At 57.9% G+C, this 56,681-nt stretch carries 56 protein-coding genes and 3 tRNA genes (2 of these 59 only partly in view); 34 read left to right on the top strand and 25 right to left on the bottom strand.

Annotation, left to right across the window (positions count from 1 at the left end; translation table 11 throughout):
- The 7 genes from cydB to CK911_RS09485 all read left to right on the top strand — a co-directional run.
- Positions 1-500, top strand: the end of a protein-coding gene (gene cydB, locus CK911_RS09515; RefSeq protein WP_068977490.1) for a cytochrome d ubiquinol oxidase subunit II. It extends 640 nt beyond the left edge of the window; only the last 500 of its 1,140 coding nucleotides appear in the window; its start codon lies beyond the left edge, outside the window; its stop codon occupies positions 498-500.
- Between the two features lie 16 nt (positions 501-516).
- Positions 517-627, top strand: coding sequence for a cytochrome bd-I oxidase subunit CydX (cydX, locus tag CK911_RS09510; RefSeq protein WP_005337572.1), 111 nt, complete (start codon positions 517-519; stop codon positions 625-627).
- Between the two features lie 140 nt (positions 628-767).
- Positions 768-1,727 carry an MBL fold metallo-hydrolase gene (locus CK911_RS09505; RefSeq protein WP_098969752.1) on the top strand — a complete coding sequence of 320 codons (960 nt, stop codon included), beginning with the start codon at positions 768-770 and terminating at the stop codon, positions 1,725-1,727.
- A complete protein-coding gene (locus CK911_RS09500) occupies positions 1,720-2,049 on the top strand; it encodes a hypothetical protein (protein WP_098969751.1) in 330 nt (109 codons plus the stop codon). Before CK911_RS09505 ends, CK911_RS09500 begins: the two co-directional genes overlap by 8 nt.
- Complete coding sequence (locus CK911_RS09495; RefSeq protein WP_098969750.1) at positions 2,037-2,894, top strand: DUF692 domain-containing protein; 858 nt, start codon at positions 2,037-2,039, stop codon at positions 2,892-2,894. Before CK911_RS09500 ends, CK911_RS09495 begins: the two co-directional genes overlap by 13 nt.
- The gene (locus CK911_RS09490; protein ID WP_098969749.1) at positions 2,887-3,651 is read left to right on the top strand and encodes a putative DNA-binding domain-containing protein; all 765 of its coding nucleotides are present in this window, start codon (positions 2,887-2,889) and stop codon (positions 3,649-3,651) included. Before CK911_RS09495 ends, CK911_RS09490 begins: the two co-directional genes overlap by 8 nt.
- Before the next feature lie 38 nt (positions 3,652-3,689).
- On the top strand, positions 3,690-4,298 hold the full coding sequence (locus tag CK911_RS09485; protein ID WP_098969748.1) for a DoxX family protein: 609 nt from the start codon (positions 3,690-3,692) through the stop codon (positions 4,296-4,298).
- 98 nt (positions 4,299-4,396) lie between these two features.
- Here CK911_RS09485 and CK911_RS09480 read toward each other — a convergent pair whose 3' ends face one another.
- The 7 genes from CK911_RS09480 to CK911_RS09450 all read right to left on the bottom strand — a co-directional run bounded on the left by CK911_RS09480 (position 4,397) and on the right by CK911_RS09450 (position 10,505).
- Positions 4,397-5,575 carry an MFS transporter gene (locus tag CK911_RS09480; RefSeq protein WP_098969747.1) on the bottom strand — a complete coding sequence of 393 codons (1,179 nt, stop codon included), beginning with the start codon at positions 5,573-5,575 and terminating at the stop codon, positions 4,397-4,399.
- A gap of 564 nt (positions 5,576-6,139) precedes the next feature.
- Positions 6,140-6,943, bottom strand: coding sequence for a 2,5-didehydrogluconate reductase DkgB (gene dkgB / locus CK911_RS09475; protein WP_098969746.1), 804 nt, complete (start codon positions 6,941-6,943; stop codon positions 6,140-6,142).
- 47 nt (positions 6,944-6,990) lie between these two features.
- Positions 6,991-7,287: a putative quinol monooxygenase gene (locus CK911_RS09470; protein ID WP_098969745.1), complete on the bottom strand. Its 297-nt coding sequence runs from the start codon at positions 7,285-7,287 to the stop codon at positions 6,991-6,993.
- A 199-nt stretch (positions 7,288-7,486) separates the two neighbouring features.
- Positions 7,487-8,584, bottom strand: coding sequence for a hypothetical protein (locus CK911_RS09465; RefSeq protein ID WP_098969744.1), 1,098 nt, complete (start codon positions 8,582-8,584; stop codon positions 7,487-7,489).
- Positions 8,577-9,530: a hypothetical protein gene (locus CK911_RS21190; protein ID WP_157774550.1), complete on the bottom strand. Its 954-nt coding sequence runs from the start codon at positions 9,528-9,530 to the stop codon at positions 8,577-8,579. Before CK911_RS21190 ends, CK911_RS09465 begins: the two co-directional genes overlap by 8 nt.
- 230 nt (positions 9,531-9,760) lie before the next feature.
- A complete protein-coding gene (locus CK911_RS09455) occupies positions 9,761-10,120 on the bottom strand; it encodes a VOC family protein (protein WP_098969742.1) in 360 nt (119 codons plus the stop codon).
- The gene (locus CK911_RS09450) at positions 10,107-10,505 is read right to left on the bottom strand and encodes a DUF6404 family protein (RefSeq protein ID WP_098969741.1); all 399 of its coding nucleotides are present in this window, start codon (positions 10,503-10,505) and stop codon (positions 10,107-10,109) included. Before CK911_RS09450 ends, CK911_RS09455 begins: the two co-directional genes overlap by 14 nt.
- Positions 10,506-10,699: 194 nt before the next feature.
- Between CK911_RS09450 and CK911_RS09445 the strand changes: the two genes are divergently transcribed.
- On the top strand, positions 10,700-11,602 hold the full coding sequence (locus CK911_RS09445; protein ID WP_098969740.1) for a LysR substrate-binding domain-containing protein: 903 nt from the start codon (positions 10,700-10,702) through the stop codon (positions 11,600-11,602).
- A 130-nt stretch (positions 11,603-11,732) separates the two neighbouring features.
- Here CK911_RS09445 and CK911_RS09440 read toward each other — a convergent pair whose 3' ends face one another.
- From CK911_RS09440 to CK911_RS09425, 4 genes are all read right to left on the bottom strand, one after another.
- On the bottom strand, positions 11,733-11,966 hold the full coding sequence (locus CK911_RS09440; RefSeq protein WP_098969739.1) for a hypothetical protein: 234 nt from the start codon (positions 11,964-11,966) through the stop codon (positions 11,733-11,735).
- Positions 11,967-12,159: 193 nt separating this feature from the next.
- Positions 12,160-14,136 carry a methyl-accepting chemotaxis protein gene (locus CK911_RS09435; protein ID WP_098969738.1) on the bottom strand — a complete coding sequence of 659 codons (1,977 nt, stop codon included), beginning with the start codon at positions 14,134-14,136 and terminating at the stop codon, positions 12,160-12,162.
- Between the two features lie 229 nt (positions 14,137-14,365).
- Complete coding sequence (gene glpK, locus CK911_RS09430) at positions 14,366-15,868, bottom strand: glycerol kinase GlpK (RefSeq protein WP_098969737.1); 1,503 nt, start codon at positions 15,866-15,868, stop codon at positions 14,366-14,368.
- A gap of 42 nt (positions 15,869-15,910) precedes the next feature.
- Positions 15,911-16,762 carry an MIP/aquaporin family protein gene (locus CK911_RS09425; RefSeq protein WP_042018913.1) on the bottom strand — a complete coding sequence of 284 codons (852 nt, stop codon included), beginning with the start codon at positions 16,760-16,762 and terminating at the stop codon, positions 15,911-15,913.
- 498 nt (positions 16,763-17,260) lie between these two features.
- Between CK911_RS09425 and glpT the strand changes: the two genes are divergently transcribed.
- From glpT to CK911_RS09380, 9 genes are all read left to right on the top strand, one after another.
- Positions 17,261-18,619 (top strand): glycerol-3-phosphate transporter, encoded by a 1,359-nt coding sequence (gene glpT, locus CK911_RS09420; protein WP_042018914.1) that lies wholly within the window; start codon positions 17,261-17,263, stop codon positions 18,617-18,619.
- Between the two features lie 102 nt (positions 18,620-18,721).
- The gene (locus CK911_RS09415) at positions 18,722-19,480 is read left to right on the top strand and encodes a DeoR/GlpR family transcriptional regulator (RefSeq protein ID WP_068977472.1); all 759 of its coding nucleotides are present in this window, start codon (positions 18,722-18,724) and stop codon (positions 19,478-19,480) included.
- Positions 19,481-19,786: 306 nt separating this feature from the next.
- On the top strand, positions 19,787-21,274 hold the full coding sequence (gene glpD, locus CK911_RS09410) for a glycerol-3-phosphate dehydrogenase (protein ID WP_098969736.1): 1,488 nt from the start codon (positions 19,787-19,789) through the stop codon (positions 21,272-21,274).
- A gap of 106 nt (positions 21,275-21,380) precedes the next feature.
- Positions 21,381-22,469, top strand: coding sequence for a glycerophosphodiester phosphodiesterase (gene glpQ, locus CK911_RS09405; RefSeq protein WP_098969735.1), 1,089 nt, complete (start codon positions 21,381-21,383; stop codon positions 22,467-22,469).
- Between the two features lie 217 nt (positions 22,470-22,686).
- Positions 22,687-23,169 carry a serine protease inhibitor ecotin gene (gene eco, locus CK911_RS09400; RefSeq protein ID WP_042018918.1) on the top strand — a complete coding sequence of 161 codons (483 nt, stop codon included), beginning with the start codon at positions 22,687-22,689 and terminating at the stop codon, positions 23,167-23,169.
- A 297-nt stretch (positions 23,170-23,466) separates the two neighbouring features.
- Positions 23,467-23,844, top strand: coding sequence for a DUF413 domain-containing protein (locus tag CK911_RS09395; protein ID WP_068977469.1), 378 nt, complete (start codon positions 23,467-23,469; stop codon positions 23,842-23,844).
- Complete coding sequence (gene hdfR, locus CK911_RS09390) at positions 23,844-24,716, top strand: HTH-type transcriptional regulator HdfR (protein ID WP_068977468.1); 873 nt, start codon at positions 23,844-23,846, stop codon at positions 24,714-24,716. The genes CK911_RS09395 and hdfR overlap by 1 nt, the downstream gene beginning before the upstream one ends.
- Before the next feature lie 172 nt (positions 24,717-24,888).
- Positions 24,889-25,830, top strand: a complete 942-nt coding sequence (locus CK911_RS09385) for a hypothetical protein (RefSeq protein WP_172953992.1) — start codon at positions 24,889-24,891, stop codon at positions 25,828-25,830.
- A gap of 145 nt (positions 25,831-25,975) precedes the next feature.
- Entirely contained in the window at positions 25,976-27,166 is a 1,191-nt protein-coding gene (locus CK911_RS09380; protein WP_098969734.1) for an amino acid aminotransferase, read from the top strand.
- 133 nt (positions 27,167-27,299) lie between these two features.
- Here the strand turns inward: CK911_RS09380 and CK911_RS09375 are convergent, their stop codons facing one another.
- The gene (locus CK911_RS09375; RefSeq protein WP_098969733.1) at positions 27,300-27,782 is read right to left on the bottom strand and encodes a DUF2062 domain-containing protein; all 483 of its coding nucleotides are present in this window, start codon (positions 27,780-27,782) and stop codon (positions 27,300-27,302) included.
- The gene (locus CK911_RS09370; RefSeq protein WP_098972563.1) at positions 27,776-28,294 is read right to left on the bottom strand and encodes a DUF2062 domain-containing protein; all 519 of its coding nucleotides are present in this window, start codon (positions 28,292-28,294) and stop codon (positions 27,776-27,778) included. The genes CK911_RS09375 and CK911_RS09370 overlap by 7 nt, the downstream gene beginning before the upstream one ends.
- Positions 28,295-28,321: 27 nt before the next feature.
- Between CK911_RS09370 and CK911_RS09365 the strand changes: the two genes are divergently transcribed.
- From CK911_RS09365 to CK911_RS09315, 11 genes are all read left to right on the top strand, one after another.
- Positions 28,322-30,523, top strand: coding sequence for a DNA internalization-related competence protein ComEC/Rec2 (locus CK911_RS09365; protein ID WP_172953991.1), 2,202 nt, complete (start codon positions 28,322-28,324; stop codon positions 30,521-30,523).
- Positions 30,524-30,627: 104 nt separating this feature from the next.
- On the top strand, positions 30,628-32,397 hold the full coding sequence (gene msbA / locus CK911_RS09360; protein WP_098969732.1) for a lipid A ABC transporter ATP-binding protein/permease MsbA: 1,770 nt from the start codon (positions 30,628-30,630) through the stop codon (positions 32,395-32,397).
- Complete coding sequence (gene lpxK, locus CK911_RS09355; RefSeq protein ID WP_098969731.1) at positions 32,397-33,392, top strand: tetraacyldisaccharide 4'-kinase; 996 nt, start codon at positions 32,397-32,399, stop codon at positions 33,390-33,392. The genes msbA and lpxK overlap by 1 nt, the downstream gene beginning before the upstream one ends.
- A gap of 72 nt (positions 33,393-33,464) precedes the next feature.
- The gene (locus CK911_RS09350) at positions 33,465-33,653 is read left to right on the top strand and encodes a Trm112 family protein (protein WP_042018929.1); all 189 of its coding nucleotides are present in this window, start codon (positions 33,465-33,467) and stop codon (positions 33,651-33,653) included.
- Positions 33,650-34,399, top strand: a complete 750-nt coding sequence (kdsB, locus tag CK911_RS09345; RefSeq protein WP_042018931.1) for a 3-deoxy-manno-octulosonate cytidylyltransferase — start codon at positions 33,650-33,652, stop codon at positions 34,397-34,399. Before CK911_RS09350 ends, kdsB begins: the two co-directional genes overlap by 4 nt.
- Before the next feature lie 214 nt (positions 34,400-34,613).
- Positions 34,614-35,258, top strand: coding sequence for a UvrY/SirA/GacA family response regulator transcription factor (gene uvrY, locus CK911_RS09340; RefSeq protein ID WP_042018933.1), 645 nt, complete (start codon positions 34,614-34,616; stop codon positions 35,256-35,258).
- Positions 35,259-35,385: 127 nt separating this feature from the next.
- A complete protein-coding gene (gene uvrC, locus CK911_RS09335; protein WP_098969730.1) occupies positions 35,386-37,239 on the top strand; it encodes an excinuclease ABC subunit UvrC in 1,854 nt (617 codons plus the stop codon).
- Positions 37,240-37,448: 209 nt separating this feature from the next.
- Positions 37,449-38,003 carry a CDP-diacylglycerol--glycerol-3-phosphate 3-phosphatidyltransferase gene (pgsA, locus tag CK911_RS09330; protein WP_042018936.1) on the top strand — a complete coding sequence of 185 codons (555 nt, stop codon included), beginning with the start codon at positions 37,449-37,451 and terminating at the stop codon, positions 38,001-38,003.
- Positions 38,004-38,184: 181 nt separating this feature from the next.
- Positions 38,185-38,260: transfer RNA gene (locus CK911_RS09325), tRNA-Gly, on the top strand.
- A 35-nt stretch (positions 38,261-38,295) separates the two neighbouring features.
- Positions 38,296-38,369: transfer RNA gene (locus tag CK911_RS09320), tRNA-Cys, on the top strand.
- Positions 38,370-38,410: 41 nt separating this feature from the next.
- Positions 38,411-38,497: transfer RNA gene (locus CK911_RS09315), tRNA-Leu, on the top strand.
- Positions 38,498-38,905: 408 nt separating this feature from the next.
- Here the strand turns inward: CK911_RS09315 and CK911_RS09305 are convergent.
- The 3 genes from CK911_RS09305 to CK911_RS09295 are packed head-to-tail and all read right to left on the bottom strand — an operon-like array spanning position 38,906 to position 41,877.
- Positions 38,906-40,438, bottom strand: a complete 1,533-nt coding sequence (locus tag CK911_RS09305) for a tripartite tricarboxylate transporter permease (RefSeq protein WP_098969729.1) — start codon at positions 40,436-40,438, stop codon at positions 38,906-38,908.
- Between the two features lie 9 nt (positions 40,439-40,447).
- Positions 40,448-40,879, bottom strand: coding sequence for a tripartite tricarboxylate transporter TctB family protein (locus CK911_RS09300; RefSeq protein WP_042082375.1), 432 nt, complete (start codon positions 40,877-40,879; stop codon positions 40,448-40,450).
- An 11-nt stretch (positions 40,880-40,890) separates the two neighbouring features.
- Entirely contained in the window at positions 40,891-41,877 is a 987-nt protein-coding gene (locus CK911_RS09295; protein ID WP_098969728.1) for a tripartite tricarboxylate transporter substrate binding protein, read from the bottom strand.
- A gap of 222 nt (positions 41,878-42,099) precedes the next feature.
- Between CK911_RS09295 and tctD the strand changes: the two genes are divergently transcribed.
- Both tctD and CK911_RS09285 read left to right on the top strand, forming a co-directional pair.
- The gene (gene tctD / locus CK911_RS09290; protein WP_098969727.1) at positions 42,100-42,774 is read left to right on the top strand and encodes a transcriptional regulator TctD; all 675 of its coding nucleotides are present in this window, start codon (positions 42,100-42,102) and stop codon (positions 42,772-42,774) included.
- A gap of 43 nt (positions 42,775-42,817) precedes the next feature.
- Positions 42,818-44,173, top strand: a complete 1,356-nt coding sequence (locus tag CK911_RS09285) for a sensor histidine kinase (protein WP_098969726.1) — start codon at positions 42,818-42,820, stop codon at positions 44,171-44,173.
- Positions 44,174-44,239: 66 nt separating this feature from the next.
- On the opposite strand, the gene CK911_RS09280 is transcribed toward CK911_RS09285, so the two are convergent.
- The 5 genes from CK911_RS09280 to CK911_RS09260 all read right to left on the bottom strand — a co-directional run bounded on the left by CK911_RS09280 (position 44,240) and on the right by CK911_RS09260 (position 47,287).
- Positions 44,240-44,488, bottom strand: a complete 249-nt coding sequence (locus tag CK911_RS09280; protein WP_005350930.1) for a GlsB/YeaQ/YmgE family stress response membrane protein — start codon at positions 44,486-44,488, stop codon at positions 44,240-44,242.
- Between the two features lie 257 nt (positions 44,489-44,745).
- The gene (locus CK911_RS09275) at positions 44,746-44,922 is read right to left on the bottom strand and encodes a DUF3606 domain-containing protein (protein WP_082186713.1); all 177 of its coding nucleotides are present in this window, start codon (positions 44,920-44,922) and stop codon (positions 44,746-44,748) included.
- A 298-nt stretch (positions 44,923-45,220) separates the two neighbouring features.
- Entirely contained in the window at positions 45,221-45,952 is a 732-nt protein-coding gene (gene lpxH, locus CK911_RS09270) for a UDP-2,3-diacylglucosamine diphosphatase (RefSeq protein ID WP_042018947.1), read from the bottom strand.
- Positions 45,949-46,800: a DUF4269 domain-containing protein gene (locus CK911_RS09265; RefSeq protein WP_098969725.1), complete on the bottom strand. Its 852-nt coding sequence runs from the start codon at positions 46,798-46,800 to the stop codon at positions 45,949-45,951. The genes lpxH and CK911_RS09265 overlap by 4 nt, the downstream gene beginning before the upstream one ends.
- Positions 46,790-47,287, bottom strand: coding sequence for a peptidylprolyl isomerase (locus CK911_RS09260; protein WP_042018948.1), 498 nt, complete (start codon positions 47,285-47,287; stop codon positions 46,790-46,792). The genes CK911_RS09265 and CK911_RS09260 overlap by 11 nt, the downstream gene beginning before the upstream one ends.
- Before the next feature lie 271 nt (positions 47,288-47,558).
- Between CK911_RS09260 and cysS the strand changes: the two genes are divergently transcribed.
- Positions 47,559-48,935: a cysteine--tRNA ligase gene (gene cysS / locus CK911_RS09255; RefSeq protein ID WP_098969724.1), complete on the top strand. Its 1,377-nt coding sequence runs from the start codon at positions 47,559-47,561 to the stop codon at positions 48,933-48,935.
- A 300-nt stretch (positions 48,936-49,235) separates the two neighbouring features.
- On the opposite strand, the gene CK911_RS09250 is transcribed toward cysS, so the two are convergent.
- Together CK911_RS09250 and CK911_RS21430 are read right to left on the bottom strand one after the other, a co-directional pair.
- Complete coding sequence (locus CK911_RS09250; protein WP_367576400.1) at positions 49,236-51,821, bottom strand: TrlF family AAA-like ATPase; 2,586 nt, start codon at positions 51,819-51,821, stop codon at positions 49,236-49,238.
- Complete coding sequence (locus tag CK911_RS21430) at positions 51,818-52,309, bottom strand: hypothetical protein (RefSeq protein WP_216640704.1); 492 nt, start codon at positions 52,307-52,309, stop codon at positions 51,818-51,820. The genes CK911_RS09250 and CK911_RS21430 overlap by 4 nt, the downstream gene beginning before the upstream one ends.
- Before the next feature lie 783 nt (positions 52,310-53,092).
- Between CK911_RS21430 and CK911_RS09245 the strand changes: the two genes are divergently transcribed.
- From CK911_RS09245 to CK911_RS09240, 3 genes are all read left to right on the top strand, one after another.
- Positions 53,093-53,401 (top strand): hypothetical protein, encoded by a 309-nt coding sequence (locus CK911_RS09245; protein ID WP_098969723.1) that lies wholly within the window; start codon positions 53,093-53,095, stop codon positions 53,399-53,401.
- Positions 53,402-53,649: 248 nt separating this feature from the next.
- Positions 53,650-53,982, top strand: coding sequence for a hypothetical protein (locus CK911_RS21185; RefSeq protein WP_157774549.1), 333 nt, complete (start codon positions 53,650-53,652; stop codon positions 53,980-53,982).
- A gap of 149 nt (positions 53,983-54,131) precedes the next feature.
- Positions 54,132-55,487 (top strand): 8-oxoguanine deaminase, encoded by a 1,356-nt coding sequence (locus CK911_RS09240; RefSeq protein ID WP_098969722.1) that lies wholly within the window; start codon positions 54,132-54,134, stop codon positions 55,485-55,487.
- 131 nt (positions 55,488-55,618) lie between these two features.
- Here the strand turns inward: CK911_RS09240 and CK911_RS09235 are convergent, their stop codons facing one another.
- Both CK911_RS09235 and CK911_RS09230 read right to left on the bottom strand, forming a co-directional pair.
- A complete protein-coding gene (locus tag CK911_RS09235) occupies positions 55,619-56,428 on the bottom strand; it encodes an ABC transporter substrate-binding protein (protein WP_098969721.1) in 810 nt (269 codons plus the stop codon).
- A gap of 132 nt (positions 56,429-56,560) precedes the next feature.
- On the bottom strand, positions 56,561-56,681 hold the final stretch of the coding sequence (locus tag CK911_RS09230; RefSeq protein WP_098969720.1) for an ABC transporter substrate-binding protein. It continues 626 nt past the right edge of the window; the window shows 121 of its 747 coding nt (coding positions 627-747); its start codon lies off the right edge, out of view — the gene reads right to left on this strand; its stop codon occupies positions 56,561-56,563.

The raw sequence follows: 56,681 nt of genomic DNA, 5'->3' as shown, positions 1-56,681 counted from the left end.
TGGCCGGTTGGCATCTGGTGGAGCTGCCGGGCTATCAGCTGAGCGGTCTGGGCACTGCGCCCTTTGACCCCAATGCAGCTATCACTCCCTTGATGAAAGGGGTGATCCCCCAGAGTAATGGCTGGCTGCAGAACTATCTGGATTATCCGCTGCTGTGGCTGGTGCCGATCATCGGGGCGCTGGCGCCGCTGGTGAGCGGAATTGCCGCCTGGCTGGAGCGGGGCCGGATTGCGCTGCTGGCCAGCGGCCTGGCCTGCGCCACCATGCTCTGCTCGGTGGCCATCGCCCTGTTCCCCTTCGTGCTGCCCTCATCCCTTGATGCGGTCAGCAGCCTGACCCTGTGGGACAGCACCTCCAGCTACAAGACGTTGGCCATCATGTTCGGCATCGTGCTGGTGCTGCTCCCCGTCAACCTTGGCTACACCGGCTGGGTCTATCGGGTGGTGCGCGGCAAGCTTGACCGCGCCCGCATCAAGCGCGACAGCCATCAACTCTACTGACCATAAGGAGGACGCTATGTGGTACTTCACCTGGATTCTGGGCCTCGGCTTCGCCCTGCTGCTAGGCCTGTGCAACCTGCTCTGGCTGGAAGCTCGCTGGCAGGCGGACGAACGGGACGGCAACTGACGGTGGGGGGCACGCGCCCCTCCCCATGGCCGGTGGCTGGCGCTCACACGTCGCCATCGGCCCCTCTCACGCCTCTTTAAACGACACAAACGATACAAACGACACACTTTCAACCGACAACCAACCGACAGGTAATTGTGATGAAACAGAGATTGAAAGCGGTGGCGCTGGCCATCGGGTGCGCGCTCACCGTCGCCCCGGCCTGTGCCGAACCGGTACAACTGACGCCACTGGATAAAACCTTCACCCTGCAGGTGCTCGGCAGTGGTGGCCCCATCTCCGACGATCTGCGCGCCTCCTCCAGCGAGGTGATCTGGTGGAAGGGGAAATCCCGCATCCTGATCGATGCCGGTGGCGGCGTCTACCTGCGCTTCGGCCAGGCAGGGGCCAAGCTCGAAGAGGTCGATTTTATCGGCATCAGCCACTTTCACACCGACCATGTGACCGATTTGCCCGCCCTGCTCAAGGGGGCCTACTTCTTCGAGCGCAGCGATCCGCTGGATCTGGCGGGGCCAGAGGCAGGATCGGCCTTCCCCAGTATGAGCGGCTACTTTGATGCCCTCTTCAACAAGGACAAGGGAGCCTATGCCTACCTGAGCGGTTTCAAGGATGGCACGGATGGCCTCTTTCCCATCAACTTGCACGATGTGCCCTATCAGACCCCGCAGCCCCACACTGTCTATCAGCAGGATGGGCTGACCATCACCGCACTCGGCATCCCCCACGGTGACGTGCCCTGTCTGGCCTATCGCATCGAGAGCGCCGAGGGGACCATCGTCATCTCGGCGGATCAGAACGGCAGCAACCCGGCCTTTGTGCCGTTTGCCAAGGGGGCCGACATTCTGGTGATGCCGCTCGCCATCCACGAAGCGGCTGATCAGGTCTCCGCCTCGCTCCACGCCAAACCGTCGGTGGTGGCCAAGATTGCCGCCGAGGTGAACCCCAAGCTGCTGGTGCTGAGCCACTGGATGGGGGTTGGCCTCAATCACAAGAAAGAGGCGATGGCCATCGTCAAGCAACAGTTCCACGGCCAGATTGTGGCCGCCCGCGATCTCTCCAGCTACCCCGTTTCATCCGTCAAGGAGTCCGCTCATGAGTAACTCAAGCAGCAACAAAACCACCGGCAAACTGACCCTCTCCATCGCCATGACCAGCCTGATTGCCCTGACCCCGGGGCTGGCGCTGGCGGCCACCCCGAGCGATGCGCCGGTGAAAGCCGCCACCAGCGAACAGCACGGCGGCAAGTGTGCGGCGGGCAAGTGCGGCACCGAGAAGCGCTTCGAAAAGCAGGCTTTAGACAGTGACCCGCAAGGGCGGCTGGTACGCGCCCGTGACGGCAAGTGCGGTGTGGCGGAGCAGGGGATTGATGGCGACACATCCAGCAAGGGCAGCAAGATGACGGAGGGGGTATGCGGCCAATAAGCTCCCGCAGTCGGGGGATTGGGCTGCGTCAAGAGCATCTGGATGTGCTCTGCTCCGGCCCCATACGCCCTGGCATCGACTTTCTCGAGCTGGCACCGGAAAACTGGATGGCCATCGGCGGCGCCAAGCGGGCGCAGCTGCATCAGCTGGCCGAGCGTTATCCGCTGGTGGCCCATGGGCTCAGCCTCTCCCTCGGCGATTGCCAGCCCCTCAATCGCACTTTGCTTGACCAGATCCGCACCTTTCTGGACGAGTTCGGCATCGAGACCTACAGCGAGCACCTGAGCTTTTCCCGTGATGACAAGGGTTATCTCTACGAGCTCTTACCGGTGCCACGGCAGTGGGAGAACATCCCCTATCTGGCCGCGCGGATCGAGCAGGTGCAGGAGGCGCTGGCCCGCCCGCTGGTGCTGGAAAATATCTCCTACTACCACGGCTATGACCACGAGATGCCGGAGGAGGGTTTTCTCGCCGAGCTGGTGGCGCGCAGCGGTTGCGAGCTGCTGCTCGATATCAACAACGTTTTTGTCAACAGCCGCAACCACGGTTACTGCCCCAAGCGGATGATCGCCGGGTTGCCGAGCAATGCGATCCGCTATTTCCATATCGCCGGCCATCTGGAAGAGGCGGATGGCACCCTGCTGGATACCCATGGCAAACCGGTGTGCGAGGAGGTGGTGGCGCTGGCCCGTTATACGGTGCAGACCCATGGCCTGCGCCCCCTGCTGCTGGAGCGGGATCACCATCTGCCGTCGTTGCCTGAGCTGGAAGCCGAGCTGGCGTGGGTGCATGGCGCCTGTTGTGAGGCGCTCGACAGTCAGGTGCGGGAGGTGCGCTATGGATAGACGGTTATCTCTGATCACATCGCCCAAAACGGCCCCGCAGCGGATGCAGCAGCAGACCGCCTGGCTGGCAAGCCGGGTGCGGCTGCCGCAGGATGGCATCGCCAGTCACTATGCCCGCAGCGTGCGCGCCAATGTGGCGTCGGTGCTGGAGAGCGCTTTTCCGCTTACCCACGGCCACTGGGCGCCGGTGGACAGAGGGCAGCTGGTGGAGGGCTTTGTCATCGCGCACGGTGCCGAGGCTCCCGAGTTTCACCATATCGCCACCGAGTTTGTCCGCTATGTGCAGCATCGCCACCGCGAGGGCACCCTCAACTGGCCCAAGCAGCGGCTGGCGCTGCTGGAGTACGAGTGGGCCTGCCTCTGTGTCGAGATTGATGAAGGGGTGGTGCCGCCAGTGTTGCCGGGGGAGGAGGTGACGGCGGAGAGCCCACTTTGGCTCAATCCCACCCTGCAACTGCTTGAACTCCCCTTTGCCATTCGTCGCAGCGGCGTGGTGCCAACCCGGCAGGGCAACCACTTCTATGGCCTGTTTCGCAGCCCGGATCATCAGGTGGTGACCCAGCGGTTGCGTGAATGGGACGTGGCGCTGATCCAATTGCTGCAACAGCAGCCGGGGAGCACCCGAGCGGCGTTCCAGCAACAGGTGCAACAGGTTCGCAGCGACTTTGATCTGACCGAGTGGGCGCGCCATTTTCACCGGCTGGGTCTGCTGACGCTGCCCGTTGGTGAGCGCCAGCCCGGTGCCCCTTTGCCCTGACGTAGGCCCTCATTTAACAAACACCAAGGAGAATTCCCATGAACAACACCCTGATCCAGTGGTACGAGCGGGCGGTAGCCCAGTGCAAGCGGCTCGATTTTCTGGCCCTGCTGGCCATTCGCCTCTATCTGATTCCGGTCATCTATGTGGGGGCCCACTCCAAGGTGGTGGGCTTTGCCGGTACCGCCGCCTGGTTTGGTGCGCCGATCTCGGAAGGGGGGCTCAACCTGCCGTTCCCGACCCTGCTCGCCTTTCTGGCGGCGGGCACCGAGGTGCTGGGCTGCATCTGCATCGCCCTTGGCCTCTTTACCCGCATCATGGCCATTCCCACCATCTTCCTGATGAGCGTGGCGAGCGCCATGGTGCACTGGAAGCACGGCTGGGACGCCATCGCTACCGGCAGCATGGAGGCCACTGTGCGCCTCAACGGCTTTATCGAGTGGCTGGCCGCCAACTTCCCCGGTCGCTACAACTACATCACCGAGCTGGGTGACCCCGTGATGCTCAATAACGGGATGGAGTTTGCCGCCACCTACTTCGTGATGCTGCTGGTGCTGCTGGTTTACGGCGGGGGCCGCTACGTCAGCCTCGACTACTGGCTCAAGCGGGCGGTGAACAAGGGGGACGTGGTTTCTCGCACGGCATAACAACCAACAAAATAACAGCGCGTGAAAAGAGACGAGCGGCATAAGCCGCTCGTTTTTATGTGATGACGGGAGAGGGCAGAGCTGCCTGCTGGCGTAGCTTATGCCTGACAGGCGGCGAGCCGGACGGCTTCGCGGCGCTCGCTGACATGGGTTAGCCCGTAGGCCAGCAGCACGATAAGGGCGCCGATCCAGGGGGTGTGCATCAGGCCGAGGTGTTCTACCACCAAGCCACCGACCACAGATCCCAGCGCAATGCCGACGTTGAAGGCAGCGATATTGAGACCCGATGCCACATCCACCGCCTTGGGGGTGTGCAGCTCGGCCTGTTTCACCACCAGCACCTGCAGACCCGGCACGTTGCCGAAGGCAAAGGCGCCCCACACCAGCACGGTCAGTACCGCCAGCACCGGATGGGGGGCGGTGAAGGTGAGGGCCAATAGCACCAGCGCCAGACCGGCAAACAGCAGCTTCAGCGCAGGCAACGGGCCCATCTTGTCGGCCAGCTTGCCACCCCAGATATTGCCGATGGCAACCGATACCCCGTAAACCAGCAGGATCAGGCTCACTGCCCCGGCGCTAAAGCCGCTCACCTGCTGCAGGATGGGGGCGAGGAAGGTAAACGCCGTGAAGGCGCCGCCATAACCAAGGGCGGTTTTGGCGTAGACCAACAGCAGCGGCTTGTTGGTCAGTACCGAAAGCTGCTCGCGGATGGTCGAGGCCGCCCCCTTGGGCAGGTTGCTCGGGATCAGCAGCAGGCTGCCCACCATGGCGACCAGGCCCAGCAGGCTTACCACCAGAAAAGTTTCACGCCAGCCAAAGACCTGACCAATCCAGGTGCCGAGCGGTACGCCGGTTACCAGCGCCACGGTGAGGCCGCTGAACATGATGGCGATGGCGCTCGCCGCCTTCTCTTTGGCCACCAGCCCGGTGGCGATGGTGCTGCCCACCGAGAAGAAGACCCCGTGCGCCAGCCCTGTCAGGATGCGGGCCACAATCAGGCTCTCGTAACCGGGGGCCTGCCAGGCCAGCAGGTTACCGGCGGTAAAGAGCGCCATCAGCCCCACCAGCAGCCACTTGCGCGGCACCTTGCCAGTGAGCGCCGTGAGCACGGGGGCACCGATGGCCACGCCAAGGGCATAGAGGCTGACCAACAGGCCCGCCGAGGGGAGCGAGACATTGAGCTGCTCGGCGATGGTGGGGATAAGCCCCACGATCACAAATTCGGTGGTGCCGATCGCAAAGGCACTTAAGGTAAGGGCAAATAACGCCAGTGGCATAACAACTCCTTGGTTAGGGACTCCCGACGGGAGAATGGCGCCAGTATGCCGATGGGTTTTGTTGGCAAAAATGACGGTGACATCAAATTACTTTTGCCAAATCAGCAGCAATGGTGAGGGGGAATGGGGGGGTGGGCGTAACTGAGACAATGAAGGCAAGAGCGGCCGTGCAGAGTTCGGTGAGAGCAGGGGGCAACAGCGTGCAGAGAGTCGGGGGCCAAGGGGGAGCGGTTAAGGTGCAAGGGACAGTCGAGGGGTCGGGAAGCGGTCAGCTGCACGGACGGTAGTAACACGTGGTATTGGAGACAAAAAAGCGGGAGGCATTGTGCCCCCCGCTGGTGCTGAATGTCATCAGAGCGTTATTTGCTCCCTTCTCCCCTTGCGGGAGAAGGGGTGGGGATGAGGGGGCGCTATCTGGTTGAAGGCCTGATGACTTACAGGAGGAGCTTGCCCTCACCCTGACCCTCTCCCACAGGGAGAGGGGATAGCTCGTGGTTGCAATAGGCCCGTGAGGGTTGCTGATATTTGCCGTCGAAGCGAGAGAGCCCATGCCTCCCTTCCCATTTAATCCCAATCCGGTGCAAAGTCCGGGTTGGCGCAGCGCTCGCCCCGCTCCAGTGTGGCGATGGCGGCCATCTCTTCGGCAGTGAGCTTAACCTTGAGGACGGCAAGGTTGGCGGCCAGATTCTCCCGCTTGGTGGAGCTCGGGATCACCGCCATATTCTGGGCCAGCAGCCAGGCCAGCGACACCTGCGCCGCCGATACCCCGTGGCGCTTGCCAATCTCCATCAAGAGCGGCTCGGCGAGCACCTTGCCATAGGCGAGCGGCATATAGGCGGTGACGGCGATACCGTGGGCTTGGCAGAACTCGACCACCTTGCGGTTTTGCAGCAGGGGGTGAACCTCGATCTGCTGATGGTCGATGGCGCCCGGCCCCAAAATCTCGGTAGCCTGTTGGAGTTGGGCCACGGTGAAGTTGGAGACCCCGATCTCCCGGGTCAGGCCCCGGGCTTTGGCCTCGGCCAACTGTTCCAGATAGACCGCCATCGGCACCTCATCCTTGGGGGAGGGCCAGTGGATCAGCGCCAGATCCAGATAGTCGGTGCCCAGTTTTTCGAGGCTTACCTCCAGGCTCGGGATCACCTTGCCCGAGCCAAATTCGCTGGTCCACACCTTGGTGGTCAGATAGATATCCTGGCGAGGCACGCCGCTCTCGCTCATCAGCTGGCCCACTTCGGCCTCGTTGGCATAGATCTGTGCGGTGTCGATGTGACGGTAGCCAAGCTCCAGCCCCTGCTGCAGGGAGTCGCGCAGGGGTTGGCCGGTCAGGCGAAAGGTTCCAAGACCCAGGTTGGGCATCTTCATCATGCTACTCCTCAAACGGGTTGCAAAAGGGCGTTCATCGGCGCGGCTAGTCAGGCGTCCAGCGGCTGATAACGGCGAATAGTGCTGCTGGCAAACCAGGGCTCGGCCTTGACGACAAATTCGGTAAAGTGAGGCTGCCCCTGATGGCGGGTGAGGGCGGTTTCGCTCTCCCACACCTCGTAGAGCATCCAGCTGTTTGGATTGTCCAGATCCTGATGCAGCTGATAGCGCTGGCAGCCCGCCTCTTGCAGGGTGGCCGCAATCAGTGGCTCAAGGGCGGCGCGAAACTGCTCGGCATATTCGGGTTTGGCTTCAAGCTGGGCAATCACAATCACGGGTGATGACATCTGAACCTCCTTGGCAAAAACGAAGGGTCAGTATGCCTGCCGTGACTTGCTGGAAACAGGGCGATTGGCGCAGCAGTGAATTGAGAAGAGAACAACAATGGGGTGAAATAAATGACAAAGACAAATTTGGTGTCAGGTGAGATCTAGATTTGTACAATCCATATGTACAAACCTAGAACTATACATTCAGTAAAACATATTAACTCTTATGTTTTTCATGTAATTTTAATTTGTGTGACTCTAAAAACTTAAGTATATCAAGTTTGATTTTTGACTTTTGTTCTGCGGGCATTTTTCTATGTATGTTGATATTATCGACTTCCATCATTAATTCGCTATTTTCTTCCTGTTCTGGAAAGCAAATAGTTACAGTGCAAGTACCTTGATGCTCATCATCATTAAGCTCATAACTTGATGTAACGCTATATAGCTTTATATGATTTTTTAATTCTTGTTTTATGAAAAAAAGACTTGTATCTAAGCCTTGCCCTTTAAACATCAAATTTTTCACTTTCTCTTCAAACCACTCCATTTCTTTTGGACGGCTATCTTTTAGGTCATCATCTGGTGAGAACGTTACTTTTTTCATGTCCTTATAATACAAGTACATTTCATTCGTTCTAGCCAGTTCCAGCAAGAAACCAATTCTTGCTTCATTTGTAAAGTCGCCAAACAAGATTTGCTGTAAAGGTTGGTCAACAATATAATTATGTTCAGATAGATGCTTATGCACTCTCGTGGATATTTTGTTCAGCACATTAGCGGTTTCTTTTGATGTGTGCTTCATTGTAAGTCTTAAATCAACATTATTATTTGTTAATTTTAATTCAATGGAGCCATTGTGAAAGGAAACATCATCGCCGAAGTTTTTAGTCTTATCAGTTCTTTTTAGCGTAACCTCGGCAATTATATGGTTGGGATCTTTTCCATCTCCTGCGGCGGAAAATGAAGGTACATTATCGATAGATATAACACCGAAAGGGTCATTTATTAGATTTGAAAAATCAAAATCGAAAGGAAGAGCACTAAGTAATGTTTCATCACTATTCCATTTTAAATTACGTGTTCTTATCTTAGGGTTGTCTTCTTTAGATTGGATTGCTTCTTTTAGCAACTCAAACTCTTCAGGAGATATGCCAGTCTTAACAAGAAGTGGCCCTAGAACAACTTTATCAGTTGATGAACTGAAGGTTCCCCTCGATTTTAGGATGGCTTGTATATCAGGAGCTTTAATCATTGAGTTTCCAATAAACTGACGTAAGTAATCACCAGTCGGAATAAAGAAAGAATCACTCATCAGCAAGGCTCCTAAAAGTTGGCAAATAGTTCTTAATGGAAATTTTTATTGAAGTTTCAAAAGAGCTAAGAACTTTTCTTTTTATAGCATCATGGTCATCTGAGAAGTAATCAGGGGTTAATACTTCAAAGTCACTAACATGGTCTAATGTGTTATCTCTACAATATGTTATTAGTTTTGAAAAGTTGTCCTCTGAGAACCCATTTATAGTTGAAACTATAAATTTGTATGTATCATGCTCACCAACTTTTTTCTTCAATAAAAACGGAATTATAGGGCTGGTCAAATATTCGACCTGAAGTTTATTGCTATGCAAAACAATAGTGTTATCATTTAAATTCAATCCAGTGAGCGGGTGATAAAAGTACCACTCCCAATCTTGGTATGTTGATTCTATAAAGTCTATTGTTTTAAGTATAAAAGTTACTTTCTTATTATCTATTACATAAAGTTGTTTTACATCATATTCAGAAATGAATCTGCTGCTTTGTAGTTTAGTAACGAAGTCTGTATCATCATCATCTAAACTTGAAATGAAAAACAAAACTGGAATGTCATTTATTTGAGTGCATCCTTTAAAAGTTGAGCTAATATCTCTTCTTTCAGCAGAGCGTTGAAAGCATTCAGTAGTATGTACTAAATCCCTGATATACCCTTTAAACTTTTCTGTGGCGGATTGAGGGTACTTTGAATCTTTTATATGTTTTATTGAGATAATTAAGTTGTTGAGTGTGTTAGATTCAAGAGATGATTTATAGGAGTATTGAAAATCAATGCCATGTTGTTTTTTCTCACCTCCTTTTGCTTCAGGAAGCGCATGTACCTTAGGGTTGTAACAAGTGTAATACATGCCTTTTTGTGGAGAGTTCCAACCTATTCTACTGAAAAATTTATCTGCAATTTTCTCTCCGACCTCACCAATGGTTTTAGATCTTTCCCCTGCCATCTACCTGCTCCACTTAAATTTTTAAATATATAGGCCACAATCCGTTGATAGAGGTTACCAATCATGGAGTTGGCATCGAATGGCGATGATAATCTATTTGGTCCTCTAATTGGCAGCGCAAAGATCACAAAAATATGCTCAATCAGGTTTTTTGTTGTTGATGCAACTAGAGGCAACGGCTGGCTTGGTATATAGGGTGGGGCTGAATTGTGTCTCTCCACACCTCGCCATCAGGCAGCCGGTTCAGTCCAAACCGCAAACTCATTGCCGCTGGGCTCAACGAAGTGGAAACGGCGGCCACCGGGGAAGTCGAATAGTGGGCGACTGATGGTGCCACCGTGTTGGCTCACCTTGGCTTGAGTCGCGTCAATATCGGCGCTGTAGAACACCAGCAGGGCGCCGCCCTGAGCTGTCAGGTTGCACTGATCCGCCCGATAGAAGCCACCATCCAGCCCCTCATAGGCAAAGGCGCAGTAGTCGGGGCCGTAATCGACAAAGTGCCAGCCAAATACGGCCTGAAAGAAGGCCTTGGTGGCCGCAAGATCCCGTGCTGCAAACTCCACATAGTTCAGTTTTTCATGGGCGTTCATTCAGTTCGTCTCCCTCATCATCAGCATCGGTGGGTTCAGCAAGTTGCTCCCACGGGGTCAGTTTAAGCTGCTTGCGCCGCAGCCAGAGCCAAGATGCCATGGACAGGCCGAATAATCCCGCAAACAGAGCTGTTTGGCGCAGGGCAAATAGCGGATCTATCCCCATGGGTTGCCAGCTAAAAAACCACATCATTACACCCCATACCAGACCAACGCCTACCCCGAATACCAGAACGTTGGTTAGCCAGCCCTCATAGTGAGGCGGTTTGACGGGATAACCGAATCTGCGTGCCAGCCTGCACAGCGGGGGATTGTAGTTGGCATGCCATACCCCTTTGCTTGCCAGTTCCTGATGGGCAGCGGCCAGTCGCTCTTCGAATGTCATGGTGTTCGTCCTTGTGATTGCTTGGTGCTATACGGTGCTTTTCTGGCTGCATTGTACTGACACATCGCGAGTGTGATATGGGCTCGCGGTCACGTTCTTTCTCTGTAGAAAACAAGATCTGGCCTCACCGCACGCTTGCCAATCCACAGCAGCTGCGCCTATAAAAGCCCATTACTCTTGTCCGGATAACAGCAATGAAGACCCATTCTGATGAACTGACCCTGTTTGTGGCGGTGGTGGAGGCGGGCAGTTTTCGCCAGGCGGCGGAGAACCTCGGCATGGACAATTCGGTGGTGAGCCGTGGCATCAAGCGGTTGGAGGAGAAGCTCTCCACCGTGCTGCTCAATCGCACCACCCGCCGGGTCAGCCTGACCGAGGAGGGAAGCTGGTTCTATCAGCGGGCGGTGAAGATCCTGACCGAGATGAGCGAGGCAGAGGGGCATCTGCTGATGCGCCGGGAGCAGCCGGAGGGGATCTTGCGGGTCGATGCGGCCACCCCTTTTATCCTGCACCGACTGGTGCCGATCATTGGCGACTTCCGCCGCCGCTATCCCGCCATCGAGTTGCAGTTGCACAGCTCGGAGGGCTTTATCAATCTGATGGAGCGGCGGGTGGACATGGCCGTCCGCATCGGCGAGCTGACCGACTCCTCCCTGCGCGCTCTGCCGCTGGGTCGTTCGCGGTTGCGACTGCTGGCTTCTCCCGCTTATTTGAGTGAGCGCGGCACCCCGCGCCAACCGGCGGATCTGCTGAGTGGCCACGAGCTGCTGGGCTTTTTGCATCCCGATCACCTCAACCACTGGCCACTGCTCAGTGCCGAGCAGGGGGATCGCTTTGCCATCACCCCCAGTCTGCGAGCCAGCAGCGGTGAAACCTTGCGTCAGCTGGCGCTGGCGGGGCAGGGGATCGTCTGTCTGTCGGACTTTATGACCGGGCCGGATCGGGCGAGCGGGGCGCTGGTGGAGGTGCTGGCCCGCAGCAACAGCGGCGCCTCGCGGCCCATCAATGCGGTCTTTTACTCCGATGCACAGCGGGATATCCGGCTGCGGGTCTGGCTCGATTTTCTCAAAGAGCAGCTGGGCAGCCATACCCTGTAGCGCAGGTTGGTTTGTGCGGTTAGTCGCTGGGGTTTGCTAATCGAAGAACAAGCAGCCAAGCGGTGGATAAACAGACGGCCGACTTGAGGGTCGGCCGCCGGTTCGGGAAGGTGTGCGAGGTGAGGCGGAGTTAGCGGGGCAGTTTGCCCCAGACCCGGCTGAGCAGGGCGCCGCCGATCACCGGCGGAATGGCCAGCAGCAGAGTCCACTGCCAGGAGAGGCCGCCTACTGTGGCCGCCAGTACGATGCTGATCAGTACCACCAGTTGGGCCACCATCATCAGGAAGGTGCCTTCGCGGGGGGTCAGTGTCTCTTTTTGAGTGGCGACGTGGGCTACGGGCGCTTGAGTGGTGGTCGGTTTCATGGTGATATCCCTCTGTTGAGTCTGATATCACTAAGCAATGGCCGTTCCACATTTTTTCATGTTAATTATCAATATGTTGTGCTCTTGCTCGTCATTCCCGTTTCGAGATCGCAGGCAAAATGATTTGCAAAATGAAAACGCCACCCTGCGGTGGCGTGTTGATTATTGAGAGGGAGAGGAAGAAGAGGCGGGCCTAGCCAATTCGGTATTGGCGGATCTGCTCGTCGATGGCCTTGGCCAGTTCGAACAGTTCGCGGCTGGCGGCATTGCTCTCCTGCGCGTGTTCCCGCTGGTGTTCAGCCACCATGGCCAGCTCATCGAGCGCCGTTCTGGCTTGCCCCATCTGTTGATTCTGCGCCTGCGCCAGTGCGCTGATCTCGTTGATCTCGAGGGCGGTCTGGTTGATCTGGCTGGTGGCATCAACCAGCACCTCTCTGGCCTGGTTCATCCTGTTGTATCCCTCTTCGCTCAGGGTGCGGGAGTCTGCCATTGAGCTGCTGGCCTGCCGGGTTCCCTCCTGCAGGCGCAAAATAAGATCCTGCACATCCTTGGTGGCGGTCTGGGTTCGCACCGCCAGCTGGCGTACCTCATCGGCCACTACTGCAAAGCCCCGTCCCATCTCCCCCGCCCGGGCCGCTTCGATGGCCGCATTAAGAGCCAGCAGGTTGGTCTGGTTCGAGACATCACGAATGAGGTTCATGATCTGGGTGATGTTATTGCTGTCTTTCACCACCTCATCGAGCAGGGCCGAGGAGCTGCCGATGCTGCTGCGCAAGGTGTCGAGCCGATCGGCGCTCTGGGTCACATCCTGTTCGATGCTGAGCATATGGTCGGCGATGCGCCGGGTCACGTCGTTGACCCCCTCCGAGCGGCTGGCGATCTGCTCGGCATTGTTGCCGATGGTGGCGACCACATTGGTCAGCTCCTGAATGCTCTGGGCCTGCTGGTTCGCTTCCCCCGCCAGAGCCTGTGCCTGATGGAGGGATTGCGAGGATTGGGCCGAGAGGGCGCTACCCGACTGCTGAAAGCGGGAGAAGCTCTGGTTCAGGCTCTGGATCAGCCGGTTGAAGCTCTGGGCCATCAGCCCCAGTTCCGACTCGTCTGAGAAGTCGAGGCGGGTCGCCAGATCCCGATCGGCGGTGATGTGGTGCATGCCATCGGCAGCCTGGCGAATGGGACGGCTGATGGAGTGGGCCAGCCAGGCCGAAGCCAACATGGCGAGCCCGCCGATAGCGAGTGACACCATGATGATGAGCTGACGGGATTCGTGCAGTCCCTCTTCCAGTTCGGCGCCATTGATCTCGCCGATCAGCAGCCGGTTGAGGGCCGGGATGTAGCGTACCGCGATGAGGTAGGTTTGCCCCTCCAGCGTCAGCGCTTCCACCGCCACCTGATCTTGGGCGTTGGGGGTGAGCCGTTTGACGGTATCGAGGAAGGATTGCTGGTGGTGGGCGGCCCCTTCCTGCTCCTGTTCGGGATGGATTTCGATCTTGCCGTCCATGTCCGCAAGATAGACCTGCCCGCTCTTGCCAATCCGGTAGCTGCTGATGAGTTTGCTCAGCGCGTTCATGTTGATGGAGGTGCCCGCCACCGCCAGGGTTTTGCCCTCGTGGGTAACGGCGGTGTTGATATAGAGGGAGGCGCGCTTGTCAAAGTCGGAGATATCGAGGTTCAGCTCGTAGGGGTGATTACGCTTGAGAAAGCCGTAAAACCACTCATCTTTCGGATCCGACTCATGTAACAGTTTCTGCCCGGTGGGGGCACCACTGAAGTTGAGCAAGGTATGGGTTTGAAGCGGGGCGATAAAGACGTTGCCGCCGATACGCCGCTGCAGATCCTGAAAGTAACGCTCCATCTCGGGCCACTGTGCCTCGGGCATCCCCTGGGCCAGCCAATCGATGACGAAGCTGTTGCTGGCGAGCGCCTGCGCCTCGGTCAGGTGCTGGATCAACTGGGCGGTCAGCTGGTTGGCAATCCGATCCACACTGCTTGGCAGCTCATAACGCTCCACCCGCTGCTGGGCTTGCGTGTGGGAGATCTGCTCGAGGATCAAGGTAATGCAGCTGATGGCAATGGCCATCAGAATGGCTACGCCGGAGAGGATCCGTGTGCGGATCCCGAGCCCCGACCAGAGTGAGTGCAGTGTAAAACGGTGTATCGCCCTCTCCATATCCCTCTCCTGTCATAAATCAGGTCGCATATGCGACCCAGAAGATGATTATAGATAGATAAGTCAATTGTGTTGCGTTGGGGATTGGTAACTGGTCGTAGCAGCAAAATGTGGCGGTATCAGCACGAGGTAAGGGGAGTGACAACATCAAGGGCGCAGGCAAAAAGAGAGGCCGACATTGCTGTCGGCCTCATTAGTTATGTATGTCAAAGGGGAGTCGGTTGCCCGATCAATCCTCTTCAGCCCAGCGGCGTGAACGCTCAACCGCTTTTTGCCAGCCGTGGTAGCGCTTGTCGCGATCGGCGTGATCCATCTGCGGGATGAACTCGCGATCCACACTGAACTTGTCTTGCAACTCGTCAGAGCTTTTCCAGAAGCCAACCGCCAGACCGGCCAGGAAGGCGGCACCCATGGCGGTGGTTTCGATGCGGGTCGGACGCACCACCGGGGTGTGCATCATGTCGGACTGGAACTGCATCAGGAAGTCGTTGGCTACGGCACCGCCGTCTACCTTGAGAGCTGCCAGCTTGATGCCTGAGTCCTGCTGCATCGCATCCAGCACATCGCGGCTCTGATAGGCGATGGATTCCAGCGCGGCACGGATGATGTGGTTGCGGTTGGCGCCACGGGTCAGACCGACCATGGTGCCGCGAGCATACGGATCCCAGTAAGGAGCGCCCAGACCGACGAAGGCTGGCACCAGATAGACACCGTTGGTATCACCTACTTTTGAGGCGAAGTAGTCGGTATCGCGGGCATCGTGAATGAGTTTCAGCTCGTCACGCAGCCACTGGATGGTGGCGCCGCCCATAAACACCGCACCTTCCAGCGCATAGTTCACTTCCCCTTTCGGGCCGATGGCGACTGTGGTCAGCAGACCGTGGCTGGAACGAACCGGAGCTGTGCCAGTGTTCATCAACAGGAAGCAGCCGGTACCGTAAGTGTTCTTGGCCATCCCTTTTTCAAAGCAGAGCTGACCAAACAGGGCCGATTGCTGGTCACCGGCAATACCGGCGATGGGGATGCGGGAGCCGCCGCCACGGGTGGTGTAGCCGTACACTTCGGAAGAAGGTTTGACCTCTGGCAGCATGGACATGGGGATGCCCAGCTCGTCCAGCATCTTCTCGTCCCACTTCAGCTCGCGGATGTTGTAGAGCATGGTACGGGAGGCGTTGGTCGGGTCGGTGACATGCACTTCGCCGTTGGTCATCTTCCACACCAGCCAGGTGTCGATGGTGCCGAACAGCAGCTCGCCGTTCATCGCCTTCTCGCGGGCACCTTCAACGTTATCCAGAATCCATTTGATCTTGGTACCGGAGAAATAAGCATCCAGCACCAGGCCGGTATTTTCGCGCACGTACTCTTCCAGGCCGCGCGCCTTGAGCTCTTCACAGATGCTGGCGGTACGACGGCACTGCCAGACGATGGCGTTGTAGACGGGCTTGCCGGTGGCTTTTTCCCATACCACTGTGGTTTCACGCTGGTTGGTGATACCGATGGCGGCGATCTCTTCGCTGCGCAGGCCGGTCTTGGCCAGCACTTCGGTAAAGACGGAAGATTGGGTTGCCCAGATCTCCATCGGGTCGTGCTCTACCCAGCCCGCTTTCGGGTAGTGCTGGGTGAATTCGCGCTGGGAGGTGCCGACGATGTTGGCATCCTGATCAAACACGATGGCGCGGGAAGAGGTGGTTCCCTGGTCCAGAGCGACGATATATTTTTTTTCAGCAGACATGATGTTCTCCACGTTTCTATTTTCCACGTTTGGGGGCCGCTCTTATGCGGCAGCCTCTTCTTTGGCGGTTTGGGTAGCAGCTTGCTCGGCGGCGGCAACACGGTTGCCCGGCACACAGGGAGCCAGCACTTTGACATACAGAGCGGTACCAAGCTGGGCGCCAACAATGGGGCCAAGGATCGGAACCCAGAAATAGGGGTTGTCACGGCCACCGGTCAGGGCAACATCACCCCAGCCAGCAAAGAACGCGAACAGTTTCGGACCAAAGTCACGGGCCGGGTTCATGGCGAAACCGGTTAATGGGCCAAGGGAGGCACCGATCACCGCAATCAGGATCCCGATCAGCAGGGCGGCAGCGAAACCTTTGGGTGCGCCGTTGTTGTTGTCACCCAGCGCCATGATGCCCAGCATCAGGACGGCAGTGATCACCAGCTCAACCGCGAAGGCTTGCATGTTGTTCAGTAGGGGATTGGGGTAGGTGGAGAAGATCCCGGCGGTGCCAAGGCTCTCGACGCTGCCGCGTACCACGTTGTGGGTCACTTCCCACTGGGTGAAAAGGTTACCATACAAGAAGTAGACAAGGGCCGCGAAGCAGAAGGCACCGGCGATCTGGGCGATGATGTAGGGCACCACCTTGCGCTTGTCAAAGCCGGCGAAGGTCATCAGCGCCAGGGTCACGGCCGGGTTCAGGTGGGCACCTGAAATACCGCCGGTCACATAGATGGCGATGGCGACACCCAGACCCCAGGTAATGGAGATTTCCCACTGCCCGAAGTTGGCGCCTGCCAGCACCAGTGCGGCGACACACCCGACGCCGAAGAATATCAGCAGGCCGGTTCCGATAAACTCGGCGATGCATTCGCCAAGCAGGGTATTGGGTCTTTGTATGCTCATATCTTTATTCCTTATATCCACCCGTAGAGGCCATAGAGGTTTAATGTTCCGTTTTTCATTTTTGTGTCTATCCGTTGCGGCCGAAAACGTTTCCTTGTTGTTTTTGCGTCTTGCGCAAACGTTATGCTCGTTTGCGCTCGTTATCGGACGAGAGAGAAAATAAACCTTCCCGCGAAATTCACCATCCCCCTGCCATGGGAAATGTGGACAAGATCCCACTCATTGCTAAGAAAATGTGACGTATAGCAACTTGATGGCGGCAAGATACCACTAAGGGGGTACTCTCTATCCCTTGTCCAGCAAGGGTTTGAGGCAGATGAGTAACTGCTCATTTGGAACTTTTATTTGTAATAAAAATGAAATATTTGAGCATGCATCACAGATTAAATGAGCGCATATGAGCACAATGGGCTCGCTTACGAATCAGTGGACTCACATGGTTCGTCGGAATGGTCAGGGCATCCTCAACCGCCCATAACAACAATAAGGAAGCAGAACATGCTTAGTCTCTTCAGGCCTGCGGCGCACATCGACAGGCTCCCGGCTGACAAGGTCGACCCCTTCTACAAACGCATGCGTTGGCAGGTGTTTTTCGGGATCTTCTTCGGTTATGCCGGTTACTACCTGGTACGGAAAAACTTCAGTCTGGCGATGCCTTACCTGATTGAACAGGGATTCTCCCGCGGAGATCTGGGTCTGGCCCTCTCCGGGGTGTCCATTGCTTACGGCTTGTCCAAGTTCCTGATGGGGAACGTCTCTGACCGTTCCAACGCCCGTTACTTCCTCTCCGCCGGTCTGCTGCTCTCGGCCGGTATCATGTTCATGATGGGTACCATGCACTGGGCAACCTCCAGCATCGCCATCATGTTCGTGCTGTTGTTCCTCAACGGTTGGGCACAGGGCATGGGCTGGCCGCCTTGCGGTCGCACCATGGTGCACTGGTGGTCACAGAAAGAGCGTGGCGAAGTGGTTGCGGTCTGGAACGTGGCGCACAACGTGGGTGGCGGCATGATTGGTCCGCTGTTTATCCTCGGGATGGGCTGGTTCAACGATTGGCGCAGTGCCTTCTATGTGCCGGCTGCTGCTGCGGCTGCCATCGCGGTGATCGCCTTCTTCGTGATGCGTGATACCCCGCAATCGGTCGGTCTGCCGCCTATTGAAGAGTACAAGGACGACTATCCGAAGGATTACAACGCGAGCCACGAGCAGGAGTTTTCCGCCAAGGAGATCTTCGTCAAGTACGTGCTGCACAACAAACTGCTGTGGTACATCGCCATTGCCAACGCCTTCGTTTACCTCATTCGTTACGGTGTGCTGGACTGGGCGCCGACCTACCTGAAAGAGGCCAAGCACTTTACCGTCGACAACTCCTCCTGGGCTTACTTCCTCTACGAGTGGGCCGGTATTCCGGGCACCCTGCTGTGTGGCTGGATCTCTGACAAGATGTTCCAGGGCCGCCGTGCCCCGGCCGGTATCCTGTTCATGGTACTGGTGACTGTGGCCGTGCTGGTCTACTGGCTCAACCCGGCGGGTAACCCCACCGTGGATATGCTGGCGCTGGTGGCCATCGGCTTCCTGATCTATGGCCCGGTCATGCTGATTGGTCTGTATGCCCTTGAGCTGGCACCGAAGAAAGCAGCCGGCACTGCGGCAGGTTTCACCGGTCTGTTCGGTTATCTGGGCGGCGCCGTGGCAGCCAACGCCATGCTGGGCTATACCGTTGACCATTTCGGCTGGGACGGTGGCTTCATGGTATTGACCGCCTCTTGCGTGGTTTCCATCATCCTGCTGGCGATGACCCTCAAGCACGAGAATATTGCTGTTGCAGCCAAGAAAGCGGCTGCCGGTAAGGCATAAAACGTGATCCTCAGCTTATTGATCCCAAAGGGGATCAGGTAAACTGCCAAAAGGCCCCGCACCTGCCGGGGCCTTTTTTCGTTTCATCATCGGAGTGCAAGCGTGAAGCAAACCCAACGACATCTGGAGATCCTGGACGTCCTGACGCGGCAGGGCTTTGTCTCGACCGACGATCTGGTGACCCATTTTGATGTCAGTCCCCAGACCATTCGCCGGGATCTGAACGATCTCGCCGAGCAAAGCAAGATCCGGCGCCATCATGGCGGTGCCTCCCTGCATTCGAGTACCGTCAATACCGCCTACAGTGCCCGCAAAGTGATGCAACTCAAGGAGAAAGAGCGCATTGCCCGTGAGGTGGCGGCCAATATTCCCGACGGTTCATCGCTCTTTATCGACATTGGCACCACCACCGAAGCCATTGCCCGGGCTCTGCTCGATCACCGGGAATTGCGGGTGGTGACCAACAACCTCAACGTGGCCAGCATTCTGACGGCCAAGGATGACTTCACCGTGATCATCGCCGGTGGCGAGATCCGCAACCGCGATGGCGGCATCGTGGGGGAGGCGACCCGTGACTTTATTGGTCAGTTTCGCATGGACTATGGCGTCATCGGGATTTCGGGCATCGACAACGACGGCTCCCTGCTCGATTTCGATTACCACGAAGTAAAAATTGCCCAGGCCATCATTGCCCACTCCCGTCAGGTGTTTCTGGCTGCCGACCACACCAAGTTTGGTCGTAACGCCATGGTCAATCTGGGTAATCTCAACCAGATCCACGCCCTTTTTACCGATCAGGAGCCACCGGAAAGCCTGACGCGATTGATGGAGCAACACCAGATCGCCTGTCACATCTGCTGAGCGCGGTATGAACCAGCGCTGTGCCGGTCGCCCGTTCGGGCGGCCTCCTTTCTTTATTGTTTCTCTCATTACATCCCTTTCTGGGTATTGCTAAAAACCGTATTCAATTTGGTTTTTTTGGCTATTAACTCACCGATTTCAGCTTGCCCCCCGTTGCTCACCTGACGAGTCCTCCTTGTGCCCTCTGGCGGGCTGTGGCGATCACACTTTCGTTAAAAAATGTTCGTTTGTTGTATTTTCATGTTCTAAAATGAGCGAAATCAAACATTGCTGTTATAGCAATCATAAAAATGAAAGTAGGTGAACATGAGCGAACATTATGATCTGGTTGTCGTCGGTGGCGGCATCAATGGGGTCGGCATCGCAGCCGATGCGGCAGGACGGGGCCTCAAGGTTGCCCTGTTTGAGGCGCAAGATCTCGCCTCTGCCACCTCGTCCAACTCCAGCAAGCTGATCCACGGCGGTTTGCGCTATCTCGAACATTACGAATTCCGGCTGGTGAAAGAGGCGTTGGCGGAGCGTGAGGTGCTGCTCGGCATGGCGCCGCATATCGCTCGCCCCATGCGTTTTCGCCTGCCGCACCGCCCGCACCTGCGTCCGGCCTGGATGATCCGTGCTGGCCTGTTCCTGTATGACAATCTGGCCAAGCGCGACAAGCTCAAGGGGAGCTGCGGTGTGCGCTTGCTGCCGCAAGATGGCTTGGTCGCCGGCATCAACAAGGGGTTTGAATACTCGGATGCCTGGGTCGACGACGCCCGGCTGGTAGTGCTCAATGCCATGATGGCCCGTGACAAGGGTGCCGATGTGCAGACCCGCACCCGCTGCATCAAGGCGGTGCGCGGTTCTAAACACTGGACCCTGACTCTGGAGCGGGAAGGGGGCGAGCAGTTCACCGTCACCTGCCGTGGTCTGGTCAATGCGGCCGGCCCCTGGGTCAAGACCTTCTATGACGAGAGCCTGCAAGAGAAATCCCCCCGTGGCATTCGCCTGATCAAGGGCAGCCACATCATAGTGCCGCGCATCCATGAGCGCGAAGAGGCCTATATCCTGCAAAACGAGGACAACCGCATCGTCTTCGTCATCCCCTATCAGCAGGACTATTCCCTCATTGGCACCACCGATGTGGAGCATCACGGCAGCCCACGGGAGGCCAAGATCAGCGAGGCCGAGATCACCTACCTGTGCAAGGTGGTCAACGCTCACTTCACTCGCCAGATCGCCCCGAAAGATGTGATCTGGACCTACGCCGGGGTGCGTCCGCTGTGTGATGACGAGTCAGATTCACCGCAGGCAGTGACCCGCGACTACACCCTTGAACTGTCGGGTGAATCGGACGGCGCGCCGCTGCTCTCGGTATTTGGCGGCAAGCTCACCACCTATCGCAAGCTGGCTCAGGCCGCCTGCAACAAGCTCAAACCCTGGTTTAGCCAGATGGGGGATGACTGGACCGCCACCAGCCGTCTGCCCGGCGGCGAGTTTGACTGCTCGGTGCGCGAGCTGGCCCGCGCCTTCGCGCTGGAGTTTGACTGGCTCGACGATCGCAGCGCCCTGCGCATTGCCGAAGCCTATGGCGCCCATGCCCGTCTCTGGCTGAAAGAGGATCGCGGTATTCACTTTGGTGGCGGTCTCTACGAGTCGGAAGTGCGTTATCTCATCGAGCGGGAGTGGGCCTGTTCACTGGACGATATCCTGTGGCGCCGCAGCAAGCTGGGGCTGCGCCTGAATGAGTCAGAGCAGCAGATGCTGAACATCTGGCTCGACCAATATCATCACGCTTTGCGCAAGGCGAGCTGATGAGTGACGGTGGGCAGCGCGCTGCTGCCCACTGCTATCCACCGAAAATATGCAATAAACCTCTGATAGAACAATTCCCTACACACAATAATAACGAGCATCACATATGAAAAAACTCGCCGTTTCCCTCATCGCCTTGAGCCTTGGGGCATCCCTCTCATTACCCGTATTTGCTGCCGATGAAGGCAAGGTGGTGATTGCCCACCGTGGTGCTTCCGGCTACCTGCCCGAGCATACCCTGGAGTCCAAGGCGCTGGCCTATGGCATGGGGGCCGACTATCTGGAGCAGGATCTGGTGATGACCAAGGATGACCAGTTGGTGGTAATGCACGATCACTTCCTCGATGGCATCACCGATGTGGCCGAACGTTTCCCCGGTCGTGCCCGTCCGGACGGCCGTTACTATGTGGTGGATTTCACCCTGGCCGAGGTGCGCACCCTGCGCATGACCGAGCCGTTCCAACTGGTGGATGGCAAGCAGGTACCGGTCTATCCGGCCCGCTTCCCGCTCTGGAAGTCGGACTTCAAGATCCATACCTTCCAGCAGGAGATCGAGATGATCCAGGGGCTCAACAAGAGCACCGGCAAGCACATCGGCATCTATCCCGAAATCAAGGCCCCCTGGTTGTTCCGTCACGAGGGCAAGGATATTTCCAAGGCGGTGCTGAAGGTGCTCAAGGAGTACGGCTACACCGGGAAGGATGACAAGGTCTATCTGCAGTGCTTCGATGCCGATGAACTCAAGCGCATCAATAGCGAGCTGATGCCTGCCATGGGCATGGATCTGAAACTGGTGCAGCTGATGGCCGAGACCGACTGGAACGAGACCATGGTCTATGACGCCAAGGGTAAGGCGACCCCCTACAACTACGACTGGATGTTCAAGCCGGGTGCCATGAAAACCATCGCCAGCTATGCCGAAGGGATAGGCCCCTGGAAGCCAATGATCGTTACCGAACCGGGCACTTTGGGCAAACCGACCTTTACCGGCATGGTGAAAGAGGCCCACGCGGCGGGGCTGAAAGTTCACCCCTATACCTTCCGTCAGGATGAGGGGCAGATCCCGGCCTATGCCAGGGACTTCACCGACCTGCTCAATATTTTCCTTTATCAGGCCGATGTGGACGGGGTGTTCAGTGACTTCCCCGACAAGGCGGTGGCCGTCATCAAGGCCCATGAAGGGGCGGCTAAATAACCGCCAGGCGCCATTTGAATGCAAAGCGAGGCCCATGGGTCTCGCTTTTGTCTTTCATACCGGTTATTGAAGTGTGCGCCCTGTCAGAAAATAGCCAGATCACGTCATGGTGTGCCGGATCTGCATCATTTTACGCAGTTTTTACGTAGCAGACCGCTGGCATGAAATCGGCAGAGCGGTTAGTCTAGCGGCGTTGAAGCAACCCCAAGAGGTACAGATGAAAACCGTATTGCGTTTTAGCCTGCTGGGCGCCTTGTTGTTGGGTGGCCATGCCTTCGCCGCCGAGCCGAAAAAATTTGATATCAGCATGTTCCCAGCCGCTGACGTGAATCAGGAACGTGTGGTGATCCGCCTGCCTGAAGTCGAGAAAGAAGCCGACATGATGGTCGAGCTGCAGGTTGGCAAAAAGATGATGGTTGATTGCAACGTGCCCCGTTTTGCGGGCAACCTTGAACAGCACAGCGTGAAAGGCTGGGGCTACAACTACCTGAAACTGGGTAAGATCTCTGATCCCATCAGCACCCTGATGATGTGCCCGGAAAATCAGCAAAAAGAGACCTTCGTCCAGATTTATGGTCAGGGTTTCTTTGTGAATTACAACTCCAAACTGCCGTTCGTGATTTATGTGCCGCAGGAGTATGACGTGCGTTACCGTTTGTGGCGTGCCGATAACCTGGCACAACCGGCCATGATTGAATAAGTGCAGGTGAACCTGAAATGACATTGGCATCGCTGATGTGATAAATAAAGCGCCGTATGGCGCTTTATTTTTACCTGAAAATCCAGAAAGTGGCCGTGTCGGATGGCGATGAACTTACATAAGCCTGTTATTTATCAACGATTTTTGTGTGTTCTGCCACAAAATCGGCGCAAGCTATGGGGCAAATGGACTTCGATAAAAGATATTTATTAATATAGTGAGAAAATTGATTTTGCACTCGGCGATGGCCTGATGATACTTGCCCGCAAAGGTCAAACTAACCAGAAAAAGAGCACTATGAGCTTCGAATCAGACAAGCGTTTCAATGACTTCAAACATTTTCCCCGTGGCCTGCGTCGCAGTGGTGAATTCACTGTGGCCGAAGCGGACAGTCTGGAAAAATATGGTTCAGCCATGCTGGCACTCTATCAGGGCACGCAGATCGCCCGTGACGATGTCGAGACGGCTTTCGTCGAGCAGGTCAAATCCGGCGCAGCAGGCACGAATCCCCACGCCAAGGTATGGTTCAAATACCTCAAGGTGATCGGTCCCAAGCGGGTGCATCGCCTCTGTACAGTGGTCGGCGGTGCCAACGAAGAGAGCAGTGGCGGCGCCAGTTTTGATGTCGGTGGCGGCAGCGGCAGTGGCCGCAGCAGTGACGAGTCCATGGATTAATGGATACCGAGCTGCTTCGGACTTTTATCGAGGTCAGCAAGACCCGGCACTTTGGCAGGGCGGCAGAAAATCTCTACCTGACCCAGTCGGCGGTGAGTTTCAGGATCCGCCAGCTCGAGCAGCAATTGGGTGTCAGTCTGTTTGCCCGTCATCGCAACAACATTCGCCTGACCGCTTCCGGCGAGCGTTTGTTGCCTTATGCGGATGCCATCTTGCACACCCTCGGCCGTGCCAAGCAGGATGTGGCGCTCTCGCCAGGGTTCAGCCAGCAGTTGGCCATCGGTGCCCCCGCAGTTTTCTGGGAGCTCGATTTCAACGACTGGCTCAATCACATCTATGCGCTGGCGCCCGGGTTGGCGGTGCGGCTGGAGACTGCCTCTCGCGAACACCTCTGCCGCCAGTTGCTGGAGCGCTCCCTCGATCTGGCCCTGCTCTCCGAGCCCACCAAAATTGACGAGATTGCCCTGCATCCTATTGGTGAGCTGGTGTTCGAGCTGGTGAGCCGTGATCCGGCGGCCAATGCCGATAACCTGATGCAGATGCCTCATATCCATCTTGATTGGGGTACCAGCTTCGAGCCACAGCCGAGCCGCCTGCAGAGTCTGCAAAAGACCCCGGTGCTGCACTCCAGCTCCGCCAGCATGGCGCTGCAGTTCGTGCTGGCCAACGGTGGCGCCGCCTATCTGCCCCGGCGGATGGTCAGTCCCTTCCTCGAGCAGGGGGCGCTTCATCTGGTTGAGGGTGGCCACGCCTTGAGTCGTCCGCTCTATCTCGCCTATCTGGAAAAATCCGATCGGCGGGAGCTGATTGATCAGTTGCTGACTCTGCCACTGGGTTGGCACGATGCCGAGCTGCGGCTCAATATCGAGTAAGCGTCGCACCGTTATCAAACAAGAGCCCACCACCATGGTGGGCTCTTCTGTTAGGACACAATTGCAGGGAGCAAGGTCACGTAATTGGCGCGGGAGGCTTGGCGTCATCAGCGGGTAACGGTACCTTTTCAGGCTGTTTATCCGATTGGCTGTTTACAGGGATGGATTGCAATTGATCGACTTTAGTCACCCCGAATGGCGGGCGCTGGCGCAGCAGTTGCTGGAACACGCGCCAGCGGTGATCCGTGGCCGTCAGTGGCAGCCGCTGGTGGGCTTGCTCAGGGACAACCAGCTGCTGCTAGCGGTGGGCCAGCATCGCTATGAGCTGACACCGGCCGGTCGGCGCTATCTCACCCGCGAGCTGATGCTGGCCGAGATCGCCATCGCCCCCCCGGAGCCCGAGGAGTGGCTGCATGCTCAGGGCTGGCAGCTGGGGGAGCTGGTCAACGAGCGGGTGCTGGCTGCGCTCTATCGCAAGTCAGAGGTGAACTTCTCCCCCAACGAGCAGATCGACTTCGAGGACAAGGGGATTCGGCTCTGTGCCGATCAGCTGTTGCGCTTGCGCGCCGCCCAGCCGTTCAGCCTCTTTTTCAGCGGTGGTACTCTGATCGATGCAGCGCCCTGGTTACAGGCGCTGGGGGAGGTAGCCCTGCCGGAACGCACTCTGGCGGGTCTTGGCAAGATCCTGTGGGGGGAGGGGAATATCGAGCGGGTGATCACCACCGACAGCGTTGGCGCCTTTGCCGAGCTTCCCGTTGATGCCGGCACCTTGCTGGTGTTTGCTCCCTCAACGGCCCCCCTTGCCTTGCAGCAGGTGGTGGCCGCCTTGCCGCCCAATGTGCTGTGGAGCCATCTCACCGCCCTCGACCCTGCCGGGGTGGATCGGGTACAGGCGCTGGCCCAGCGGCTCGGCCGTCCGGCCAGCTGGTGGTTGCCCCGTGATCTGGCACCCATCCTCAGCGCTTATGCCCAACCCTTGACGGATCCTCGGCCCTGGGAACCGAGCCGGATCCCCAAGTCATTGTTAGCAGTTTGTAGCGGTTTGGTTGAGTCCAATGGTGGCTTGTCGGCCGAGGTGTGCGCATTGGCGCCAGCCTGGCATGCGGTTGGTTGAAATTGGCCTGTAAGCGAGCCAAAAAGCGGTTTTCCCCCATTGAACGCGATGATATAAAGAGTTGACGAAGCGCTCGCTAGATGAGCGCTTTTGTTTATCAAGCCGCTTTGCCACCCAACGAACTCAACGGAATACAGGGAATACCATGTTTGAAAAGGTTGTTGCCGCCCCAGCGGATCCGATCCTGGGCCTGACCGAAGCCTTCCGCGCTGACTCTCGCAGCCACAAGATCAATTTGGGGGTCGGGATCTACAAGGATGAGACCGGTGCCACCCCAATCCTTCACTGTGTCAAGAAAGCCGAGCAGAAGCTGCTGACTGACGAGAAGACCAAGAATTACCTCGGTATTGAAGGCAATATCGAATATGGCCGCATCGTGCAGCAACTGCTGTTCGGGCAAAATTCCGCGCTGGTCGCCAGCGGCCGTGCCAAGACCGCCCAAGCGCCGGGCGGTACCGGTGCCCTGCGTATCGCCGCCGAATTCGTGGTACGCAATGGTCTGGCCAAGACCATCTGGATCTCCGATCCCACTTGGGCCAACCACGTCAGCGTATTCCAGGCCGCAGGTCTGACCGTCAAGTGGTACAAGTACTACGACGCGGCCACCAAGGCGCTCGACTTCGCCGCCATGCAGGCCTCGTTGGCTGACGTGCAGCCGGGTGAGCTGGTGCTGCTGCACGGCTGCTGCCACAACCCGACCGGTATCGACCCCACCAGCGATCAGTGGCGCGCACTGGCCAAGCAGAGTGCTGCCGCTGGCTGGCTGCCAATGTTTGACTTTGCCTATCAGGGCTTTGCCCGTGGTATCGAAGAGGATGCCGAAGGTCTGCGTATCTTCGCCGAGTGCCATGACGAACTGCTGGTGGCGAGCTCCTTCTCCAAGAACTTCGGCCTCTACAACGAGCGGGTCGGTGCCTTCACTCTGGTGAGCGCGACCAAAGAGATCGCCGACGTGGCCTTCACTCAGGTCAAGACCGTTATCCGTGCCAACTACTCCAACCCGCCGTCACACGGTGCCGCTGTGGTCACCGCCGTGGTGAGCGATCCGGCTCTCTATGCCGAATGGGTCGAAGAAGTGGCCGCGATGCGGGTGCGCATTCGCGAGATGCGCGAGCTGCTGGTAGAGAAGCTGGCTGCTCTCGGCGTGAGCCAGGATTTCAGCTTTATCCGCGAGCAGAACGGCATGTTCTCCTTCTCTGGTCTCTCCAAGGATCAGGTTGCGCGCCTCAACAGCGAGTTTGCCATCTACATCGTCGGTTCCGGCCGGATCAGCGTGGCCGGTATTACCCGCGCCAATATCGATCCCCTGTGCGAGGCGATCGCCAAGGTGCTGTAACCGCATTGCCTTGTGCTTTGGCACTATGCGGCTCTTTGCGGCACTATGCCATGAAAAAGCCCGTCACCTTGGTGACGGGCTTTTTTGATCGCCAATCAATGGAAAGGACAATTTAGTGGTGGCGAGCGCCTTGTCACAGCTTGCGCAACTGCAGTAGCAGCGCGGTCAGGGCGCCGCCGCTCAGGGCGGTCAACACCGCCAGCAGCAGGCTGCCGAGCAGGAATGGAGGCACCAGGGTCACCGCCTCCTGCTCCAGCCAGTGGAGGGTCCAGCTAAGGTGGAAAGGCTCCGGCGTCTGGTGCAGCACCAGACAACCGGTGCGATAGGCGTAGAGATACATGAACGGCAAAGTCAGCGGATTGTTGAACCAAACCGCCAGCAGGGCCAGCGGCAGGTTGAGGCTGAACGCCAGCGCCAGTCCGACGGCGATGAGCGAATGCATCGGGATGGGGATCCAGCAGGCGAAGATCCCGGCCGCTACCGCGCCACTGAGGGCTCGGGAGCCCCCTTGCCACAGCGCGGGTGCCAGCAACCGCTCACCAAACAGCGCAAACCATTTTTGCTGGCGCAGGGTGTCGGGGTCTATTTTGAAGCGGGCAAACCAGCGACTCAGCATGGGCGGGCCATTTTGCGCTTTTGCCACTGGCGCACCGTGCTGATCCGCCAGAAGGTGCGGATCAGGGTGTAGCCGATGAGGGAACTCAGCTGTGCCAGTATCAGCGATCCCAGCAACAGCGGCGGCGCTATCGTCCCCAGCACCGAGACCAGCCAGTCCCAGGTGAACTCAATCTCGATCTGCTGCGCCGAATGTCCCAGCAGCTGGCAACCGACCAGATAGGCGCCATAGAGCAGGGGTGGCATGGTGAAGGGGTTGGAGAGCCAGACCAGCGCCACCGAGAGCGGTAAGTTGACCCGAAACAGGATGGCCCCCCCGGCGGCCAGCAACATCTGGCAGGGCAGTGGCACCCAGGCCATGAAAAGGCCCACTGCAAATGCCCCTGCGGCAGAGCGTCGATTGAGATGCCAGAGATTGGCGTCGAGCAGCAGTTTGCCGAACAGTCGCAAGTGCTTGTGTTCTTTCAGGGTTTGTTGATCGGGCATCCAGCGTTTTATGAGTCGTTTGGGCATATTGAAACCTTGCTAAATACTTATCCCATGGATCTGCGTCTATTGTCGTTTGCCCTGGGGGCAAGCTCCTCACTGCTCTGGCCATGGTTACCTTCACTCGCATGGGGGGGCCTGTTGCTGTCCCTGCTGGTTCCCCTTGCATATTACCGCGCATGGCGGCTGCTGTTTCTCCTGCTTGGTATCCTCTGGATGCAAGCCAACCTTGCCTATCGGCTGACGTGGTTGAACCAGCTTGGAGAGCAAACAAGCCACATCATAACCGCGCAGCTGCAAAGTGCAGAGCCCGAGGGGGATAAATTTGTCCGGCTGCTGCTGCGGGTGAGCACCCTCGACGAACAACCGGTGACACCTGAGCCCCTGATCCGGGTCAATGCCTATCAGGCATTGCCCGCCATGACAGTGGGCAGCCGGATCACCCTGGTCACCTCGTTGAAACCGGCCCACGGTCTTGCCAACGAGGCGGGGCTGGATGGGCGGCGTCTGCTGCTGGGCAAGGGGATCACCGCGACTGGCAATCTGCGTCGGGTGATCGCCATTGAGCCAGTGGCCGCGGGCTGGCGTGAACGCTGGTTGGAGGCGGCGACCGAGAGTTGGCGCTCGCTTAACCATGCACCCTTGCTGGCAGCCCTCACCTTTGGCGAACAGAGTGGCATCACGGATGCCCAGTGGGAGCTGTTTCGCGGTAGCGGCCTGACTCATATCATCGCCATTTCAGGGCAACACATTGCGCTGGTGGCGGTGCTCGGGTGGTGGCTGGGGCGCTTGTTTGGCCTGCGTGGCGCCATTGTCACGTCCCTGCTGTTTGCCGCCGTCTATAGCGCACTGGCAGGATTTGCGGTGGCCACTGAGCGGGCCTTGATCATGGTGCTGGTGTGGAGTGTGCTGCGCTGGAGCCGGCGGGAGTGGCCTGCCTGGCGCATCTGGTTGTGGGCCTTTGTGGTGCTAACCCTCTGGGACCCCTTTGCCCTCTATTCGGCCGGGTTCTGGCTCTCGTTTCTGGCGGTGGCCATTTTGCTGTTGGTGGGATATTTCCACCACAAGCCCGGGCTGTGGCAGATCCAGCTCTGGTTGCTGCTCGGCCTGTTGCCACTGCAGTTGGCGCTATTTGAGGGGATAGCGCCGTTGGCCATGGTGATCAACCTGCTGGCGGTACCGCTCTTCTGTATTGCCATCATACCACTGGCGCTGATTGGCGTGCTGCTGGCGCCGCTCTCCACTTCGCTCGCCTATGGCCTGTTCTGGTTGGCGGATCTGGGGCTGGGGTGGGTGCTGGCCACCTTGAGCTGGTTGGCAAGTCAGTTGCAACTGTGGTGGCCACTGCCCGGCTGGTGGCTGCCGCTCTGTGCCCTGCTGTTGCTGCTCTGGTTCGGTTGGCAGTGGCGCCCCGCCCGCTGGCTGTGGTTGCCGGGCGCCCTTGCGCTGGTGTTGGCGTGCTGGCCTGCACCGGCCCGCTGGCAACTGCGGGTGCTGGATGTGGGACAGGGGTTGGCGGTGCTGATCAGCAAGGGCGAGCGCGCCATCCTCTATGACACCGGTGATCGCTATCCCGGGGGCTACAACATGGCGGATGCGGTGATCTTGCCCCAGTTGAGCCGTCTGGGTATCAGAGTGATCGATCGTCTCATCATCAGCCACAAGGATCGGGATCATGCCGGTAATCGCAGGCGGCTGCTCAGCGCCATGCCGGTTCGCCATGAAACCTCATCTTATCCCTTCAGCGAGGGAACCACCCTCTGCCAGCGGGGTCAGCAGTGGCACTGGCAGGGGCTCGCGTTTGTGGTGCTCTGGCCAGAGCACCCGGGCGGTGGGCGTAACAACGATGGCTGCGTGGTACGCATCAGCGATGGCGAGCGCAGCATATTGCTGAGCGCCGATATCGAACGGCAGGCCGAGCAGCGACTGGTGGCGCGGGAGGGGGAGGGTTTGGCCAGCACCTTGCTGGTGAGCCCCCATCATGGCAGCCGCAGCTCTTCCACCCCACCATTTGTGGCGGCGGTGGCGGCCCGAGAGGTGGTCCATAGCGCCGGTTTCAGGAACCAGTGGAACTTTCCCCGCCCCGAGGTGGTGGCCCGTTATAGGGATGCTCGCCAGTGGATCACCGGTCAGCAGGGGGCGATCTTGGTCGAGCCAACAGCCGACGGCTTGCGTGTCACGGCCGAGCGTGATGATGGCCCCTGGTATCGGCGCAGTGGCGACTGGTGGCGGCCGAAGCGGTGGTTTGGCCAATAAATAGTCACTTCCGGTGTGGATGGCGGTCATATCCAAGGCGGCACTTGGTGGAAACCCAAGCTTTGGCTAGAATGGCGCGTCATTTCCATTACTAACGGCTATTCATGCAACAAGAAACCTCACAAGAGAGCTGGCCAGTATTCAAACGCCTGCTCGGCTATGTCCGGGACCGCAAGCTGGGCCTGGTTGGTGGCATCATCGGGATGCTGGGCTATGCCGCCGTGGATACCACCTTCGTCTACTCCATCAAACCGTTGATCGATCAGGGCCTCAATGGCAATGACAGCAGCGTATTGAAATGGATGCCTTTCTTCGTTCTCGGCATTGTGGCGCTGCGCGGTTGCGCCGCTTTCCTCTCTAACTATTGCATGGCCTGGGTCGGCAACCATGTGGTGATGCGGCTGCAGCAGCAGGTTTTTAGCCACCTGATGGCAATGCCCATGAGCTTCTTTGACCGCCAGAATACCGGCAACTTACTCTCCAAAGTGACCTATGACGCGGGCCAGGTATCCTCTGCTGCCAGCTCAACTCTGGTGTCGCTGGTGCGAGAGGGTGCCACAGTGGTGGGTCTGCTGGGGCTGATGTTCTGGCACTCCTGGCAGCTGTCAGTGATCTTCCTGGTGGTGGGCCCTGTGGTGGGGATCCTGATTGGCCTGATCAGCCGACGCTTTCGCCAGATCAGCCGCCATATTCAGCAAGCGGTGGGAGACATCACTACCTCCACCGAGCAGATGCTGAAAGGTCATAAAGAGGTGCTGATGTTTGGTGGCCAGCAGGTGGAAGACAAGCGCTTCTTCACGGTCAGCAACCGGATGCGTCAGCAGACCATGAAGATGGTCGCGGCCGATGCCATCGGCAGTCCTATCGTCCAGATGGTGGCCTCGGTCGCGCTGGCGACATTCCTCTATGTGGCGACCATCGACAGCGTCAAGGCGACTCTGACCGCCGGTACCTTTACCGTCATGGTCACCTCCATGATGATGCTGCTCAAGCCGCTGAAAAGCCTGACTGACGTCAATAACCAGTTCCAGCGCGGCATCACCGCCTGTCAGAGCCTGTTCGGCCTGCTCGATTCCACTCCGGAAGAAGATTCAGGGACCCGTACTCTGGCGCGCGCCCGTGGCGAAATCGAGTTTCGCAACGTCACCTTTAGCTACCCGACCAAAGAGACACCGGCGCTGCACAATGTCAGCTTCAAGGTCGAGGCGGGTAAATCGGTGGCGCTGGTGGGCCGCTCCGGCTCCGGCAAGAGCACCATCGCCAGCCTGTTGACCCGTTTCTACGATATCGAGCAGGGCGAGATCCTGCTGGACGGCGTCAACATCCGCGAATACAAGTTGAGCGAGCTGCGCAAGCAGTACGCGCTGGTCTCCCAGCATGTGCACCTGTTCAATGACTCGGTGGCCAATAACATTGCCTATGCCGCCGAAGAGCGCTACAGCCTGGACGAGATCCAGCAGGCTGCCCGCATTGCCCATGCCGATGAGTTTGTCCGCAAGATGCCGGAAGGTTACGACACAGTGGTGGGCGAGAACGGGGCATCGCTGTCTGGTGGCCAGCGCCAGCGTATCGCCATCGCCCGCGCCCTGCTGCGTGATGCACCTGTGCTGCTGCTCGATGAGGCGACTTCGGCCCTCGATACCGAGTCCGAGCGCCACATTCAGGCTGCCATCGACGAGCTGTGCAAAGCGCGCACTTCGCTGATGATCGCCCACCGTCTCTCTACCATCGAGAAGGCGGACGAGATCCTGGTGATCGACGAGGGTCATATCGTTGAGCGCGGCAACCATGAAACCTTGATGGCCATGCAGGGCACCTATGCCCAGCTGCGGGCCATCCAGTTTGGGAGCGCTTCACTGGGAACCAAGGCCTAATGCTGCAACAGCTCTGGTTCGGCAAAAGTGGCTGGCGCTGGTTGCTGGCGCCGTTTGCCCTGCTGTTCGCCATCATCAGCGGCACCCGCCGCTACGCCTATCGCCACGGCTGGCGCAAGGGGTATCGTTCCTCCTTGCCGGTGATTGTGGTGGGCAATATTTCGGTGGGTGGCAACGGCAAGACCCCGGTAGTGGTCTGGCTGGTGGAGCAGCTGCAAGTACGCGGTTTTCGTCCCGGGGTGGTGAGTCGGGGTTATGGTGGCAAGGCGCCCCATTACCCTTATCGGCTGGATGAGACCAGCACCACGGCGCAGGCGGGGGATGAACCCGTGTTGATCGCCCGGCGTTGCGGTTGCCCGGTGGTGGTCGCACCGAAACGGGCCGATGCGGTACGGCTGCTGGAGCAGAGCGGTGAGGTGGATATCATCATCACCGACGACGGCCTGCAGCACTATGCGCTGGCCCGCGACATCGAGCTGGTGGTGGTGGATGGCGCCCGGCGCTTTGGCAATGCCTGTCTGCTCCCCATGGGACCGCTGCGCGAGCCGGTCACCCGTTTAAAGCGGGTTGACGCCATCATCTGTAATGGTGGCGAGCCGGGCAAGGGTGAGTACCCCATGCAACTGGTGGCCGATGCCCCGCGCCGGGTGCGCGACGATGCACCGCTGGCGGTGCCCTTGTCAGGGCCGGTTGATGCACTGGCAGGCATTGGCCATCCCCCCCGTTTCTTTGCCACTCTGGAGGGATTGGGCTACGCACTGGATCAGCAGGTCGCTTACGGGGATCACCACCCCTTCGATCGCACCGAGCTGGTGGGTCGCTTTGCCGCCAAGCCGCTGCTGATGACCGAAAAGGATGCGGTCAAATGTCGCTCGTTTGCCCTCGATAACTGGTGGTATCTGCCGGTCAGCGCCCAATTGCCGGCCCCCCTGCTCGATACCCTGCTGCAGAAATTGAAATTGGTGAAAGCACCCAATGCGGGTGCCGGGATTTAACATATCGGATTGCTCGACATCATAGCTGGCCGGGTTGTGTGGCTGGCTCGACATCGTTGAAGGAGTATCGTTTTGGCATTAGATATCAAGTTGCTCGACATCATCGCCTGCCCGGTCTGCAAGGGTAAGTTGCACTACAACAAAGCCGTTCATGAGCTGGTTTGCCGCTTCGACAAGCTGGCCTATCCGCTGGAAGAGGGGATCCCGGTGCTGTTGGAAAACCGCGCCCGCCTGCTCAATAGCGATGAGCTGCCATCATGAGTTTCGTGGTCGTTATTCCAGCCCGCTATGCGTCAACCCGCTTGCCGGGCAAGCCGCTGGCGGATATCCATGGCAAGCCTATGGTGCAGCATGTAGTTGAAAAAGCGCTGCAATCTGGTGCCGACCGGGTGATTGTCGCCACCGATGATCAGCGAGTCGCGCAGGCGTTGGCGGCGACCGGTGTCGAGGTGTGCATGACCTCACCGGATCACCAGTCCGGCACCGAGCGTCTGGCCGAAGTATGCCGTCACTACGGCTTCGCTGCCGATACCATCATCGTCAACGTGCAGGGGGATGAACCGCTCATTCCGCCCGCCATCATTCGTCAGGTGGCCGACAATCTGGCTGCTGCCACGGCGCCGATGGCCACCTTGTCTGTGCCGATCAAGGATGCCGAAGAGGCGTTCAATCCCAATGCGGTCAAGGTAGTGACTGACAAGGATGGCTACGCCCTCTATTTCAGCCGCGCCAGCATTCCCTGGGATCGGGACCGATTTGCCAAGAGTCACGAGCAGATTGGCGGCCACTATCAGCGCCACATCGGCATCTACGCCTATCGCGCCGGATTCATCCAGCGTTATGTGGACTGGACACCGAGCGTGTTGGAGCAGGTCGAGGCGCTGGAGCAGCTGCGGGTGCTCTGGTATGGCGAGAAGATCCACGTCGCCCAGGCCCTTGAAGCCCCGCCGGTCGGGGTAGATACCCAAGCCGATCTGGAGAAGGTACGCGCATTGTTGGCCAAGTGATGGCAACGACGTGCAGATAAGGAACAACGGTGTCGCCAGACACCGTTTTTTGTTTTTAATATTTATATAATTATTTGATTTTAAACATCAATAACGGGTTTTCTCAAACTTTTGGCGGACATGGTTTGCCAATCCGACGAGTTTGGTTATGATGCAAGACGCCCTGTTAACCCTAACCGGGCGGCAAAAACGAGATAAAAAACGGGGTGTTTGGGTGATAAATGTATTCCTGGTCGATGATCATGAGCTGGTGCGTACAGGGATAAGACGCATTCTTGAAGACGTGCGCGGGATCAAGGTGGTGGGCGAGGCACAGAGCGGGGAAACCGCCGTTGCATTTTGTCGCCAACACCATCCGGATGTGATCCTGATGGACATGAACATGCCGGGCATTGGTGGTCTGGAGGCGACGCGCAAAATTCTGCGGATCCGCCCCGATGTACGCATCATAGTGCTGACCATTCACTGCGAAAATCCGTTCCCTACCAAGGTGATGCAGGCGGGTGCTGCGGGTTACCTGACCAAGGGCGCGGCTCCTGACGAGATGATCCAGGCGATCCGGCTGGTGCACTCCGGTCAGCGTTACATCTCCCCGGAGATTGCCCAGCAGATGGCCCTGAGCCAGTTTGCCTCGGCGGATGAGAATCCCTTCAAGTCCCTCTCCGAGCGGGAGCTGCAGATCATGATGATGATCACCAAGGGACAGAAGGTGACCGATATCTCCGAGCAGCTCAATCTGAGCCCGAAGACGGTCAACAGCTACCGCTATCGCCTGTTCAGCAAGCTGGACATCAGTGGTGACGTGGAGCTGACGCATCTGGCCATTCGCTATGGCATGCTGGATGCCGACACCCTGTAACCGGGTCGTGTGAAGTCTCAAAGGCGGCGGGTGCCGCCTTTTTGCTTTTCTGCCCCTTTGCTTTTCAGGCGGCGGGGGCAGTATGCTCTGCCCGTCAATTTTTGCCTTTGTATGAGCCGAGTAGCTGATGACCCTCTCTCCCGATCCCCTCTTCGACAGCAAAGCGTTTCTGAGCGCCGTGACCCATCAGAGTGGCGTCTACCGCATGTATGACAGCGGTGGCACCGTTATCTATGTGGGCAAGGCCAAGGATCTGAAAAAGCGGCTCGCCTCCTACTTTCGTACCAACGTCGACAGCATCAAGACCCGCACTCTGGTGCGCCAGATCGCTGATATCCAGGTCACAGTAACCCATACCGAGACCGAGGCACTGATCCTCGAGCACAACCTGATCAAGCAGTACCAGCCCCGCTACAACGTGTTGTTGCGGGATGATAAATCCTACCCCTGGATCATCATCACCGCGCACCAGCATCCGCGCATCGGCGTCCATCGCGGCGCTCGCAAGGTGAAGGGGGAGTATTTCGGGCCGTATCCCTCTGGCGGCGCGGTGCGCGAGAGCCTGCACCTGATGCAGAAGATCTTTCCGGTGCGCCAGTGCGAGGATGCGGTCTACGCCAACCGCAGCCGTCCCTGCTTGCTCTATCAGCTCAAGCGCTGCGCGGGCCCCTGCGTGGCAGGGCTGGTGAGCGAAGCTGAATATGCCCAGCAGGTGGAGTTGGCCAAGCTGTTTCTGGCGGGCAAGAACCAGCAGGTGATTGGCGAGCTGGTGGGCAAGATGGAGTCCGCCAGCGGCGATCTGCGCTTTGAAGAGGCGGCCCGCTATCGGGATCAGATCCTGGCGCTGCGCCGGGTCACCGAGCAGCAGTCGGTGAGCGGCAACGTGCTGGACGAGCTGGATGTGGTGGGGGTCGCCTTCGAGCAAGGGGCCGCCTGCATCCACGTGCTGTTTATCCGTCAGGGCAAGGTGCTCGGCTCGCGCAGCTACTTCCCGAAGGTGCCGGCCGATACTCCGCTCGATGAGGTGGTGCAATCTTTCTTGCTGCAGTTCTATTTGTCGGGGCAGGGGGGTCGGCAGATCCCCAGTGAAGTGCTGCTCGATGTAGCCCTCGAGGATGAGATCGTCATCGCCGAGACCCTGAGCCAGACCGCTGGCTACAAGGTGCGGGTGGTCAGCCGCACCCGCGCCGAGCGGGCTCGTTTTATCAAGCTCGCCTCCATCAACGCCGAGACCGCGCTGCGCTCCCGTCTGGCCCACAAGAGCACACTCATCGCCCGCTACGACCAGCTGGAGGAGCTGTTGGAGCTGGAGCGTCCCATCGCCCGCATGGAGTGTTTTGATATTTCCCACACCATGGGGGAGCGTACGGTGGCCTCTTGCGTGGTGTTCAACCGCGAGGGGCCGCTCAGCTCCGAGTATCGTCGTTTCAATATCGACGGCATTACCGGTGGCGATGACTACGCGGCCATGGAGCAGGTGCTGGAGCGCCGTTTTGGCAAGCTGCAGGAGCCGGATAAGGTGCCGGACGTGCTGTTTATCGATGGCGGTCTTGGCCAATTGCGCCGCGCCGAAGAGATCCTGGCGCGCCAGCTGGAGTTCCTCGGCGGCAAATACCCGCTGTTGGTGGGGATCGCCAAGGGGGTGACCCGCAAGGCGGGGCTGGAGACGCTGATCATGGGGGAGAGCCACGAAGAGCTGCACTTGCCGGCAGATATGCCCGCTTTGCACCTTATTCAGCATATTCGCGATGAATCCCACCGTTTTGCCATCACAGGTCACCGGGCGCGGCGCGCCAAAGCCCGTACCAGCAGCAGCCTGGAGGATATTCCTGGGGTAGGCCCGAAGCGGCGTCAGGCGCTGCTCAAATACCTTGGCGGCCTGCAGGAGGTGAAAAAGGCGAGCGTGGACGAGTTGGCCAAGGTGCCCGGTATCAGTCAGGAGCTGGCTCAGACCATCCACGATGGCTTGCACAGTGCCTGACCCGCTGTTGGCCCCTCGTTGGCGCCAGAGGATATCGCTAACTCCTTGATGCACAAGAGCCGTGACGCGGGGGGGCCGTAAATGCCATAATGGCCCCGCATCTTGAGAAGATTGATGGATTAACAAGACCGAGACGAGCGCCAGTGCGATTGCATCGCAAATCGGCTTTGGCGCACTGTGTAGCGACGTACAAGAAGTGGCTGAAAATAATGACAAACATACCTAACCTGTTGACGTTTTTCCGGATTTTGCTCATTCCCGTCTTCGTCATCCTGTTTTATCTGCCTTATCAGTGGTCCTATCTGGCGGCCGCCCTCGTCTTTATCCTGGCCGCTGCCACCGACTGGTTTGATGGCTACCTTGCACGCAAGCTGAACCAGTCCACCGCCTTTGGTGCCTTCCTCGATCCGGTTGCTGACAAGATCATGGTCGCCGCCGCGCTGGTGGTCATCGTCGAACACTACAACACCATCTGGGTCACCATCCCCGCCATGACCATGATTGGCCGCGAGATCATCATCTCCGCCCTGCGCGAATGGATGGCTGAACTGGGCAAACGCTCCTCGGTGGCGGTCAGCTGGATTGGCAAGTGGAAGACCATGATCCAGATGGTGTCGCTCACCGGCCTTATCTGGCAATACAACGTCTGGATGGTGTGGCTCGCCTATGTGATGCTCTATGTCGCCACCGTGCTCACCTTCTGGTCGATGTTCCAGTACATGAAGGCCGCTTGGGGTGATCTGACCCACCACGCCAAGCTGTGAGTCACCGGCGCCGCAAGGTGAGGTTTCCGCTGATTTGAGACAGGAAACGGCCAAAGGTGCTAAAACTGTTCAAAAAGGGCAAAAAATGCCCGAACGATCAGGTAATTAAATATTTCTGGTTGACTGGGCGAGGAACATCGCTAGAATGCGTCCTCGTAGTCAGGCAGTCAGCCAGACCAATGCGGGAATAGCTCAGTTGGTAGAGCACGACCTTGCCAAGGTCGGGGTCGCGAGTTCGAGTCTCGTTTCCCGCTCCAAATTCAGACAATAGAGAGCCAACTCTCTTTTGCATGGCGCGTTAGCAAAGCGGTTATGCAGCGGATTGCAAATCCGTTTAGTCCGGTTCGACTCCGGAACGTGCCTCCATATTGACAAGCCCGCCACGCGGACTTGATACCGATTGCGGTGCCCGAGTGGTGAAATCGGTAGACACAAGGGATTTAAAATCCCTCGACGTTCGCGTCGTGCCGGTTCGATTCCGGCCTCGGGCACCAGTTATTAAGTAAAGCAATCAAAGAGTTACAAAGGCCACTAGAGATAGTGGCCTTTTTCTTTTTCCTCAGAGTCCACATTTGATCCACACAGGTTTAGTCCGGTAGAGCCTCCGGCTTTTATTTACCAGCTTAGTATCAGGCTTGCCCAGCCCATGACTCAGTGAAATACAGGTCAAGTACCAGGGATACCGCGGCCAGTTTGAATTCTTCCTTGTCACGTTGCGGCTTGCTCATAACACCCCCTGAATGACCTCAGTTTTAGGCTCTTGAGGTGTCTAGGGAACTGGGAGGCATATAGTGGGCGTTTTATTCAGGTGGTGACATATGGATCTGGTCTGTTAGAAAGGGCGAGATCGTTCAGATCTCGCCCTTGTTTATCAATAGACCCGTCATCTCTGTCTTATCGGGTCAGGATCCCTGCTCCGGGCGTGCGTCCGGGATCAGCGGGTCGGCTTTGCGGCGGCGCAGCAGGCGTACCAGCGGGGGCAGGGTGATTACTACGATGGCCAGTACCAGCAGGGTCTGGCTGATGCCGCTGTTCCACAGGATGGCGGTGTCGCCATTGCTGATGGAGAGGGCGCGGCGCAGGTTCTGCTCCAGCATTTCACCTAGCACAAAGCCCAGAATGAGCGGTGACATGGGGAAGTGCATCTTGCGCAGCAGGTAGCCAAAGATCCCGAGGCCCACCATCAGCAGCAGGTCGAAGGTGGTGCTGTGCACCGCATAGACCCCCACTGCCGAGACACTGGCGATGGCGGGCACCAAAAACCAGAGCGGGATGGAGAGCATGCGGGTGAAAATGCCCACCATGGGGATGTTCATCACCAGCAGCATGACGTTGGCCACCAGGAGGGCGGCGATCAGTCCCCACACCACATCGGGCTGTTCGGTGAACATGGTGGGGCCCGGGGTGATGTTGTAGAGGGTCAGCGCCCCCATCATCACCGCCGTGGTGCCCGAACCCGGCACACCCAGGGTCAGCATGGGGATAAAGGAGCCGCAGGCCGACGCGTTGTTAGCCGCCTCCGGTGCGGCCACGCCGCGAATGTCCCCCTCGCCGAATTTGGCATTCGGCCCCGCCAGCCGCTTCTCGGTCATGTAGGTGATGGCACTGGCGATGGTGGCACCGGCGCCGGGCAGAATGCCGACGAAGAAGCCGATGGTGGAGGAGCGCAGCATGGTGCCGGTGCAATGGACCAGCTCCTTGAAGTTGAACAGCATCCGCCCGGTGGTGCGCACCAGCTTGCCGCCACCACTGGTGTGCTCCAGCATCAGCAGGATTTCGCTCACCGAGAAGAGGCCGATCACCACCACGATAAACTGCACCCCGTCCGAAAGGTGAACGCTGTCGAAGGTGAAGCGATAGACGCCGGTGTTGGCATCCACCCCGACGGTGGCGAGCCCGAGCCCAATCAGTGCCGCCATAAAGGATTTGAGCGGGTTCTGGCTCATCATGCTGCCGAGGCAGGCGATGGCGAACACCATCAGGGCGAAATACTCCGCCGGGCCGAAGGCTAGGGACCAGCGCGCCAGCGCCGGGGCGAACAGGATGATCCCCCCGATGGCGAGCATGGAGCCGACAAAGGAGCTGACCGCCGAGATGGAGAGAGCTACTCCCGCCTTGCCCTGCTGGGCCATGGGGTAGCCATCCAGCGCCGTCATGATGGCGGCGGCATCCCCCGGCACGTTGAGCAGGATCGAGGAGATCCGCCCGCCATACTCGCAACCGATATAGACGGTGGCGAGCAGAATGAGCGCCGATTCGGGGGGGAGCTTGAGGGCAAAGGCCAGCGGCAACAGGATAGCGACCCCGTTGATGGGGCCAAGGCCCGGCAGCAGGCCGACCACGGTGCCGACAAAGCAGCCGATCAGGGCGATCACCAGATTCTCCGGGGTGAGTGCCACCGCAAAGCCCTGGGATAGGTACATCCAGGTATCCATATTGACTCCTTAAGAGAACCAGACGCCGAGGGGCAGGGTGACATCCAGCAGCCGGTCGAAGGCGAGATAGAGCACCAGACCGCCGACGACGCCGGAGAGCAGGGCGGCTTTGGCAGAGGCGCCAAACAGGCGCCCCAGTACAAAGGTGAGCAGGGTGGTGGCCAGGGGAAAGCCCAGCCACTCGAAGCTGGCACCGTACCCGGCCAGCGCCACCACCATGATGGCGAGGTGGCGCAGGGTACGCAGCGGCGGCCAGGTGACGGTGTCCGGCTGGCGGCGTAGCAGCAACAGGGCGCACAGCGCCATCAGGCCGATGATGCCGAGCGGGAAGGGGCGCGGCCCCAGCGGCTCATAGCTGTATTCGCTCTGGATCTGCCAGGCGATGGCGGCGCCTGCCAGACAGAGCAGCAGCCAGATGGCGGCAAAGATGCGATCGCTCATGGCTACGGCTCCTATTTGGCCAGACCGAAGGCTTTGGCCTGCTCGCGATATTGCGCTACCTGCTCCTTGACGTAGCTGTCGAGGGCCTCGCCGGTGAGGTCAAACTCGAACAGACCGCGCAGCTCCCGCTGTGCCTTGAAGGTATCGGTTTTCACCAGCTGGTCGAAGGTCTGCTTCCACCACTGGTATTCGCTGTCGCTCACCTTGGGGCCGACATAGAAGCCGCGGATCACCGGCCACACCAGATCATAACCCTGCTCCTTGGCGGTGGGGATGGTGGCCAGCTTGCCGGGCAGGCGCTCGGCAGAGAACACCGCCAGCACCCGCAGCTTGTCGCCGCCGATATAGGGCACCATCTCGCTCAAATCGCCAGAGACCGCCTGCACATGGTTGCCAAGCAGCGCGGTGACCGGTTCGCCACCCCCTTCAAAGGCGACGTAGCGCATCTTGTGAGGGTCAACCCCGGCCTGTTTGGCCAGCAGCGCCGTCTTCATCCAGTCCTGACTGCCGATGGAGGCGCCCGCCCCGATCACCACACTGTTGGGGTCGCGCTCCATGGCGCTCACCAGCTCCTTGAGGTTCTGATAGGGGGAATCGTGGCGCACCGCGATCATGCCGTAATCGGTGCCCACCGCCGCCAGCCAGCGCACATCGTCCACCCCGTAACGACCAAACTTGCCCTGGGAGAGGTTGAGCAGGGAGCCGCCGGAGAAGGCGACCACGGTACCCGCCTCGGCAGGACGCTGGGCCACGATGGCGTTGTAGGCCACGGCGCCGACCCCGCCCGGCATATAGGTGACCCGCATCGGTTTGTCGATGGTGCCGGTCTCCTGCAGGCTCACCTGCAGCAGCTTGCAGGTGAGATCGAAACCACCGCCCGGTTTGGCCGGGGCGATGCATTCGGTACGGTTCGGGGTCGCGGCACTCTCGGCTGCCTGCAGCGGCAGGGTGCCGAGCAGGGTTAGCAGGGCGAGGGCATGACGTGTGCGTTGCTTCATGGTTGTGTGCTCCATCTTGTCGTTGTTTTTTCTTGGTGTGACTCCGTCGATAGACGAAGTGATGCGCAATTGTTAAAACAACAACCTTTCATTTACCTTTCAATCACTGACCAAGAGGCGGGAGTGTGACCCTGATCACACCTTGTCCCGCTCAGGCGGTGGTGAAGGGATGCAGTTGAAGCACTGCGGTTGAATGCTGTGGTTAAGAACAAGGGGAAAGGGATGCGCTTGCTGTTGGCAGAAGACAATCACGAACTGGCCCACTGGCTGTCGCGGGCACTCACCACCGCCGGTTTCGCGGTGGATTGGGTGGCTGACGGCGCTCAGGCTGACCACCTGCTGCGCCACGAACAATACGCGCTGGCGGTGCTCGATATCGAGATGCCCAAGCTGGACGGACTGGCGGTACTCGGCCGGTTGCGCAGCCGGGGGCAGGGGCTGCCGGTGCTGCTGCTCACCGCCCGCGGCGCGGTGGAGGAGCGGATCTGCGGCCTCAATGCCGGTGCCGATGACTATCTGGCCAAGCCGTTCGATCTGGGGGAGCTGGATGCGCGGCTGCGGGCACTGCTGCGGCGCAGTGAAAGCGGCGGTGCCGAGTTGCGACTGGGGCAACTGACCCTGCACCCCGACGGCTATTTTCTGCTGGCCGATGCCCGGCTGGCCCTGACCCCGCGGGAGCAGGCGTTGCTGACGGCGCTGATGTACCGCCACGGGCGGCCGGTCGCCAAGGGGCAGCTGTTCGAGCAGGTGTTCAACCTCGATGACGAGGCGGGGCTCGACAGCATCGATCTCTATATCCACCGGCTGCGCAAAAAGCTGGTGGGCAGCGGGGTGGTGATCACCACCCTGCGCGGGCTGGGCTATCTGCTGGAAGCAGCGTCGGAGGCCTCCCATTAGTCGCTCCCTGCTCCATCAACTGCTGCTGTTTCTGGGGGGCCCCTTGCTGATCCTTTGGGCCGCTTCGGCCTGGTACAGCTACTACGGCGCGCTGGCGGCGGCTACTTCGGCCTATGATCGCACCCTGCTCGCCTCGGCCCGCACCGTCGCTGAGCGACTGACGGCGGCCGAGGGCAGTCTCAAGGTGGATGTGCCCTACGTGGTGCTCGACAGCTTCGAGCGCAACATGCGCGATCGCCTCTTCTATCAGGTGCGCGGCATCGACGATCGGGTCATCTCCGGCTTTGACGATTTGCCCCCAGTGCCGGTCGACACGCCGCTGACCGACCGCTATCCGGCGCTCGCCTACTTCTACGACGGCCTTTATCAGGAGGCGCCGATCCGCGCCGTGATGCTGCTGCAACCGGTGGGCGAGGGGGGCGTCAACGGCATGGCCCGCATCACGGTGGCGGAAACCCTGCTCGGCCGCCAGCAACTGGCGGAGCAACTGCTCTGGTCGGCCCTGCTGACTGAGGGGGCGCTGGTGGTGCTCACCCTGCTGCTCGCTTATCTGTTGCTCAAGGGGCTGCTGACCCCGATGCGTCGCCTGTCGCGGGAGATCTTGCGCCGCGATGCCGCCAATCTCGCCCCCTTGCCCGACCTGCTCCCGTGGCAGGAGACCCGACCGCTGGTGCAGGCGTTCAATCGCCAGCTGGCCCGATTGCGGCAGCTGGTGGCCCGGCAGGAGCGCTTCAGTGCCGATGCCGCCCATCAGCTGCGCACTCCGCTCACCATCCTGAAAACCCAGGTTGAGGTGGCCCGCAGCAGCGGCGATCCGGCACTGATGAGCGAGAGTCTCGATGCCATGGCAGTGCGACTCGATCACACCATTGCCCTGACCGAGCGGCTCCTGCTGCTGGCGCGACTGAAATCGGATGAGTGCTCGGGGCTGCGTCAGCGCGAACTGACCCCGCTGGTGGCGCTGGTGCAGCAGGCCTGTCTGTCACGGCTGGCGCAGGCCCGCAGCAAGGGGATCGATCTCGGTTTCGAGGGGGAGGAATCGGTAGTCATGGTGGCGGGGGAGCCGCTGCTGCTGGGGGAGCTGTGCGCCAACCTGCTCGACAACGCCATCAAATACACCCCGCCCCACGGCACTGTGACGGCGCGGGTGGTGCGCGGCCACAAGCAGATCTGGCTGGAGGTGGAAGATAGCGGCCCCGGCATCGCCCCCGAGCTGGCGGAGCGGGTCTGGCAGCCGTTCCAGCGCCTCGAGCAGGGCAGTGAACAGCCGGGGGCCGGACTGGGTCTGGCGCTGGTGCGCGACATTGCGAATTACCACCACGGCGAGGTGGTGCTGCTGCCAGCCACCCAGCTGGGGGGCTTGCTGGTCAGGCTGATCTTGCCGCTGGCAAAATCGTGAGGGTGATGAAAAAACCGAGGGCACCTCACGGTGCCCTGTTTATCTACACATAGCTGGCGTTGGGGGTCAGCTGCGGATCTTGTTGAAGACAAACAGGACGATAAGGGCGCCCACGGTCGCCAGCGCGATGCTCGGGATATTGAAACCGGTCACCGAGCCCAGCCCCAGCAATGTACCCACATAGCCGCCAACCATGGCGCCGACAATCCCCAGCAGGGCGGTCATGAAGAAGCCACCGCCATCACGGCCCGGCATGATCCACTTCGCCAGAATACCCACTAACAGTCCCAATACGATCCAGCTGATAAAGCCCATGGATTAATCCTCTCTTTGTGTTTGAGCCCGCATTATAGGTAGGGATGCCCGGATGCGAAGGGCCGGACGGCGCAGGCTGGTCACAAGCTGTCGGACGGCGGCCACCGCGAGCCTTGCTTATCCGGGCTCTGCTGCCGGTTGTGATCGGTTTAAAGGCGGTATGTGTGCGGCCAAACTGGGGTCGCTGGCAGGCCAGCGCAAAAGCCAAAAAACAAAAGCCCCGTGAGCGGGGCCTGGTCAGTGGCGGGGTGATGCTGTTACTTCTTGAGGTGTTTTCTGATGGCCTTGCCAGTGGTGCCGACCGCTTTCACTGCCCGTTTCAACTGGACCTCGGTGCACTCGAAGGTCTTGATCCACAGCTTCATCTCATAGGGGTCGTTGATGTTGAGCTTCTTGGCATCAAGGGGATGAGCGATGGCGTTAGTGTCAGGCATGCAAACCTCAACTTATTGAAATAGTTGGCGAGAAAGAAGTTTCTGCCTGGGCGCATCATCCTCTATATCGGCAAGGCGCAGGGTGACGGGGGTCACACAACCCTTGCCCGGCTGCGGATAAGGGGCCGCTACTTGCGGTTATGTGAGCGGCCACGGCTAATTGCAGCCACGGTTCGCGCCTGATATGGCGCGAACCGTGGGTTGTGAACACTACCTTGTGAACCGCGAGGTGTGAACGGCAGGGCGCAGCCGTGAGTTGCTCGCCCGTGTGATCGGGCAAGGCGGGGCCGAGGCGGTATCAGCCCTCTGGCAGCGCCCGCACTTCGAGGTGCTGCTCGCCGGGGTGGCAGACCAGCACCGAGCCTTGTTCGAACCAGTCCCCCAGCACGATGCGGCGGGCAGGTTGACCGTCGAGGGTGAAGTCGTGGATGGCGGGTCTGTGGGTGTGGCCGTGGATCATCACCCGGCAGTGGTGGGCGCGCAGCATCTCGTCGACGGCGGCCGGGGTGACATCCATGATGGTCTGGCGTTTGACGGTTTTCTCCATCCGGCTTTGGCCACGGATCTTGTGGGCGATGGCCTGACGGCGGGTCAGTGGCAACCGCAAGAACAGCCAGCGCAGCCACTTGAGCTGAGTGATGCGGCGATACTTTTGATATCCCTCATCCCGGGTGCAGAGCAGATCGCCGTGACTGAGCAGTACCCGTTCGCCATAGAGGTCGATGATGCAAGGGTCCCCCAGCAGGGTCATGCCCGCCTGCTTGGCAAACTGCTGGCCCAGCATAAAGTCGCGGTTACCGTGGATAAAATAGATGGGCACATTCTGTTGGCTCAGTGCCAACAAGGCTGCCGCCACCTGGTGATGCAGCGCATTGGGATCATCATCGCCAATCCAGAATTCGAACAGATCCCCCAGCACATAGAGGGCATCGGCGCCCACGGCGTCGTGCTCAAGAAAGCGCACCAGTGCGGCGGTCATATCGGGCCGCTGGGCACACAGATGAATGTCACTGATAAAAAGAGTGCTCATGATAGGGGATTAGGGTTCTCTGTAGTGGTCGGTTGAGGGCAACCGGTGGCGAAGTAGGGTGCGGTGCGTGGGCGGGCCGCCGGGTCGAGTTGAGCCACCGGTGGGCTCACAGGCGCGCTAGCCTGCCGGGCCACGGGCAGTGAACAAGCGGGGTTAGTTTGCCAGATCACGGTCGCCAGGTCTTTTCCTTCAAGGGTCAGCAACGTTTGATAAGGGTCGCCAGCCAGACCGAGCAAGGTGCACATCGCCGCTTCCCCTTTTAATCCTTCATCAAGACGCAGGCGCCGCACCTCCCGATAGAAAGGCTCGCCAAAGCGTTGCAGCAGGGCAGCCATCAGGGTGAGGTGGCGCCAGCCATGTTGCGTCTCGATGGGGGCGGGGGTGACGTACAGCTCCACTGGCCAGCTGGCGCCGTTTTGATCAGCTGCGCACTTGTCGCAACTGGGAAAGGTGCGCTCCAGCAGCCAGACATTGTCGCCCTTGTCGCTTGCTTGCCAGCGCTCCTTGGTTAGGAGTGCGGCGTTTAGATGCAGGGAGTTCGGGAGCGCGGCAAGGCTTGCAGCAAACGCCGCCGGATCAGGATGTTGGCAGAGAATATCGAGATCGCTGCCCGGCCGATCGAGGCCGATGGCAAGCGTGCTGACCAGCGCCATATCGGTGCAGTGCGCCGCAAGCTCATCCCACAAACCTGCTGTCAGCAGGGCATGGGCCGAGCGTTGGCGCGGGTTGCCGTGGGCCAGATAGTCGAGGCGGCGCCAGTTCGGGCTGGCAGTTGGGGACGCAGATGGAAAAACTGCGGCCGGGGCCGCAGTTTCATCCGTGCCGAGTTGGCAAAGATCAGTCAGCAAGGGTCACCTTGGTGATCACTACATCTTCGCTCGGGACGTCTTGATGCATACGGCCGTAGTTGCCGGTCTTGACGCCCTTGATCTTGTTGACCACGTCCATACCTGCGGTCACTTCACCGAATACGCAGTAGCCGAAGCCCTGAGTGGTGGCAGATTTGAAATCGAGGAAGTCGTTGTTGTTCACGTTGATGAAGAACTGGGCGCTGGCAGAGTGCGGCTCGCTGGTGCGGGCCATGGCGATGGTGCCAACCTTGTTGGAGAGGCCATTGGCCGCTTCGTTCTTGATCGATGGGCGGGTATCTTTCTCATCAAAGCCAGGAGCATAGCCGCCGCCCTGGATCATGAAGCCGTCGATGACGCGGTGGAAGATGGTGTTGTCGTAGTGACCGTCACGGCAGTATTGCAGGAAGTTGGCCACGGTTTCCGGGGCTTTTTCAGCATTCAGGGTCAGGGTGATGTCGCCGTGATTGGTGTGCAGAGTAACCATGAGTTGTCCTTTGATTCTTTTGCGCAAAAAATGCGCGAGCAGGGGGTATGGCATAAAGTGGTGGCAATTCTAGCCCATCAGCGGCGGCGGGCATAGCCCTTCACAGTCCTTCACTTACTCCTTCGCATCGCCATGCAGATACCCCGGCGATGAGCCCTGTAAAGAGTATGTTTGGCGCCAGCACAGTGATAGCAGGCGGGATCTGGCTCGTTTTCTGCCATTGAACGGGGTATTATGACCAACCATTTTACTCACAGGCAGTGGCTAGAAGATGCTGAAGATATACAACACACTCACTCGTCAAAAAGAACAATTCAAACCTATCCACCCGGGCAAGGTGGGCATGTATGTGTGTGGCGTCACCATCTACGATCACTGTCATATCGGCCATGGCCGCACCTTCGTCTCCTTTGATGTGGTCGCGCGCTACCTGCGTTATAGCGGCTACCAGCTCAACTACGTGCGCAACATCACCGACGTGGATGACAAGATCATCAAGCGCGCCGCTGAAACCCGCGTCACCTGTGATGACCTCACCGAGCGCTTGATCGGCGACATGCACGCCGACTTCGACGCCCTCGGCATGGTGCGCCCGGATATCGAACCGCGCGCCACCCAGCACATCGAAGAGATCATCGAACTGGTGGAGAGCCTGCTCGCCAAGGATCACGCCTACGTGGCCGATAACGGTGACGTCATGTTTATCGTCGAATCCTACGCCGACTACGGCAAGCTCTCCGGGCAGGATCTGGAGCAGCTGCAAGCTGGTGCCCGCGTTGACGTGGTCGATGCCAAGCGCAACCCCCTCGACTTCGTGCTGTGGAAGATGTCCAAGCCGGGCGAGCCGACCTGGGAAAGCCCCTGGGGCCCGGGCCGTCCTGGCTGGCACATCGAGTGCTCTGCCATGAACTCCAAGCACCTTGGCAACCACTTCGACATCCACGGCGGCGGCTCCGATCTGCAGTTCCCGCACCACGAGAACGAGATCGCCCAGTCCTGCTGCGCCCACGGTGGCGACTACGTCAACACCTGGATGCACAGCGGCATGGTAATGGTGGATAAAGAGAAGATGTCCAAATCCCTTGGCAACTTCTTCACCATCCGCGACGTCTTGGCCCACTACGACGCCGAAACCGTCCGTTACTTCCTGATGTCTGGCCACTACCGCAGCCAGCTCAACTACTCGGAAGATAACTTGAAGCAAGCCCGCGCCGCGCTGGAGCGGATGTACACCGCCCTGCGCGACCTGCCGGTGGCCGCTGCTGCCGGTGGCGACGAGCAGGTGGCTCGCTTTAAAGAAGCGATGGATGACGACTTCAACACCCCGGAAGCCTACTCCGCCCTGTTCGATTTGGTGCGCGAGATCAACCGCCAGAAAGCGGAAGATATCACCGTTGCCGCTGGCCTCGGTGCCCGTCTGCGCGAACTGGGCGCCGTGCTCGGTATCCTGCAACAGGATCCGGACGCCTTCCTCAAGGGTGACGAAGCGGATGACGAAGTGGCCGAGATCGAGCAACTGATCGCCCAGCGCAACCAGGCCCGTGCCGACAAGAACTGGGCCGCTGCCGACGCCGCCCGCAACCGTCTCACCGAGATGGGTATAGTGCTGGAAGACAGCGCCGGCAAGACCAGCTGGCGCCGTGCCTAAGGCCGGTTGTCCTGTTGCTGCCAACAGCTTGACCCAATAAAAAAACCGCAGCCCTTGGGCTGCGGTTTTTGTTTGTGGCCTGCCGAAGCCTCGGCATCCTTCGGTCTGATCCCCTATCCCCTATCCCCTATCCCCTATCCCCTATCCCCTCTCCCCTCGCGGGAGAGGGTTAGGGTGAGGGGGGCTAACGTTATTCCTCGGCTGAATGTCGTCCAACGCCTTAATGGCATGGCTTCGCCATGCAGGACGCGAGGGCACTGCCCTCGACAGGGTTTCGCCGCCGCTGCGCGGCTTGGCGATTTACATGTACTTCATCCGACGGTTATCGAAGGCGGGCATTGTCCCTTCAAGTACATTAACGACTTTATTCTTTATTATGTTGCATTCAATTGCACCAGGGATGTATGTAATCTTATGCCCGTTTGAGCGATCAAACTCACAGTGAATAATCTGTTCAGCATCACAAACGACAGCAAGGTTTGGATTGTGTGTAACCATAATAATTTGCCGCTTTTGTTTTGCTTCGGTCAGCACAGGAACAAGTAAACTTACAATTGTTTCGTTATCCAAGTTTTCCTCTGGTTGATCTAGAATAATCGGAGAGTTTCCTTTATCTACAAGCAGATAAAAAATTAACAAAAGAGCCCCTCTTTGCCCAGGAGATAATTGTCCTATTTGAGCATCTTGGAACATTAAGGTATACCTCGGCTCAAGGTACTCTAAGCCAAAGATAAGATCATAAACTTCATTGGAGGTTCGGTCTTTGCGCAATAATGAAGTGATACCAACTGGGTTCTTCGATGAATCCTCTAATTTTTTATGCAATTCTTGAACAAAGCTGATTAAAGACTCTTCGATGTTAAGATCATGCCGATCAATTAGCTCTTTAATGACGGATAAGCTTTCAATCTCTCCTCTAAACTCTCCCGATGCTTGTTTGACGATAGAGAATAACTTGCTGGAAATTAGATCAGTCGTGCTGTTTAACTCAGCCTTAAATTGTAATTTATACTCATCACGAATCAATGAATTATTCTGAATAAGCGATTGCACAGGTTTAAATAGATCTTCCCGGTTATTTTTTTGTTTATATAAAACCCCAAATATATGTCTGGTTAAAGATAGTCGTTTATTATGCAGTTCGTCTCTCTGGTGTGGTAATTGTTCAAGCTTAGTTTTTCTATGCTTAACGCCATCAAGGCTATCTGGCTCATCTTTAGAACCTACCAAAGTATATTTTTTCTCTTCCCATAGTTTAAGACTTTCTTTATAAGACTGGTATGCTTGCTGTGGTGCATTTAATTGCTTGCTCAACGGTATCTTTTGCTCTATGAGAGATGTTTTCCTAGTGCTTAGTGACTCTTGACTTTGTTTTAGTTCAATCTCACGGGAATGATTAACTACTTCGAAATCAGAAATCGCCTTGCGATTAATTTCCAGCCTTAGTAGTGTTTCTATATCTAAACCAAGAAGTTTGGCATCTGCAGCAAACTCAACAGAGAATTGGTTGACAGCATGTTCAATAATTTCAAAGCCAGTTTTTATTTTCTCACACGCTTTCCTCGTTGCTGCTATTTTTATTAATTCCTCTTGAGTTAGTTCTTGGTGTCGTTGCAACTCTTCGAGTTCTTGGTTGATGGTTGTCAGTTGTTCAGATACTTGCTGCTGTTCAGATGTTAATTCAGTTGCTGGCTCAGGAATCTCTTCTGGTTTAGCTTTTATGAGCTCATCAAGTAATCTTTGTTTCTGGGCTAATAATTCATCTAATGTTTTTCGTGCTTCATCGGTCATCTGACTTTCAACGAATGCAATTTGTTCATTTAGCTTATGCATTTCACTTCGATAACTTTCAAGTTGGCTACGAAGAGAACGTTCTTGTTTTTCGATGAGATCCTCGAAATCATGAGCACCTAAACGTATAGATTCATCTGCATGTGAGAATATTACTGCTCTTAATTCTTTCTCGAATGCATTTGATTGGCCTGAGACGTGTGCATTACACAACTCTTCAAAATGCCCTTGGGGAATGTATTTCACCAGTTCTACATTTTCGGTCGCTGGATTATCATTTAGATTTTTTGTTAATTCTTCATCATCCCCCCATATTACCTTTGCATTGAAGTGACTTGCGGGTTCACCTGTTTTTCCTCTAAATCTATTCTCTTTTAAGAAAGAGAAATGGTGGCTTTGTTTAGAATTGCCTAATAATGCAATAATGTCTGCCAGTGCACTCTTACCACTTCCTTTATTTCCAATGATTGCGACCAAGTCGTGGTTGAGGTGTAGCTCTGTATTGTCAAGCCAGCTATCTGTATTTGGCGAGGAAGGTGTCTTGTTTACTACTAGTTTTTCAATGAATAAACTTCTGTTATCACTTACCAGTTGTCGTTTGGGGGGGGTTGTTCCTATAAAAGAACGTTTTGCAGGTTCCCTGATAGCTTGCCTTAATCCTTCAAACGTTGGATTTGCCTTTATCCATGTAGCTTTCCCTGATGGATAGTCACCATACCCCCTATTATCATTGCTGACAGATGCACTGGTAAATCTATGGGCATCACTACCTGAAACTGCCAGCCTAGGGACGTTTCCTAGTGCGCGCTGGAAGTCACGAATCCATCCCTTATTTGTGTCTGTTACTACACCAGCAAATGCAGCCCAAAGATCAGGTGAGCGAGTCTCGAATATTGGAGATGTATCAAATAGCTCTAGGACATAAGAGTAATGCTCTTGCCATTTTACATTGGCTAAACCATCATTTGTATTAAATGGCATGAAGCCTAATGCCATATTGTCAGGTACTTTACGGATTGCAGTTTTGTAGCTGTCACAAGTTATTTCAGCAATTGTTGAACCGGCTTCAAGTGCCTTTTTATCATCTGTATCTATATCATTTTTTTGAAACCTTTTGTTTTAAGTAAATCCTCTCCGACATAACGAGCTAAAAATTTTAAAGAATGATCTGATAAGGAGCGGTTAATTAGTGCAATCTTAAGTTCTGCGCGAAAGTCAAGTAAAACTTGGTCGTCAACTTCGTTGGAAAATAAAACGTGAGCATTCAATCTCCCCTCCATCGGTGCAACCAAACGTAATTCAATTCCTGGGAAAACTGTCTTATGAAGGCGTGGAGCATCAGGTTGGGCTAGCCGCTTTTTTAAGGCAAACCAACCATCAAACGTCCAATAGTCCATGATAGCAAAAACGGATGGCTCAGCTGAATTTAAGGCACTTATCATTTCGTCGATAAGTTTAATGTTATCAGGTGAGTTTTCATCTAAATTGAATTTTTTCCCATCCCAATGAAATGATGCTGGCGTATGAATATGCAAGTCCCATTTTCGCCACTCAGAACCACGAGGGTATTTATTGCTGGCCATTTACAATTCCTTTTTATTAGGGGGAGATGTTGGTGGATTGTGTGAAACTTAGTGGTGTTTATTGAAGGCAAATATGATTTGCCATCAGGTTGAAATATGCGGTTGATATAAGCTCAATTATTTTATGGGAATTGCTTAATACTCTGTGATTAATATTAATTAAGGCTTGAAGCTATTATCAAACCTTTAATGTCAGGCTATTCCACGAATAAACAAGGAACTATTAACTGGTCTCGGGGTTGCGGGCTGGGTTTTGCCCCCTGTTGTTCGCCGAGGTGGGCCCGTATGTCCAGGCCGCGAGGCAGGATGCCGAGCGAGCGCCGCTGGGCCAGGGATGGCCCATCGGCGCGTGCCGTCGGACAAACGGGTGAACCGAGGAAACCCGACGTAGGAGGGCGAACAAGTGGGGGATTAGACCTTTGGTGACTTTGGGTCTTTCCAAAGTCACTCGCCAAGCCGCGCAGCGGCGGCGAAACCCCGTAGAGGACGTAGTCCTCGTGTCCTGCATGGCGAAGCCGTGCCATTTAGGGTGGCGATATTCCGCTATGCAATGATGTTACCGACCCCTCACCCTAGCCCTCTCCCGCAAGGGGAGAGGGGACTGTTGCCGCGGACGATTACGCTTCGCTAATCGACCCTACACGCTTATTGCACCCTACCGTTTTCCCGCAAGGGGAGAGGGGATCGTAATCCCGAGGGGAGGGCTACCCCTCCCGCTGCTTGGTGCCCCATCCCTCTGGATGCTAGGATGCCCAACCGTTTTCTTATCCAACCCTATCAGTTATGGCAAACCGGCTCGTCGACAGTAAAAACAGCATCACTCGGGCAGGGCGCTGGCTCGCAGCTCGCGGGGCCGCACTCTTTGCCGAACTCTCGGAGTTTCAGCAGCGCATCTGGGTGGTCAGCATAGTGAACGACACCTACACGGATACCTTTATCGTCAATGAAGGCAGCTTCGAGGAGCCGATGCAGTGGATGCGGCGCAAGCAGTACAACGCCGACATGCTGCAGCGGGTCGATGCCATGCAGCGATCTCAGGTGATCCAGTTCGAGCTGGGTGACATCCGCCATCGCCTGATGCGGGTCAAATAACCCTGAGCATGCCCAGTGGCGACGGACGTTGAGCCAAACAGCATCGACATCCGGCCAGCCAGTGACCCGTACCGTAGGGTGCAATGAACGAAGTGAATTGCACCGCTATTCGACATGGGTTTGATTGCGGAGCAACAGGCGGTGCGGATTGCGCCATGTGCCTCACCCGCAAGGGGGGAGGGGTGGTTACCGCGGTGCAATACGCTCCGCTTATTGCACCCTACCGCTCTCCCGTAAGGGGAGAGGGGATGGTTACCGCGGTGCAATGCGCTCCGCTTATTGCACCCTACCCGCTTGCCGCAGGGGCGGGAGTTCGGCTGGACGCCGTTAAAGTTGCTACCGCCCCTGGCTGTCGCTGCCACATTGCGCCGTTGACCATTGATCACGAGAAGGGGGCCAACAGGCGCCGCTGGATATCTTACGGATTCATTGAGCGCTTAACTATGGCGGCCATCACGCAACTATCAGAAACCAGAAGTTTTTTTGCGCTGACACAAGCTTTGGTTAATTACCTGGTGATTCATTGCGGTGCAAACCTTGAGCGGCTTGCGGTGCCGGGCAATTCGTCGCTATCACCTTGATTTAAAACGGGGCTCACAGATTTTTCACCGCCGCTGGGTAGACTGAGGCCACTGCGGCGTTGCGCCGCCTCTGGATCAGCAGACAGGGTATAACTGAGCTGGCTCACCCTTATGTCGCACCGAATGTGTTACTGATGGAGGCGTCGGCCATGTCCGCTACCCGTATCTGGATCAAAAACCCCCTTGCCACCTTTACCCCCGAGGCCGTCGATGGTCGCGGCGGGCTGGTGATTGAAAACGGCCTGATAAGCGAGGTGCTGGCGGCAGGCCAGCAGCCTGCCCGGCCCTGCGATCAGCTGTTCGATGCCCGCGACCATGTGGTGCTGCCGGGCCTTATCAATACCCACCACCACTTCTACCAGACCCTGACTCGCGCCTGGGGGCCGGTGGTCAATCAGCCGCTCTTCCCCTGGCTCAAGACCCTTTATCCGGTGTGGGCCAGATTGACGCCGGACGCACTGGCGCTGGCGAGCAAGGTGGCGATGGCGGAGTTGCTGCTGTCGGGCTGCACCACGGCTGCGGATCACCACTACCTCTTCCCGCGCGGGATGGAGGAGTCCATCGATATTCAGGTCGAGGCGGTGCGTGAGCTAGGCATGCGCGCCATGCTGACCCGTGGCTCCATGAGCCTGGGCGAAGATGAGGGTGGCTTGCCGCCGCGCCACACGGTGCAGGGGCAGCAGCAGATCCTCGACGACAGTCTGCGGCTGGTGCGCCAGTACCACCAGCGGGGCGCTGGGGCGCAGATCCAGATTGCGCTGGCCCCTTGTTCCCCTTTCTCGGTGACCGAGGAGATCATGGTGGAGAGCGCCAAACTCGCCGCCGAGCTCGATGTGCGGCTGCACACCCATCTGGCGGAGACGCTGGATGAGGAGGCGTTCTGCCTCGAGCGATTTGGTCTGCGCACCGTCGATTATCTGGAAAAGGTGGGTTGGCTCGGCGATCGCACCTGGCTGGCCCACGGCATCCACTTTAATCCGGACGAGATTGTTCGGCTGGGGGCAGCGGGCACCGGGGTGTGTCACTGTCCGGTCTCCAATATGCGGCTCGCCTCCGGCATCTGCCCGACCCTCGATCTCGAAGCTGCCGGTGCGCCGGTGGGGCTGGGGGTGGATGGTTCGGCCTCCAACGATGCCTCGAACATGATGCAGGAGGCCCGTCAGGCTCTCTATCTGCAGCGGCTGCGTTACGGCGCCGAGCGCATCACCCCGCGCAAGGTGCTGGAGTGGGCGACCCGTGGCTCGGCCAAGCTGCTGGGGCGCGGCGATCTCGGCGAGCTGCTGCCCGGCAAGCAGGCGGATCTGGCGCTGTTCAAGCTCGACGATCTGCGCTTTAGCGGCAGTCACGACCCCATCGCGGCGCTGATTTTGTGCGGCGCCGAGCGGGCCGATCGGGTGATGGTGGGCGGCAAGTGGCGAGTGGTGGATGGCGCCATCGAGGGGCTGGATATCGAAGGATTGATTGCCCGTCACAAGGTGGCGGCCGCGGCGCTGGTGCGCGGTTGAACGTGAATGACTGGAAGAGCTAAATCGGTAAGAACGCGCAGGCCGTGCGCGATTGAGTGTGGCGAGCCACAAAACCAAAGGGGCCCATATCGGGCCCCTCTGCATTGGCGGTGTGAGAAAGGTGAGGGCGGTTAGTTGGCCGGTGCCGTGCTGGATGCCTCACTTTTAGCTGGCGAAGTGTTGGCTGGCGCAGGAGCAGGTGCCGGGAAGTATTTGCTGTGCAGCAGCGGGTATTCGCCGCTGGCCAGCACCTGGGTCAAGCCGGTCTGGAACTCTTTGACCAGCTCGTCGCTCACCGGATGGCTGAAGGCGAAGCAGAACTGCTCTGAGCTCAGTACCCACTGCTCCTTGAAGCGGGCGGGGTCGAGTTTTTGCTCGATGATCAGCTGCTCCATGGTGGTCTTGTTGGTGGAGACCAGATCGACCCGGCCGGAGGTGAGCATCTTCAGCGCCTGTGCCAGCCGGTTGGCGGCCATCAGCTTGGTCTCGTCAAAGCCGTTGTTGAGCAGCAGTTGCTCCCCCACATCGGCCCGCACCGCCCCGATATTGAACGCCTTGGCATCGTCGAGCTTGGTGATGGCGATATTGCGCTCGGCCAGCCCCACCAGCACGATCTCGGCATACCCGATGGGACAGGCCCACTTGAACAAGGGGTCCCGCGCTTGGGTGCGAGCGGTGGAGAAGAGCACCGCATTGGGCTTTTGGGTCAGCAGGTAGTAACCGCGCGCCCAGGGCATGATGGTGACCGGCTGCGGCGGGGTGCTGGTCTTCTGCCACACCAGTTGCAGCAGCTCGACCGCAAAGCCGGTGGGGGTGCCGCTGGCATCGGCGTAGTTGTAGGGTTTGTACTCTTCGGTGAGGTAGTGCAGTTTGCCGAGCTCAGGACTCGCTTGTGCGAGGGTGGCCAGCAGCGCCCCGGCTAATCCAATCCATGTTTTCATGTTTGCCATCCTGCTCAACGGAATCCTTATGCTCAAGTGTGACCATGCTGGTCGATTTCGCCACGGTGGCGGGAGATGTTGCCAAAACAGCTGCGGGATGTCAGTGACATCCCGCGGGGCAAGAACTAAGGGTTAGCGTACCGGCAGGTACTTGGCCTGCAGTTTCCGATACGCCTCCGAGGCGAGGGCGCGGGTCAGAGCCTGTTGGAAGAGCGTGATCTCGCTGTCGGGCATCTGACGGCTGAAAGCATAA

Origin of the sequence: Aeromonas sp. CU5 (assembly GCF_002586745.1) — a bacterium.
GTDB lineage: Bacteria > Pseudomonadota > Gammaproteobacteria > Enterobacterales > Aeromonadaceae > Aeromonas > Aeromonas sobria.
This window is presented reverse-complemented; position numbering and strand designations above follow the sequence as displayed.

Coding starts and splice junctions, on each gene's coding strand:
- cydX (WP_005337572.1), top strand. CDS start 517: ATGTGGTACTTCACCTGGATTCTGGGCCTCGGCTTCGCCCTGCTGCTA.
- CK911_RS09505 (WP_098969752.1), top strand. CDS start 768: ATGAAACAGAGATTGAAAGCGGTGGCGCTGGCCATCGGGTGCGCGCTC.
- CK911_RS09500 (WP_098969751.1), top strand. CDS start 1,720: ATGAGTAACTCAAGCAGCAACAAAACCACCGGCAAACTGACCCTCTCC.
- CK911_RS09495 (WP_098969750.1), top strand. CDS start 2,037: ATGCGGCCAATAAGCTCCCGCAGTCGGGGGATTGGGCTGCGTCAAGAG.
- CK911_RS09490 (WP_098969749.1), top strand. CDS start 2,887: ATGGATAGACGGTTATCTCTGATCACATCGCCCAAAACGGCCCCGCAG.
- CK911_RS09485 (WP_098969748.1), top strand. CDS start 3,690: ATGAACAACACCCTGATCCAGTGGTACGAGCGGGCGGTAGCCCAGTGC.
- CK911_RS09480 (WP_098969747.1), bottom strand. CDS start 5,575: ATGCCACTGGCGTTATTTGCCCTTACCTTAAGTGCCTTTGCGATCGGC.
- dkgB (WP_098969746.1), bottom strand. CDS start 6,943: ATGATGAAGATGCCCAACCTGGGTCTTGGAACCTTTCGCCTGACCGGC.
- CK911_RS09470 (WP_098969745.1), bottom strand. CDS start 7,287: ATGTCATCACCCGTGATTGTGATTGCCCAGCTTGAAGCCAAACCCGAA.
- CK911_RS09465 (WP_098969744.1), bottom strand. CDS start 8,584: ATGAGTGATTCTTTCTTTATTCCGACTGGTGATTACTTACGTCAGTTT.
- CK911_RS21190 (WP_157774550.1), bottom strand. CDS start 9,530: ATGGCAGGGGAAAGATCTAAAACCATTGGTGAGGTCGGAGAGAAAATT.
- CK911_RS09455 (WP_098969742.1), bottom strand. CDS start 10,120: ATGAACGCCCATGAAAAACTGAACTATGTGGAGTTTGCAGCACGGGAT.
- CK911_RS09450 (WP_098969741.1), bottom strand. CDS start 10,505: ATGACATTCGAAGAGCGACTGGCCGCTGCCCATCAGGAACTGGCAAGC.
- CK911_RS09445 (WP_098969740.1), top strand. CDS start 10,700: ATGAAGACCCATTCTGATGAACTGACCCTGTTTGTGGCGGTGGTGGAG.
- CK911_RS09440 (WP_098969739.1), bottom strand. CDS start 11,966: ATGAAACCGACCACCACTCAAGCGCCCGTAGCCCACGTCGCCACTCAA.
- CK911_RS09435 (WP_098969738.1), bottom strand. CDS start 14,136: ATGGAGAGGGCGATACACCGTTTTACACTGCACTCACTCTGGTCGGGG.
- glpK (WP_098969737.1), bottom strand. CDS start 15,868: ATGTCTGCTGAAAAAAAATATATCGTCGCTCTGGACCAGGGAACCACC.
- CK911_RS09425 (WP_042018913.1), bottom strand. CDS start 16,762: ATGAGCATACAAAGACCCAATACCCTGCTTGGCGAATGCATCGCCGAG.
- glpT (WP_042018914.1), top strand. CDS start 17,261: ATGCTTAGTCTCTTCAGGCCTGCGGCGCACATCGACAGGCTCCCGGCT.
- glpD (WP_098969736.1), top strand. CDS start 19,787: ATGAGCGAACATTATGATCTGGTTGTCGTCGGTGGCGGCATCAATGGG.
- glpQ (WP_098969735.1), top strand. CDS start 21,381: ATGAAAAAACTCGCCGTTTCCCTCATCGCCTTGAGCCTTGGGGCATCC.
- eco (WP_042018918.1), top strand. CDS start 22,687: ATGAAAACCGTATTGCGTTTTAGCCTGCTGGGCGCCTTGTTGTTGGGT.
- CK911_RS09395 (WP_068977469.1), top strand. CDS start 23,467: ATGAGCTTCGAATCAGACAAGCGTTTCAATGACTTCAAACATTTTCCC.
- hdfR (WP_068977468.1), top strand. CDS start 23,844: ATGGATACCGAGCTGCTTCGGACTTTTATCGAGGTCAGCAAGACCCGG.
- CK911_RS09380 (WP_098969734.1), top strand. CDS start 25,976: ATGTTTGAAAAGGTTGTTGCCGCCCCAGCGGATCCGATCCTGGGCCTG.
- CK911_RS09375 (WP_098969733.1), bottom strand. CDS start 27,782: ATGCTGAGTCGCTGGTTTGCCCGCTTCAAAATAGACCCCGACACCCTG.
- CK911_RS09370 (WP_098972563.1), bottom strand. CDS start 28,294: ATGCCCAAACGACTCATAAAACGCTGGATGCCCGATCAACAAACCCTG.
- CK911_RS09365 (WP_172953991.1), top strand. CDS start 28,322: ATGGATCTGCGTCTATTGTCGTTTGCCCTGGGGGCAAGCTCCTCACTG.
- msbA (WP_098969732.1), top strand. CDS start 30,628: ATGCAACAAGAAACCTCACAAGAGAGCTGGCCAGTATTCAAACGCCTG.
- lpxK (WP_098969731.1), top strand. CDS start 32,397: ATGCTGCAACAGCTCTGGTTCGGCAAAAGTGGCTGGCGCTGGTTGCTG.
- kdsB (WP_042018931.1), top strand. CDS start 33,650: ATGAGTTTCGTGGTCGTTATTCCAGCCCGCTATGCGTCAACCCGCTTG.
- uvrC (WP_098969730.1), top strand. CDS start 35,386: ATGACCCTCTCTCCCGATCCCCTCTTCGACAGCAAAGCGTTTCTGAGC.
- pgsA (WP_042018936.1), top strand. CDS start 37,449: ATGACAAACATACCTAACCTGTTGACGTTTTTCCGGATTTTGCTCATT.
- CK911_RS09305 (WP_098969729.1), bottom strand. CDS start 40,438: ATGGATACCTGGATGTACCTATCCCAGGGCTTTGCGGTGGCACTCACC.
- CK911_RS09300 (WP_042082375.1), bottom strand. CDS start 40,879: ATGAGCGATCGCATCTTTGCCGCCATCTGGCTGCTGCTCTGTCTGGCA.
- CK911_RS09295 (WP_098969728.1), bottom strand. CDS start 41,877: ATGAAGCAACGCACACGTCATGCCCTCGCCCTGCTAACCCTGCTCGGC.
- tctD (WP_098969727.1), top strand. CDS start 42,100: ATGCGCTTGCTGTTGGCAGAAGACAATCACGAACTGGCCCACTGGCTG.
- CK911_RS09280 (WP_005350930.1), bottom strand. CDS start 44,488: ATGGGCTTTATCAGCTGGATCGTATTGGGACTGTTAGTGGGTATTCTG.
- CK911_RS09275 (WP_082186713.1), bottom strand. CDS start 44,922: ATGCCTGACACTAACGCCATCGCTCATCCCCTTGATGCCAAGAAGCTC.
- lpxH (WP_042018947.1), bottom strand. CDS start 45,952: ATGAGCACTCTTTTTATCAGTGACATTCATCTGTGTGCCCAGCGGCCC.
- CK911_RS09260 (WP_042018948.1), bottom strand. CDS start 47,287: ATGGTTACTCTGCACACCAATCACGGCGACATCACCCTGACCCTGAAT.
- cysS (WP_098969724.1), top strand. CDS start 47,559: ATGCTGAAGATATACAACACACTCACTCGTCAAAAAGAACAATTCAAA.
- CK911_RS21430 (WP_216640704.1), bottom strand. CDS start 52,309: ATGGCCAGCAATAAATACCCTCGTGGTTCTGAGTGGCGAAAATGGGAC.
- CK911_RS09245 (WP_098969723.1), top strand. CDS start 53,093: ATGGCAAACCGGCTCGTCGACAGTAAAAACAGCATCACTCGGGCAGGG.
- CK911_RS21185 (WP_157774549.1), top strand. CDS start 53,650: ATGGTTACCGCGGTGCAATGCGCTCCGCTTATTGCACCCTACCCGCTT.
- CK911_RS09240 (WP_098969722.1), top strand. CDS start 54,132: ATGTCCGCTACCCGTATCTGGATCAAAAACCCCCTTGCCACCTTTACC.
- CK911_RS09235 (WP_098969721.1), bottom strand. CDS start 56,428: ATGAAAACATGGATTGGATTAGCCGGGGCGCTGCTGGCCACCCTCGCA.